Annotated in this window: 55 protein-coding genes, 2 pseudogenes and 1 riboswitch (2 of these 58 cut by a window edge); of the genes and pseudogenes, 41 read left to right on the top strand and 16 right to left on the bottom strand. The window is 41.4% G+C overall.

Going from position 1 to position 57,671, the window contains the following annotated elements:
• The 9 genes in view from FN732_RS00250 to FN732_RS00290 are tightly spaced (at most 53 nt apart) and all read left to right on the top strand, a layout consistent with a single transcriptional unit that may run on beyond the window.
• Nucleotides 1–21, top strand: partial view of a hypothetical protein gene (locus tag FN732_RS00250; protein ID WP_142933363.1) — the 3' portion only. 618 nt of this gene lie to the left of the window's left edge; the window shows 21 of its 639 coding nt (coding positions 619–639); its start codon lies off the left edge, out of view; it ends in the stop codon at nucleotides 19–21.
• Nucleotides 18–803 carry a 3-deoxy-8-phosphooctulonate synthase gene (kdsA, locus tag FN732_RS00255; RefSeq protein ID WP_142933366.1) on the top strand — a complete coding sequence of 262 codons (786 nt, stop codon included), beginning with the start codon at nucleotides 18–20 and terminating at the stop codon, nucleotides 801–803. Before FN732_RS00250 ends, kdsA begins: the two co-directional genes overlap by 4 nt.
• Nucleotides 796–1,455, top strand: coding sequence for an endonuclease III domain-containing protein (locus FN732_RS00260; protein WP_185954181.1), 660 nt, complete (start codon nucleotides 796–798; stop codon nucleotides 1,453–1,455). Before kdsA ends, FN732_RS00260 begins: the two co-directional genes overlap by 8 nt.
• Nucleotides 1,455–2,795, top strand: coding sequence for a nicotinate phosphoribosyltransferase (locus FN732_RS00265; protein ID WP_142933368.1), 1,341 nt, complete (start codon nucleotides 1,455–1,457; stop codon nucleotides 2,793–2,795). Before FN732_RS00260 ends, FN732_RS00265 begins: the two co-directional genes overlap by 1 nt.
• Nucleotides 2,767–3,423: a (d)CMP kinase gene (cmk, locus tag FN732_RS00270; RefSeq protein ID WP_142933370.1), complete on the top strand. Its 657-nt coding sequence runs from the start codon at nucleotides 2,767–2,769 to the stop codon at nucleotides 3,421–3,423. Before FN732_RS00265 ends, cmk begins: the two co-directional genes overlap by 29 nt.
• A 17-nt stretch (nucleotides 3,424–3,440) precedes the next feature.
• Entirely contained in the window at nucleotides 3,441–6,554 is a 3,114-nt protein-coding gene (locus tag FN732_RS00275) for a helicase-related protein (protein WP_142933372.1), read from the top strand.
• A 53-nt stretch (nucleotides 6,555–6,607) separates the two neighbouring features.
• Entirely contained in the window at nucleotides 6,608–6,841 is a 234-nt protein-coding gene (locus FN732_RS00280) for a ribbon-helix-helix domain-containing protein (RefSeq protein ID WP_142933373.1), read from the top strand.
• Nucleotides 6,834–7,109, top strand: coding sequence for a type II toxin-antitoxin system RelE family toxin (locus tag FN732_RS00285; protein WP_142933375.1), 276 nt, complete (start codon nucleotides 6,834–6,836; stop codon nucleotides 7,107–7,109). Before FN732_RS00280 ends, FN732_RS00285 begins: the two co-directional genes overlap by 8 nt.
• The gene (locus FN732_RS00290; protein WP_142933377.1) at nucleotides 7,090–10,944 is read left to right on the top strand and encodes an Eco57I restriction-modification methylase domain-containing protein; all 3,855 of its coding nucleotides are present in this window, start codon (nucleotides 7,090–7,092) and stop codon (nucleotides 10,942–10,944) included. Before FN732_RS00285 ends, FN732_RS00290 begins: the two co-directional genes overlap by 20 nt.
• 329 nt (nucleotides 10,945–11,273) lie before the next feature.
• Here FN732_RS00290 and FN732_RS00295 read toward each other — a convergent pair.
• Nucleotides 11,274–12,332 (bottom strand): annotated as a pseudogene (locus FN732_RS00295) (IS481 family transposase); the annotation flags it as partial.
• 92 nt (nucleotides 12,333–12,424) lie between these two features.
• Here FN732_RS00295 and FN732_RS09795 point away from each other — a divergent pair.
• Together FN732_RS09795 and FN732_RS00300 are read left to right on the top strand one after the other, a co-directional pair.
• Nucleotides 12,425–12,637: pseudogene (locus FN732_RS09795) on the top strand (phage integrase SAM-like domain-containing protein); the annotation flags it as partial.
• Nucleotides 12,620–13,171, top strand: coding sequence for a tyrosine-type recombinase/integrase (locus FN732_RS00300; RefSeq protein WP_281279901.1), 552 nt, complete (start codon nucleotides 12,620–12,622; stop codon nucleotides 13,169–13,171). The pseudogene FN732_RS09795 and the gene FN732_RS00300, both read left to right, overlap by 18 nt.
• Before the next feature lie 114 nt (nucleotides 13,172–13,285).
• On the opposite strand, the gene yedF is transcribed toward FN732_RS00300, so the two are convergent.
• The 4 genes from yedF to leuS are packed head-to-tail and all read right to left on the bottom strand — an operon-like array spanning nucleotide 13,286 to nucleotide 17,420.
• A complete protein-coding gene (gene yedF, locus FN732_RS00305) occupies nucleotides 13,286–13,885 on the bottom strand; it encodes a sulfurtransferase-like selenium metabolism protein YedF (protein WP_142933383.1) in 600 nt (199 codons plus the stop codon).
• Nucleotides 13,872–14,204 (bottom strand): hypothetical protein, encoded by a 333-nt coding sequence (locus FN732_RS00310; RefSeq protein WP_142933385.1) that lies wholly within the window; start codon nucleotides 14,202–14,204, stop codon nucleotides 13,872–13,874. Before FN732_RS00310 ends, yedF begins: the two co-directional genes overlap by 14 nt.
• The gene (gene lptE, locus FN732_RS00315) at nucleotides 14,164–14,676 is read right to left on the bottom strand and encodes an LPS assembly lipoprotein LptE (RefSeq protein WP_142933387.1); all 513 of its coding nucleotides are present in this window, start codon (nucleotides 14,674–14,676) and stop codon (nucleotides 14,164–14,166) included. The genes FN732_RS00310 and lptE overlap by 41 nt, the downstream gene beginning before the upstream one ends.
• Nucleotides 14,677–14,678: 2 nt before the next feature.
• Nucleotides 14,679–17,420 carry a leucine--tRNA ligase gene (gene leuS / locus FN732_RS00320; RefSeq protein ID WP_142933389.1) on the bottom strand — a complete coding sequence of 914 codons (2,742 nt, stop codon included), beginning with the start codon at nucleotides 17,418–17,420 and terminating at the stop codon, nucleotides 14,679–14,681.
• Nucleotides 17,421–17,484: 64 nt separating this feature from the next.
• Here leuS and FN732_RS00325 point away from each other — a divergent pair, with 64 nt between their 5' ends.
• Together FN732_RS00325 and FN732_RS00330 are read left to right on the top strand one after the other, a co-directional pair.
• Nucleotides 17,485–17,913 carry a thioredoxin family protein gene (locus FN732_RS00325; protein ID WP_142933392.1) on the top strand — a complete coding sequence of 143 codons (429 nt, stop codon included), beginning with the start codon at nucleotides 17,485–17,487 and terminating at the stop codon, nucleotides 17,911–17,913.
• Nucleotides 17,910–19,283, top strand: coding sequence for an MBL fold metallo-hydrolase RNA specificity domain-containing protein (locus tag FN732_RS00330; RefSeq protein ID WP_142933394.1), 1,374 nt, complete (start codon nucleotides 17,910–17,912; stop codon nucleotides 19,281–19,283). Before FN732_RS00325 ends, FN732_RS00330 begins: the two co-directional genes overlap by 4 nt.
• On the opposite strand, the gene FN732_RS00335 is transcribed toward FN732_RS00330, so the two are convergent.
• Nucleotides 19,276–21,216, bottom strand: coding sequence for an LPS-assembly protein LptD (locus tag FN732_RS00335; RefSeq protein ID WP_142933396.1), 1,941 nt, complete (start codon nucleotides 21,214–21,216; stop codon nucleotides 19,276–19,278). The two genes, FN732_RS00330 and FN732_RS00335, sit on opposite strands and share 8 nt — an antisense overlap.
• Nucleotides 21,217–21,281: 65 nt before the next feature.
• On the opposite strand from FN732_RS00335, the gene FN732_RS00340 reads away from it, so the two are divergent.
• The 3 genes from FN732_RS00340 to FN732_RS00350 are packed head-to-tail and all read left to right on the top strand — an operon-like array spanning nucleotide 21,282 to nucleotide 23,654.
• The gene (locus tag FN732_RS00340; RefSeq protein ID WP_142933398.1) at nucleotides 21,282–21,596 is read left to right on the top strand and encodes a hypothetical protein; all 315 of its coding nucleotides are present in this window, start codon (nucleotides 21,282–21,284) and stop codon (nucleotides 21,594–21,596) included.
• Nucleotides 21,593–23,098, top strand: a complete 1,506-nt coding sequence (locus FN732_RS00345) for an ABC1 kinase family protein (RefSeq protein WP_142933400.1) — start codon at nucleotides 21,593–21,595, stop codon at nucleotides 23,096–23,098. Before FN732_RS00340 ends, FN732_RS00345 begins: the two co-directional genes overlap by 4 nt.
• A gap of 10 nt (nucleotides 23,099–23,108) precedes the next feature.
• Entirely contained in the window at nucleotides 23,109–23,654 is a 546-nt protein-coding gene (locus tag FN732_RS00350) for an RNA methyltransferase (RefSeq protein WP_142933402.1), read from the top strand.
• Between the two features lie 17 nt (nucleotides 23,655–23,671).
• On the opposite strand, the gene gltA is transcribed toward FN732_RS00350, so the two are convergent.
• Nucleotides 23,672–25,105, bottom strand: coding sequence for an NADPH-dependent glutamate synthase (gltA, locus tag FN732_RS00355; RefSeq protein WP_142933406.1), 1,434 nt, complete (start codon nucleotides 25,103–25,105; stop codon nucleotides 23,672–23,674).
• 130 nt (nucleotides 25,106–25,235) lie between these two features.
• Between gltA and FN732_RS00360 the strand changes: the two genes are divergently transcribed.
• Both FN732_RS00360 and FN732_RS00365 read left to right on the top strand, forming a co-directional pair.
• Nucleotides 25,236–26,282, top strand: coding sequence for a flagellar brake protein (locus FN732_RS00360; protein ID WP_142933408.1), 1,047 nt, complete (start codon nucleotides 25,236–25,238; stop codon nucleotides 26,280–26,282).
• Nucleotides 26,279–29,047 (top strand): EAL domain-containing protein, encoded by a 2,769-nt coding sequence (locus FN732_RS00365; protein WP_142933411.1) that lies wholly within the window; start codon nucleotides 26,279–26,281, stop codon nucleotides 29,045–29,047. Before FN732_RS00360 ends, FN732_RS00365 begins: the two co-directional genes overlap by 4 nt.
• Here FN732_RS00365 and FN732_RS00370 read toward each other — a convergent pair.
• On the bottom strand, nucleotides 29,027–29,332 hold the full coding sequence (locus FN732_RS00370; RefSeq protein WP_142933414.1) for a NifB/NifX family molybdenum-iron cluster-binding protein: 306 nt from the start codon (nucleotides 29,330–29,332) through the stop codon (nucleotides 29,027–29,029). The two genes, FN732_RS00365 and FN732_RS00370, sit on opposite strands and share 21 nt — an antisense overlap.
• 31 nt (nucleotides 29,333–29,363) lie before the next feature.
• On the opposite strand from FN732_RS00370, the gene FN732_RS00375 reads away from it, so the two are divergent.
• The 16 genes from FN732_RS00375 (at nucleotide 29,364) to FN732_RS09525 (ending at nucleotide 44,942) form a co-directional block, all read left to right on the top strand.
• Nucleotides 29,364–30,029 (top strand): O-methyltransferase, encoded by a 666-nt coding sequence (locus FN732_RS00375; RefSeq protein ID WP_142933416.1) that lies wholly within the window; start codon nucleotides 29,364–29,366, stop codon nucleotides 30,027–30,029.
• Nucleotides 30,028–30,151, top strand: a riboswitch (molybdenum cofactor riboswitch). Its footprint overlaps the gene before it by 2 nt.
• 85 nt (nucleotides 30,152–30,236) lie before the next feature.
• On the top strand, nucleotides 30,237–30,950 hold the full coding sequence (modA, locus tag FN732_RS00380; RefSeq protein ID WP_142933418.1) for a molybdate ABC transporter substrate-binding protein: 714 nt from the start codon (nucleotides 30,237–30,239) through the stop codon (nucleotides 30,948–30,950).
• A complete protein-coding gene (modB, locus tag FN732_RS00385; protein ID WP_142933420.1) occupies nucleotides 30,940–31,626 on the top strand; it encodes a molybdate ABC transporter permease subunit in 687 nt (228 codons plus the stop codon). The genes modA and modB overlap by 11 nt, the downstream gene beginning before the upstream one ends.
• Entirely contained in the window at nucleotides 31,619–32,458 is an 840-nt protein-coding gene (gene modD / locus FN732_RS00390; protein ID WP_142933423.1) for a ModD protein, read from the top strand. Before modB ends, modD begins: the two co-directional genes overlap by 8 nt.
• Complete coding sequence (locus tag FN732_RS00395; RefSeq protein WP_142933426.1) at nucleotides 32,452–33,510, top strand: sulfate/molybdate ABC transporter ATP-binding protein; 1,059 nt, start codon at nucleotides 32,452–32,454, stop codon at nucleotides 33,508–33,510. Before modD ends, FN732_RS00395 begins: the two co-directional genes overlap by 7 nt.
• A complete protein-coding gene (locus FN732_RS00400) occupies nucleotides 33,494–34,516 on the top strand; it encodes a molybdopterin-binding protein (protein ID WP_142933430.1) in 1,023 nt (340 codons plus the stop codon). The genes FN732_RS00395 and FN732_RS00400 overlap by 17 nt, the downstream gene beginning before the upstream one ends.
• A complete protein-coding gene (locus FN732_RS00405; protein WP_185954183.1) occupies nucleotides 34,516–35,721 on the top strand; it encodes a molybdopterin molybdotransferase MoeA in 1,206 nt (401 codons plus the stop codon). Before FN732_RS00400 ends, FN732_RS00405 begins: the two co-directional genes overlap by 1 nt.
• Nucleotides 35,722–35,863: 142 nt before the next feature.
• Nucleotides 35,864–37,081 carry a hypothetical protein gene (locus FN732_RS00410; RefSeq protein ID WP_246051236.1) on the top strand — a complete coding sequence of 406 codons (1,218 nt, stop codon included), beginning with the start codon at nucleotides 35,864–35,866 and terminating at the stop codon, nucleotides 37,079–37,081.
• Entirely contained in the window at nucleotides 37,078–37,677 is a 600-nt protein-coding gene (locus FN732_RS00415) for a hypothetical protein (protein WP_142933438.1), read from the top strand. Before FN732_RS00410 ends, FN732_RS00415 begins: the two co-directional genes overlap by 4 nt.
• On the top strand, nucleotides 37,674–38,546 hold the full coding sequence (locus FN732_RS00420; protein ID WP_142933441.1) for a cytochrome c3 family protein: 873 nt from the start codon (nucleotides 37,674–37,676) through the stop codon (nucleotides 38,544–38,546). The genes FN732_RS00415 and FN732_RS00420 overlap by 4 nt, the downstream gene beginning before the upstream one ends.
• Before the next feature lie 10 nt (nucleotides 38,547–38,556).
• On the top strand, nucleotides 38,557–39,645 hold the full coding sequence (locus FN732_RS00425; RefSeq protein ID WP_142933444.1) for a hypothetical protein: 1,089 nt from the start codon (nucleotides 38,557–38,559) through the stop codon (nucleotides 39,643–39,645).
• A complete protein-coding gene (locus FN732_RS00430; protein WP_142933446.1) occupies nucleotides 39,645–40,577 on the top strand; it encodes a formate dehydrogenase subunit gamma in 933 nt (310 codons plus the stop codon). The genes FN732_RS00425 and FN732_RS00430 overlap by 1 nt, the downstream gene beginning before the upstream one ends.
• Complete coding sequence (locus tag FN732_RS00435; RefSeq protein WP_142933448.1) at nucleotides 40,577–41,290, top strand: multiheme c-type cytochrome; 714 nt, start codon at nucleotides 40,577–40,579, stop codon at nucleotides 41,288–41,290. Before FN732_RS00430 ends, FN732_RS00435 begins: the two co-directional genes overlap by 1 nt.
• A gap of 12 nt (nucleotides 41,291–41,302) precedes the next feature.
• The gene (locus FN732_RS00440) at nucleotides 41,303–42,109 is read left to right on the top strand and encodes an NHL repeat-containing protein (protein WP_142933451.1); all 807 of its coding nucleotides are present in this window, start codon (nucleotides 41,303–41,305) and stop codon (nucleotides 42,107–42,109) included.
• Nucleotides 42,109–44,781: a cytochrome c3 family protein gene (locus FN732_RS00445; RefSeq protein ID WP_142933453.1), complete on the top strand. Its 2,673-nt coding sequence runs from the start codon at nucleotides 42,109–42,111 to the stop codon at nucleotides 44,779–44,781. The genes FN732_RS00440 and FN732_RS00445 overlap by 1 nt, the downstream gene beginning before the upstream one ends.
• A gap of 11 nt (nucleotides 44,782–44,792) precedes the next feature.
• Complete coding sequence (locus FN732_RS09525; protein WP_185954184.1) at nucleotides 44,793–44,942, top strand: hypothetical protein; 150 nt, start codon at nucleotides 44,793–44,795, stop codon at nucleotides 44,940–44,942.
• A 21-nt stretch (nucleotides 44,943–44,963) separates the two neighbouring features.
• On the opposite strand, the gene murB is transcribed toward FN732_RS09525, so the two are convergent.
• Genes murB through purS form a run of 5 tightly spaced genes read right to left on the bottom strand, consistent with a single transcriptional unit; the run spans nucleotide 44,964 to nucleotide 49,083 of the window.
• Nucleotides 44,964–45,794: a UDP-N-acetylmuramate dehydrogenase gene (murB, locus tag FN732_RS00450; protein ID WP_142933455.1), complete on the bottom strand. Its 831-nt coding sequence runs from the start codon at nucleotides 45,792–45,794 to the stop codon at nucleotides 44,964–44,966.
• On the bottom strand, nucleotides 45,784–47,403 hold the full coding sequence (locus FN732_RS00455) for a CTP synthase (RefSeq protein WP_142933458.1): 1,620 nt from the start codon (nucleotides 47,401–47,403) through the stop codon (nucleotides 45,784–45,786). Before FN732_RS00455 ends, murB begins: the two co-directional genes overlap by 11 nt.
• The gene (kdsB, locus tag FN732_RS00460) at nucleotides 47,404–48,129 is read right to left on the bottom strand and encodes a 3-deoxy-manno-octulosonate cytidylyltransferase (protein WP_142933460.1); all 726 of its coding nucleotides are present in this window, start codon (nucleotides 48,127–48,129) and stop codon (nucleotides 47,404–47,406) included. It lies immediately after the preceding gene.
• Between the two features lies 1 nt (nucleotide 48,130).
• Nucleotides 48,131–48,826 carry a phosphoribosylformylglycinamidine synthase subunit PurQ gene (gene purQ, locus FN732_RS00465; protein ID WP_142933464.1) on the bottom strand — a complete coding sequence of 232 codons (696 nt, stop codon included), beginning with the start codon at nucleotides 48,824–48,826 and terminating at the stop codon, nucleotides 48,131–48,133.
• The gene (gene purS / locus FN732_RS00470; RefSeq protein WP_142933467.1) at nucleotides 48,826–49,083 is read right to left on the bottom strand and encodes a phosphoribosylformylglycinamidine synthase subunit PurS; all 258 of its coding nucleotides are present in this window, start codon (nucleotides 49,081–49,083) and stop codon (nucleotides 48,826–48,828) included. Before purS ends, purQ begins: the two co-directional genes overlap by 1 nt.
• Before the next feature lie 52 nt (nucleotides 49,084–49,135).
• On the opposite strand from purS, the gene FN732_RS00475 reads away from it, so the two are divergent.
• The 4 genes from FN732_RS00475 to rpoD are packed head-to-tail and all read left to right on the top strand — an operon-like array spanning nucleotide 49,136 to nucleotide 53,549.
• Nucleotides 49,136–49,711 carry a JDVT-CTERM system glutamic-type intramembrane protease gene (locus FN732_RS00475; RefSeq protein ID WP_142933470.1) on the top strand — a complete coding sequence of 192 codons (576 nt, stop codon included), beginning with the start codon at nucleotides 49,136–49,138 and terminating at the stop codon, nucleotides 49,709–49,711.
• 3 nt (nucleotides 49,712–49,714) lie between these two features.
• Nucleotides 49,715–50,167, top strand: a complete 453-nt coding sequence (gene lspA, locus FN732_RS00480) for a signal peptidase II (RefSeq protein ID WP_142933473.1) — start codon at nucleotides 49,715–49,717, stop codon at nucleotides 50,165–50,167.
• 56 nt (nucleotides 50,168–50,223) lie between these two features.
• Nucleotides 50,224–51,846 (top strand): DNA primase, encoded by a 1,623-nt coding sequence (gene dnaG, locus FN732_RS00485; RefSeq protein ID WP_142933476.1) that lies wholly within the window; start codon nucleotides 50,224–50,226, stop codon nucleotides 51,844–51,846.
• A gap of 11 nt (nucleotides 51,847–51,857) precedes the next feature.
• On the top strand, nucleotides 51,858–53,549 hold the full coding sequence (gene rpoD, locus FN732_RS00490) for an RNA polymerase sigma factor RpoD (RefSeq protein WP_142933479.1): 1,692 nt from the start codon (nucleotides 51,858–51,860) through the stop codon (nucleotides 53,547–53,549).
• On the opposite strand, the gene FN732_RS00495 is transcribed toward rpoD, so the two are convergent.
• Nucleotides 53,515–54,384, bottom strand: a complete 870-nt coding sequence (locus tag FN732_RS00495; RefSeq protein WP_142933481.1) for an RluA family pseudouridine synthase — start codon at nucleotides 54,382–54,384, stop codon at nucleotides 53,515–53,517. The genes rpoD and FN732_RS00495 overlap by 35 nt on opposite strands.
• A gap of 87 nt (nucleotides 54,385–54,471) precedes the next feature.
• On the opposite strand from FN732_RS00495, the gene FN732_RS00500 reads away from it, so the two are divergent.
• Nucleotides 54,472–55,086 carry a peroxiredoxin gene (locus tag FN732_RS00500; RefSeq protein WP_142933483.1) on the top strand — a complete coding sequence of 205 codons (615 nt, stop codon included), beginning with the start codon at nucleotides 54,472–54,474 and terminating at the stop codon, nucleotides 55,084–55,086.
• Here FN732_RS00500 and FN732_RS00505 read toward each other — a convergent pair.
• Entirely contained in the window at nucleotides 55,064–56,149 is a 1,086-nt protein-coding gene (locus FN732_RS00505; RefSeq protein ID WP_142933485.1) for a polysaccharide deacetylase family protein, read from the bottom strand. The genes FN732_RS00500 and FN732_RS00505 overlap by 23 nt on opposite strands.
• Entirely contained in the window at nucleotides 56,055–56,825 is a 771-nt protein-coding gene (locus FN732_RS00510; RefSeq protein ID WP_246051243.1) for a glucosaminidase domain-containing protein, read from the bottom strand. The genes FN732_RS00505 and FN732_RS00510 overlap by 95 nt, the downstream gene beginning before the upstream one ends.
• 76 nt (nucleotides 56,826–56,901) lie before the next feature.
• Here FN732_RS00510 and FN732_RS00515 point away from each other — a divergent pair, with 76 nt between their 5' ends.
• Entirely contained in the window at nucleotides 56,902–57,483 is a 582-nt protein-coding gene (locus FN732_RS00515; protein ID WP_142933487.1) for a Fe-S-containing hydro-lyase, read from the top strand.
• 49 nt (nucleotides 57,484–57,532) lie between these two features.
• Nucleotides 57,533–57,671, top strand: partial view of an NADH-quinone oxidoreductase subunit A gene (locus FN732_RS00520; protein ID WP_185954185.1) — the 5' portion only. Its footprint extends 227 nt past the window's final position; 139 of the gene's 366 nt are visible here — the first part of the coding sequence; it begins with the start codon at nucleotides 57,533–57,535; its stop codon lies beyond the right edge, outside the window.

Below are 57,671 nucleotides of genomic sequence, written 5' to 3' on the forward strand. Positions count from 1 at the left end.
CATTGTAGGGAGGTTGAATGATAGTAATTGCTGGGCCGTGTGTTATAGAGGATAGGAATACACAGTTAGAGGTGGGGAAAACTATAAGGGAGCTCCAGGATAAGTTCCCAGAACATACGTTTATCTTTAAGTCCTCATTTGATAAGGCAAACAGGAGCTCCATTCACTCGTACAGGGGGCCAGGACTTGAAAAGGGGCTGGAGCTCCTTTTAGAGGTAAAAGAGAAATTTTCCCTACCGATAACGACTGACATTCACGAGAGTTGGCAGGCAGAACCTGTCGGAGAGGTTGTTGACGTTGTTCAGGTTCCGGCGTTTCTGTGCAGACAGACAGACCTCTTAGTTGCCGCTGCAAAAACGGGAAAAACAGTTAACGTAAAAAAGGGACAGTTCATGGCTCCTTGGGACATGGGAAACGTTGTGGAGAAACTAAAAGTTTCAGGGGTCAAGGAAGTTTGGCTCACAGAGAGAGGAACAACATTTGGCTACAATAACTTGGTTGTAGACTTTCGCTCACTGCCGATAATGAAGAGGTTTGGAGTTAAGGTTTTCTACGATGCTACCCATTCGGTTCAAAGACCTGGAGGGCTTGGAAAGTCAAGCGGAGGTGACAGGGAGTTTATTCCCTACCTTTCAAGGGCTGCGGTTTCCGTTGGAGTTGACGGCCTATTTTTTGAGGTTCACCCAGAACCTGAGAGAGCCCTCTCTGACGGCCCAAACATGCTAAAACTTGAGGATTTTAGAATTCTCATTGGTAAACTATTTGAACTTGAAAAAAAGGTTAGGGAGCTCTGGAGTGAGTGAAAACGAGAGAATTAGAAAAATCATTGAAATTTTAAGGAAAGAAAAGAAAAACTGGGATGTTCCTGTCGTTTCACTTATGGCTCAGACAGGGAGCGACCCTTTTAAGATTTTGGTTTCAACGGTTCTGAGCCTTAGAACAAAGGATAAGGTTACAGAGGAAGCATCAAACAGGCTCTTTCAGGTTGTTAAATCTCCCGAGGATTTACTAAAACTCACGGAGGAGGAAATCTCAAATCTCATCTATCCAGTTGGGTTTTACAGGAGAAAGGCCAAAAGTCTGAAAGAAATTGCGAAGATTCTTGTAGAGAAGTACGGAGGAAAAGTTCCCTCCACGATAGAGGAGCTCCTAAAACTTCCCGGCGTTGGAAGGAAAACTGCAAACTTAGTTGTAACCTTAGGATTTGGAAAACCTGGAATATGTGTTGATACACACGTTCACAGAATTATGAACAGGCTCGGCTACGTTAAAACAAAAACGCCGGAGGAGACAGAGTTTGCACTGAGGGAAAAACTTCCGAAGGAGTACTGGATTGAAATTAACGAACTATTAGTTGCACTGGGACAGCACATCTGCCACCCGACATCTCCAAAGTGCTCCCAGTGTCCAATTTCGGGGCTCTGTCCTAAAGTTGGCGTTAAAAGGAGGAGATGATGAAGAGTTCACCCCTTTTTACAGACCTATACGAATTAACGATGCTCTACGCCTATTTAGAAAACGGTAAAAAAGAGTGGGCTTCCTTTGAACTTTTTGTAAGGGAGCTCCCAAAAAACAGAAACTATTTGGTATTTTCAGGCCTTAACGATGTTGTTGAACTGATTGAGAACTTAAGGTTTTCGAAAGAGGACGTTGACTACCTTTACTCTCTAAACCTCTTTCCAAACTGGTTCTTGGACTTTCTAAAGGAGTTTGAGTTTACGGGAAAAGTTTACTCAATGAGGGAAGGTGAGGTTTTCTTTCAAAATGAACCCGTTTTAAGGGTAGAGGCTCCCATCTACGAGGCTCAGCTTTTGGAAACTGCAGTTATGAACCAAATTCACATATCCTCTCTCATAGCAACAAAGGCTGCAAGGATTTTCTCCGTTTCGAGGGGAAGGGGACTTTCAGACTTTTCTCTGAGGAGAACCCACGGCTTTGATGCCGGAATGAAGGTTGCAAGAAACTCGTACTTGGCAGGATTTAACTCTACCTCGAACGTTTTAGCGGGAAAGGTCTACGGGATGCCGGTAGTTGGAACCGTTGCTCACTCTTTCATAATGTCCTTTGAAAGTGAGGAGGAAGCCTTCAGAGCGTTTTTAAAGGCATTTCCGGAAAAGGCAGTTTTGCTGATTGATACGTACGATACGGTTGAGGGAGCAAAAAAGGCAGTTAAGGTATCTAAAGAGATGGGAGTTAAACTCAGGGGAGTGAGGCTTGACAGCGGAAACGTTGTAGAGCTCTCCAAAGAGGTCAGGAGAATTTTAGACGGAGCTGGATTTACAGAGACGAAAATAATTGTCAGTGGAGGATTGGACGAGTATAGGATAGATGAGATTTTGAAGGAAGGAGCTCCCGTTGATGCTTTTGGAGTTGGAACGAAGTTTGGAACATCTGCAGACTCTCCCTATATAGACTTTGTCTACAAGTTGGTTGAGTACGATGGAAAACCTGTTATGAAGCTGAGTCCCGGAAAGAGAATGTACCCCGGAAGAAAACAGGTTTTCAGGAGGGAAGGAGAGGACGTTGTTTCCCTGTTTGATGAGAAGTTAAAGGGAGAACCACTTTTAGAAAAGGTAATTGAGAACGGAAAGCCTGTCAAAAAACTTCCCGAACTGAAAGAGAGCAGGGAGTTCTTCCTTAGGAGGTTTTCGGAGCTCCCCGATGAAATTAAAGACATCCATAGAAAAGTAGAATATCCCGTTCATGTAAGTGAAAAATTGAAGAAACTATACAAGTCGCTTGAGAGGGAGTTAGAGGAGGAAGAGATTGAAGGAGCCGAAAATAATAACAATTGACGGACCAGCAGGTGCAGGAAAGAGTACTGTTGCAAAGGAGATTGCAAAGAGGTTTGGCTACGTTCACCTTGATTCTGGAGCTCTCTACAGGGCTATTGGTTACTTCTGCAAGTTAAAGGGAGTTAATCTAACAAAAAAGGAAGAAGTTTTGGGGGCCATAAAAAACATAAATGTTGAGCTTTTACCAAATGGAAGAGTTCTGCTAAACGGAAAGGATGTAACGAAAGAAATAAGAACACCTGAGGGAGGAGTTCTTGCATCTCAGGTTGCTCAGTTCCCGGAGGTTAGGGAGTTCGTTGTTAAGCTCTTGAGGGAAATGGCTGTCGGAAAAAAGATTGTTATAGACGGAAGGGATGCAGGAACGTACATATTCCCAGAGGCCGACCTGAAAATCTACCTAACAGCCTTCCCTGAGGAGAGGGCAAGAAGGAGGTATAAGGAACTAAAGGAGAAGGGATTTAACGTGACCTTTGAGGAAGTTTTAAAGGAAGTCATAGAGAGGGATAAAAAGGACGAAAGCAGGGAGTTTGCTCCCCTAAAAGTTCCGGAGGGAGCGGTTATTGTTGATACAACGGGAAAAAGTTTAGAGGAAGTTTTAAAAACAATATCAAATTTAATCAATAATTAAGTTTAGGAAACAATTCAATGAACGATTTAACGTTTTTTACAAACGAAAAGGGAAGAAGATTAATAGACAGGTTTAAAACACTATTTAAAGATACAAAAGAATTAGACATTATCGTCGGTTACTTTTACCTATCCGGCCTTTATGAGCTTCAAGATGAACTTGAAAAGGTTGATAGAATAAGAATCATTGTTGGAATGCAGGTTGGAAAAGAGGTATTTAATCTATTAGAAAGGGCAAAAAATATATCTGATTTAAAAGAAGAGTACCTTAATAATGTAGTGGTAGAACTCTCAAGCGGAGAATACGAGGATTTCCCCGAAAGAGAGAGGGCAATAAGGAAGTTTATCGACTGGATAAGAGAAGGAAAATTGGAAATAAGGTACTATCCCCATTCCCCTTTACATGCCAAGGTCTACATATTCAAGAGCAGAACCGGGATAGACTTAGGAAGAGTCATAACAGGTTCTTCAAACTTTACCTTTTCAGGGCTTAAGGAAAATTTGGAGTTTAACGTAGAACTAAAAAATCGGGCAGATGTTGAATTTGCAATAGACAGGTTTGAATCCCTCTGGAGAGAGTCTGTTGAAATTTCTGAGGAAGTTGTTAAAACAGTTAGGGAAAAAACGTGGCTCAACGATACGATTTCCCCCTACGAACTCTACTTAAAGTTCCTCTACGAGTTTCTCTACGACCAGATTGACTACGATAAGAAGGATGAATTTCTCTTCCTTCCACCCGGGTTTAAAAAGCTTCAGTACCAGTTGGAGGCTGTTGTTGATGCCGAGTCAAAACTCAAAAGGTACGGAGGAGTTTTCCTTTCAGACGTTGTAGGGCTTGGAAAAACAGTAATTGCAGCTATGCTTACAGCAAAACTTCGGAAGAAGGTTTTGGTCTTTTCACCGCCTCACCTAATTGATTACTGGGAAGATGTACTGAGGGAATTTAGAGTTCCGGCAAAGGTAATCTCCTCAGGACGTCTATCAAGGCTTTCCCCGAAGGAATTTGAGGATTATCCCGTTGTTATTGTTGATGAGGCCCACAGGTTTAGAAACGAGGATACCCAAAGCTATAAAAACTTACACTCAATATGTCAGGGTAAGGAGGTTATCCTCTTAACAGCTACGCCTTACAACAACAGACCTTCCGATATAAAGAGCCAGCTTTTACTCTTTCAGGAGAGGTACAGTTCAAACATACCGGGAGTTACAAACCTTGAGGACTTTTTCTCCCAGTTGGAGAGGAGAATAAAGGAGGTTGATAGAAAAAAAGACCCGAAGAGATTTAAAGAAGTTCTAAAGGAGTGCGGAAAAGAAATCAGGAGTAAAATCCTGACGTATGTCATGGTAAGGAGGACAAGAAAAGAGGTAGAGAAGTACTTTAAGGAGGATTTAAAAACGCAAAAAGTTTCCTTTCCAAGGATTAATCCTCCGAAAAGAATTTACTACCTACTTGATAGAGAATTAGAAAAACTCTACGATGAAACGATAGAGACGATTAAAGACCTATCCTATGCAAGGTACAGACCTGCCCTTTACCTAAAGAAAAAACTTAAGAGTAACGACCCGGAACTCCTTTCACAGATGAACCTCTCCGGCCTCATGAAAACGCTCCTTTTAAAGAGGTTAGAGAGCAGTTTTGAAGCGTTCAAGAGGAGTTTAGATAGATTTTTGGACTCCCACGAAAAGTTTTTAAGAATGTTTGAGGAGAAGGGAAAGGTTTACGTTAGTAAGGAAGTTGATGTATACCAGCTTTTAGACGAGGATAACCTTGAAGAGCTCTTAGAACTTGTAGAGAAAGGAAAGGTTAAGGAGTATAAAAAGGAGGAGCTCTCAAAAGAGTTTGAAGAAAACCTAAGGTCTGACACGGAAAAAATAAGGCTTTTAAGGAACAGGTGGTATGGAATAGAAAAGGACCCCAAGTTGGAGGAGTTCCTTAAACTCCTGAAGAAGGATTCCGTTCTCAAAAATTCCAAAAAGCTCCTCATCTTTACAGAGTCGTCAGAAACTGCAGATTACGTTGGAGAAAAGCTAAAGGAAACATTTGGAGATTGTGTTCTAATTTACTCGTCAAAGTCAAAATCCTCACTAAGGGAAGAGATAATTTCTAACTTTGACCCAAATGCAAAGAGGAAGGAAGACAACATTAGATTTCTCGTAACCACCGATGTTCTGGCAGAGGGAATAAACCTCCACCGTTCAAACGTTATAGTCAACTACGATATTCCCTGGAATCCGACGAGGGTTTTACAGAGGGTAGGGAGAATCAACAGAGTAGGAACAGAGTTTAAGGAAATTTACATCTACAACTTTTTCCCCGTAGGAGCAACTGAAAAGGAAATAGGTCTTGAAGCTGCAGCTGTGGCAAAACTGCAAGCGTTCCATGAAGCCTTAGGGGAGGATGCAAAGTACCTAACAGAGGAAGAGGAAGTAGATGCCCACGGTCTGTTTGAGAGGATTAACACTATAGAGGAGGATGAGGAGGAATCTTTCCTGAAATACGTGAAGCTTTTGAGGAAAATTAGGGAAGAGGAGCCGGAGCTCTTTGAGAGAATAAAGAAACTACCTAAAAAGGCTCGCTCAGGGAGGAGATTTAAGAGGGAGTTCCTGATAACCCTATTTAAAAAGGGAAAACTTAAAAAGATTTACATATCCTACAGGGATAGGGAACCTCAGGAGATAGACTTTTTAAAAGCAGTGGAGCTCTTAGAAACGGAACCATCGGAAAAAAGAGTGAAGATTCCAGATACCGTTTACTACGAACTTTTAAATAAAAACAGGAAAGCCTTTGAGAAATCCCTTGAGAGGGAAAGGGAAAAGTCAAGGAGCAGAAAGAGCTTTTCAAGGACTGAGAAAAATTTGATTAATAGTTTAAGAGCTCTAAAAAGTTCACTCAAGAATTCCTCAGAAAAGGAATCCGTTCAGAAACTTTTAGATGCGGTAATCAACGGAAGTGTCCCGAAAGGAGCTCTTAAAGACTTATCAAAGAAACTTAACGAGGCTAAAACCCTAAATGAAAGGAAAAAAGTCTTAATCGATTTTATAGACAACTTCCCACTTGAGGAGAAGAAAAGACGGGAAAACTTTGATTCTCCCTTAGAGGTTATAATCTCCCAGTACTTTGGAAATTGTTAGGATATAGAAAAAGATATAAAATCAAATATACAAAAACCAAATATGGAGGATTAATGCCTGTGACCAAGAAATTGATTAGTATGGACGAATCACTTGCAAGAGAGCTTTCCACCATCTCTAAAATACTTGGAGTCAGTCAAAGGGAAATAGTAGAAAAGGCACTTGATTTTTACTTTGATTATTTAGATGTAGCTGTTGCTGAAAAGATAAGTCAAGAGATAGAGGAAGGAAAAATGAAGGTTTATGAAGCTGAGGAGGTTTTTAAGGAGCTTGGAATAGATGTATAAACTTATGTTTTCTGAAGTAGCTAAAAAGGATTTAAGGGAATTTACAGTAGATGAAAGAATTTTTATCGCTGAAAAGTTAAAATATCTCGCTCAAAATTTCGAACTTCTCATAAAAACGAAAAAAGTAAGAAAACTTCGTGGAAGTAATGAACTTTACAGATTTGTAATCGCCAGGAAGGTAAGAGCAATTTTTAAAATAAAAAACAACGAACTCATTATATTAATTTTGAGAATAGGGAAAAGGAAGAATGTCTATAAAAACTTGTGATGAATCTGTAAGAAAGCTTATAGAAAATTCTTTTGATAGGTCAAATTTTGAGAATTTCCTGAAAACTGTCTTTGAATCGGCAGACTTTAATGAGAGATTTGAGATATCGGATTTAGAAGACTATCCTGAGAGGTTCAGGAAGGCCATTAAAAAGGCCGAAGTTCTTGGAACCTACGAGGACAGTGAAAACAACAGGATTCTCTTTCTAACAGTTGAACTCAACAGGGAGTTAACCCTTGAAAGGGCAAGGAAAACTCAGAGAGATTTTGTAGCAAGGATTATTGATGACTACAGTGCAGAATCTGCCTTGGTTGCCTTTTACACGTCCGAATCGGAAAATTGGAGGCTTTCATTTGTCCTAAAGAACTACACCTACACCGAAAATGGCGTTAAGGAGCTCCTCACCTCTCCAAAGAGGTTCTCCTTCATTGTTGGAAAAGGAGAGGCTTCCAAAACGGTTTGCCTTCAGCTTTCAAAGCTCAAAAACTCGCCTAATCCTACGTTAAGGGAGCTCTTAGACACATTTGGAATTGAGAAAATAAATGAGGAGTTTTTCAAGAGATATTTGGGTTACTTTAAGGAGCTCTGGGCAGAAATCTACCGCCAGATAAAGGGAAAAACGGAAAAGGCAGAAAAAAAATCAAAGGAGGCGGCTCACCAGCTCTTAAACAGGCTCACGTTTGTTTACTTCATTCAGAAAAAAAGGGAGTGGTTCAACCTGCCGCAGAATGAAAGCCTTATAGGATTTTTAGTAAAGGAGTACAGGAAATTTTTAGAGAAAAACCCTGACAAGAGGGATACATTTTATTCGGAGTGGTTAAAACCGCTTTTTTTCTACGCATTTAACGGAAAGAGGGGAGAGATAAATTCAAAGTACAGTTACCTTCCTGAAAGGGTAAGAAAGGTATTAGTTGAAGCTCCATACCTCAACGGAGGACTCTTTGAGGAGAACGAATTGGACCAGCTTCAATTTAAAGTTCCCGATGAATTTTTCCTAAAAGAAGACCCTTACAGCAGAAGTAAGGAGGGGGTTATTCCTTTTCTGAACGGCTACAACTTTACAGTTGTTGAGGACTTGGAGGACGATAGAGACCTTGCCGTTAACCCGGAGTTCATAGGAACGGTTTACGAAAAGTTGGTTCACATTGACTCCTCATCTGCCCTTCAAAATCCTGAGAGGGAGATAGATGCAGAGGGAATTTCAAAGGGAATCGTTTACACAAAAGAGCCCGAAACAAGGTTTATGGTTACTCAGTCACTCCTCTTTTACCTTCTAAAAAACACGGAACTGCCGGAAGATGTAGTTTACGAATTCATCTTCAACGACGACTTTAAGCCGGAAAACAGGGAAATCTATACAACGTTGGAGAGAGCTCTAAACGACCTCAAAGTTGTTGACCCTGCCTGCGGAAGCGGAGCATTCCTTGTTGGGATGGTTGATTTTCTCTACAAACTCTACGAAAAACTGTACAGGTTTGACCCTGAGAAGAGGGAGAGCTCCTACGCACTCAGAAAGAGGATAATAGAGAACAACATCTATGGCGTTGATGTAATGGAGTGGGCTGTAAGGATAGCGGAGCTCCGACTCTGGCTCTTTCTCCTTGTGGAGTCAAACCTCTCAAGGGAACAAGTTCTCCTAAAACCTCTCCTTCCAAACCTTTCCTTTAAAGTAAGGGCGGGAGACAGCCTCATAGAGGAAATTGGAGGAATAGACTTTTCTGTTTTGAGGAGTAAGAGGAAAGAGCTCCTTTCAACACTTCCCCTCTCTTCAGGAATAAAGAGGAAAATCACAAATCTTAAAAAGAAAAAACTTGATTACGCCAAAAATGTGCCTGGAGCTCCAAAGAAGTGGGAAATTGAAAAGGAGGAATTTAACCTCTTTAGAGAAATAGTAGAGGAAAAAATCAGGCAAATTAAAAGAAAAATTGACTCCGAAAAACTGCGCCAGCCCTCTTTTGAAAAGGACCTCTTCGGTAAGACTCAAAAGAAGGAATTGGAGCTTTTTGAAAAACAGAAAGAGAAGAGAATAAAAGAGCTTGAGGAAGAATTAGCACTGTGGCAGAAAACAGAAGAAGCCCTTAAAAAAGGAAAGAGACCATTCATTTGGGATATAGACTTTGTTGAAGTTTTCTATGGTGATAAAGGAGGCTTTGACATAGTTATAGGCAATCCACCCTACGTGAGGCAGGAGAAAATAGCTCCACCTAACGAAAACGAGGAGGACTACAAACATAAACTTTCTGAATGGAAAAAGCTTAAAAAAGAGTATAAAGAGAAACTACAAAGTATGGTCGTTAACCTGTATGGTAAAGAGTTTAAACCGGACGGAAAAGCCGACCTGTACGTTTACTTCTACTTTAAAGCTCTGAGCCTTTTAAACAGGAATGGAACACTGTCATTTATAACGTCAAACTCGTTCCTTGACGTTGATTTCGGAAAGACACTCCAGGAGTTTCTACTCAAAAGGACAAAAATCTACTCAATAAACGACAACCAGAGTAAGAGGAGCTTTAAAGAGGCCGACGTTAATACGGTAATTGTCTTTACATCTGCACCGACGGATAAGAGAGGAGAGAAGGAAAATCTTGAAAACACCGCAAGGTTTGTAATGTGGAGAGCTCCCTTCTCAGACTTAGTAAACAGCGAAAAGTTCAAGGACTACCTAAAGTTTATATACAGCTTGGAGCCGAAAGTGGAGGATAAAGATTTGACGGAGCTCTCAGAGAACGTTGTTAACGGAGAAGCCTTTAGGGTTTTTCCAATAAAACAGAAAGACCTTTTAAAAGACGGAACGAAAGACGGAAAGTACTCGGGCAACAAGTGGGGAGGGAAGTTTTTAAGAGCTCCGGATATTTTCTTCACAATTCTCAAAAAGGGAAAGGGGAAACTTGTAAGGCTTGGAGACATTGCAGAAGTTAGGTTCGGCATAAAAACAGGGGCAAACGAATTTTTCTACGTTGAGGATGTAACCGAGAAAATCGGCAGTGAGGAAATTGAAAGAATTGAGAATTTAAGGGAAATATCCGGTATCGATGAAATTAAGGAGGGGGGATTAAGGGTTGTAAAGCCGAGCAGGTGGAAAAAGAACGATAGGGACTACAGGCTCTTTCTGATAGAGGAAGAGTTTTTAAAACCTGTAATAAAAAGCCCGAGGGAGCTCAAAACAATAGTTGTAAGGGAAGAGGATTTAAAGTACAGAGTTTTTATGTGCAACAGAAATAGGGAGGAGCTCTCAAAAACTTTTGCCCTTGACTATATAAAGTGGGGAGAAAAACAGGGATTCCACAAAAGACCTACGTGTAGGAGTAGAAAAGAGTGGTGGAATTTAGGAAACAGAAAAATTAGCGATTTTATTGTTTCTGCAAAGGTTGGAGAACGTTTCGGTTGTTGGAAAAATGGGAAGTTTTTAGTAGATAAAATTTTATATGATATTTTTCTTAAAAAGGAAAGGAATAGTAAAAAAATATTAATTACCCTCAATTCACTAATTTTTCGCTTGTTTGTAGAAATATCTTCTCGCCAATTAACGGGAGCTCAAGCGATTTCTGATATAGATGTAATAGTTTATAAAGAAAGTCTTATGCTTAATCCAGATTTTATTAAAGATGATTCTCTACTAAATGAAAATTTCGAAATTCTTTCAATTTTCACTGAACTTGGCTTTGACCCGAACAAACCGATAAGAGAACAAGAACCCAACCCGCTCCCCGACCGAAAAGCCCTTGATGACATAGTCTTTGACGCCCTCGGCCTAACAGAAGAGGAACGCAAAGAAGTCTACTACGCCGTCGCCGAGCTTGTATATAATAGGCTTAATAAAGCACGGAGCATATAAGAGGAGGTTAAAATGGAAATTTCTTTATTAAATACTCCACTCGATTTTAAATTAATGTTTTTTTTTTATTGTTGCATTAACTGTAACAGTAGTTTTTGTTCTTAAGTTTAATTTTAGCAAGAGAAAAGAGAAGAATGAACAAATAGTAAATATTTCAAAGAATAGAAATGTTTCAAGAATAAACGTTAGCCAAAACATATTTAACAATCATGATAAGGAGGAGTAATGAATACTCCTACGACAAAAATGAGTGTGTCTATTGAAAATAATAGTAATATTCCTGGAGGAATTAATGTAGAGCAAAATATAATAACCATTGATGGTATTAGCAACCTACTGTTCTCGTTCAATACATGGTGGACACCCTGGAGTTTTTTAATATATTCCTCAAACTTCTCTACTGGAGTCTTATAACCAAGACCTTGATGAGGCCTAACGAAGTTGTAAAAGTTTAGATACCTAAATAGCTTTCTGTTCATCTCATCAACTGTCGGCTCAGTCCCTTCTATCATCCACAGTTCCTTCTCCACCGTCTGTATGAACCTTTCAACGTGGGAATTGGTCTTGGGAGACCTCGGATAGCTGAAGTAGTGTTCTATTCCCCTCTCCTTAAGGTAATCCTCTAACTCACCAAGGAACTCACTTCCGTTGTCTGTCTGAACTTTCTCTATTTTGAAGGGAAGAAACTTTTCAAGTTCCTGGAAGAACCTTTTCCCACTCCTGCTGCTTTTTGTAGAATAAACCTTTGCAAAGCCTATTCTGGTGAATTTATCTATTGCTGAAAACTGGTAGAAGGTTTTTCCGCACCAGTAGAGGTATTTGACGTCTATGAGGACTGTTCCGGGTTTATCGGCTCTAAGTCCTCTTCTGGTGCGGTTCTTTCTCCCTATTTGTTTTCTTTTCTTAAAGTTCCATGTGAGTTTTCTGGTTCTTTCTATCAGATTGTTTCTCTTTAAAACTCTGTAGATGGTTGAAGGAGAGACTTTTATGTCGAGGTATTTTTCTATAAAGACTGATATTTTTTCTTTGCTCCAGGTAGGGAATTTTTCTCTCACTGTGATTATGAGAAGTTCAAGTTCTGGTTCTATTTGAGGTTGTCTTACTCTGTGGGGTCTTTTGTTTCTGTCTTTGAGGCCTTCTAAACCGTACTTTTTGTATCTATTTTTCCATTTGTAGAAGGTGGTTGGACTTATTCCGAAGTATCTGCAGGTTAGTCTTGCATTTTGGTGTTTTTCGTAATGTTGAATCCATTTAAGTCTTTTTCTCACGTTTGGGTCTTTTGTTAGGTCGAGTTTGGTTTTTATTTTCGTTCCTCTTTTGATTGTTTTTTTGAAGGGTGTATTTGATATGTGCAGGGATGTTCCTTTGAATTTCTTTAATTGTTTCATTGGTGGACACCTCCTTTTGTTGGAGTTTAAATCTTATTTTAGGGTGTCCATCTTCTTTCTGAACTTCAACAAGAGAAAACTTTGCCTATGCTACCTTCAGAAAAAGAGCTTACGTTTTAAGAAATTTTAGGGAAATAGTTGGAGATTGTTATCTTCAGGCTTTATCTAAAAAGCATTTAGACGATTACATCTCACACCTTTTAGCAACGGGAGTTTCCAGGAACACGGTGAATACTCACCTAAGACATTTAAAGGCCTCACTAACTAAAGCAGTTGAATGGGAGTTTATAAAAGAACATCCTTTTAAGGGATATAAACTCTTAAAGGTTCAGCAGAAGCCTCCAGCCTTTTTATTACCAGAACAAATTGAGAGAGTTTTGTCAGTTATAGATAATGATTTCTGGTCTTTTGTTTTTAAGATTTTCATCTATACAGGGATGAGGCTTTCAGAAGTTGCCAACCTTCAGTGGAAAGATATTGACCTTAACAGAGGAGTTATAACAGTAAGAAAAGCTAAGAATTATCAGACAAGGGTCATTCCCCTGCACCCTAAACTAAGAGCTGAAGTAGAGAAAAGACTTCCAGCCGTTGGAAAAGTAGTTCCCTATCACAAGGATTACATCTATCACAAGATAAAAGGTTATCTCAAAAAGGCTGGTTTCCCTAATTTAAGAGTTCACGATTTAAGGCACACTTTCGCCAGCCTAATGGTAATGAGTGGGGTGGACTTAAAAACGGTTCAGGAACTTTTAGGGCATCAAGATTACAGGACAACCGAAATCTACGCTCACTTGGCTCCTTATCATCTCCAAGATGCAATCAGAAAACTCCCTATTTAAATACACTTTTGCACCCAATTTGCACTCACCTTAGTTTCAAGGCATTGAGGGAAGGACTTTCTATGATTACTCGTAATGCCCAGGTCGGGGGTTCAAGCCCCCCGCCAGCACCATTTATAATCTAATAACGGAATCGGCATTTACCAATGCTTGAACCACATCGTAAGCGTTTGAAGCTACTCCAACCTCAAGGTCATCCAAAAGATTGAAGTAGTTTAAACACGTTCCGCAGCAGATTATTTCAACTCCTCTTTTTGAGAGCTCCTTTAGAGCTCCCAAAATCTCCTTATCTTCTCCTTTACAGGCAAACCTTACTGCAGTGTTTATTAGAATGATTTTTGAGGGCATAGAGTCGGCATTTAGAAATGTGTTGAAAAATCCCTTCATGAGAATTTTTCCCAACTCCTCGTTCTCTCCAACGTGTGTTGAAGCCACAAGTACAACAACTTCTTTTCTCTTTTCCTCTTCCTTTTTTTCAACTTGAGACTCACTTACTGTTTTCTCTCCTTTTGTAATGAAGATATGATATTCCCCGTCCTTTTCTTCAACTTTAACCTTACATCCTGCCTTTTCAGCAAACCTCTTAACGTTTTCCCTTGATGCCCTGTTATCAACGATAACCTCTATGGTTCCTGACTCTATCTCTTCTAAAGCTTCCTTTGTTTTCAGAACGGGAACGGGACAGGCAAGACCCTTACAGTTAACGACATTCATTTTCTCCCTCCTTCAGGAAATTTCTGACTCTCTCCAAGAGTTCCAACGTTAAGCCCAACTCCGCAGAACAGTTCTCAACAGATATGACCTTGGGGTCTAAGATTAGAAGAAGTTCGCAGGGTAGACAGTAATTCCTATCCTTTACGTGCTTCTCCCAAAACTTTCTTAAATCGATTTTTTCTGTTGGAATGCCCAAACTTTCCGTTTTTTGAAGTTTGTCCTCGAGGTAAATTAGTTTTGTTTCTCCGTACTCCAACTCAGCCAACGTATATCTGTCGTCACTCAGTTTTTCCCTTAGTCTCAACGAACATTTTCTCACTGGTTTCCCTAAATATCTGGTTTGCAATTCTCCTGAAACACTCCCTCTTCTTCTCCTCAATTTCTGAAGCACTTCCATAGGCATTGAAGAAGCCGTACCTTCTCAGCTTAAACGTTTTAAAAGGTTCCTTAAAACCGTACTTGAAGAGCTTGACGGTTACTCCAACTGTTAATCTGTACTCCCTTGCCGTATCCCATTTGTCAAAACCTACGGCAGTTTCGTACTCATAGTCAACTGAGGGTTTCACAACAATTGTTACGTCAGGAATTGGTTTGGTATCCACCTTTAGCCTCGGGTCTGACGAGAAGACATCGTTTGCGACCCTTGTAAAGATAACGTCAAGGCTTTCCTCTGAGGTTCTGTTTGTTACGGGCTCCAAGTATACGTGTTGAACCCTCCGGGGCTTTTTACTAATGGGAGCCGAAGCACAGCTCCCCAAGATAAAGGTTAAAACCAAAAGGATGTACTTCAAAACTACCTCACGACTACGTTAATTATCCTTCCAGGCCTGTAGATAAATTTAACTATTTCCTTATCTGAAATAAACTTCTTAATCTTTTCACTCGAAAGGACAATCTCCTTTACCTTTTCCTCATCGGCATCAACAGGTACTTCAACAACATCCCTTACCTTTCCGTTGACCTGAACAGGAATCTCTACACTCTCCTTTTTAAGAGCTTCCTCCTCAATCTCAGGCCACCTCTCCTCTGCAAGCAGTGTACCATGTCCTGTCAGTTCCCAGAGCTCCTCACAAATGTGAGGGGTAAATGGATAGAGCATGACTATTATCTTTTCTATCGCTTCCTTTAAGGCACTGTAATCCCCATCGGTTTCAGCCTCAAATGAGGATGCTGAGTTAAAGAGCTCCATTATTGAGGCTATTGCGGTATTAAACTTGAACCTGCTTGAGAGTTCCCCAGTTACCTTCTGGAGCGTTTCGTGAACTTTTCTCCTGAGTTCCTTTCCCTTTTTGGAGAGCTCTCCTTTAAATTCCATCTCAAAAAGGTCCTTTTTATCTGTGACAAACTGATAGAGTCTCCTTAAAAACCTGTAAGCTCCCTCTATTCCTTCTGTCTTCCACTCAAATTCAGCTTCCGGGGGAGCAGCAAAGAGAACGTAGAGCCTTGTTGCATCTGCTCCGTACCTTTCCACCATGTCCTGAGGATTTACTATGTTGAGCTTGGATTTACTCATCTTTGAGACTTCGCCGTACTCCCTTTCAAGTTTCCCAAGGAGCTCCTCTAAGTCATCTATGAACTTTGATACTTCCTCCGTCTGAAGTAGAAGGACTGCATTGTCTCCGATTGATATGTGGTACCTCTTCATAAGTGAGCCAATCGTTTCAGTTAAGTTTGTATCCTTACCTGTAAGGGCTTTTATCAAAGCGGAGATTGGACTGTCCTCCCCTAAGTTAAAGGCCTTCAGTAAATTCTTAACACTTACCCACCTTTTGTTGACCATTCCCTGAGTTAAGAGGTTTTGGAATGGTTCTCCCCTTCTGAGAAATTCAGACTGCTTGTGCTCCTCATCTGCCTTAAACAGCCCCAAGTCCCTCAGAACCTTTGTAAAGAACCTTGAGTAGAGGAGGTGAAGGACTGCGTGCTCAATTCCTCCAATGTACTGGTCAACAACCATCCAGTAGGAAGCCTCTTTGGGGTCAAATGGAAGTTCCTCCTCCTTTGGGGAGCAGTACCTCAAGAAGTACCAGGAGGAGTCAAAGAATGTGTCCATCGTGTCCGGGTCCCTCTTTGCTGGAGCTCCACACTTTGGGCATTTCGTGTTGATAAACTCAGGAACCCTCTCCAAGGGAGAACGACCCTCCCCTAAAAGTGGAGCTTCCTCTGGGAGCTTTACGGGGAGCTCTGAGTCAGGAACGGGAACAATTCCACAGTTTGGACAGTGAACCATTGGAATAGGCGTTCCCCAGTACCTCTGCCTTGAGATGTTCCAGTCACGAAGCCTGTACTGAACCTTCCTCCTTCCCTTTCCTAATCTTTCAAGTTCTTCAGTTATAGCTTTTTTAGCTTTTTCACTCTCCATGCCGGAAAACTTTCCACTGTTTACCAAAATTCCGGGCTCTGTGTAGGCCTCAGCCATCTCATCTGGATTGAGCTTTTCGCCTTCTGGTTCTATAACAACCCTTATCGGCAGTTTGTACTTCTTGGCAAACTCAAAGTCCCTCTGGTCGTGGGCAGGAACCGCCATTACAGCACCTGTTCCGTACTCCATGAGGACAAAGTTTGCAGTGTAAACGGGTACTTTTTCGCCTGTTAACGGGTGAACGGCGTAAACTCCAAGGAAAACCCCTTCCTTCTCGAGCTCTCCGCTCTCCCTCTTTCTCCTGTCAGTTCTCCTCATCCTCTCAACAAATGCTCTAACCTCCCCTTCCTGTTTCGTCCCCTCTGAGAGTTTCAGTGTGAAAGGATGTTCAGGAGCTAGAGCTATGTATGAAACGCCGAAAAGCGTATCAGGTCTTGTTGTAAAGACTGTTATTTTTTCTCCCTTTTCCGGAACGTCAAATTCAACGAGAACTCCCTCGCTCCTTCCTATCCAGTTCTTTTGCATCGTTATTACAGGTTCCGGCCAGTGTCCCTTTAGGAGTTCCAAGTCCTGAAGGAGCTCCTCCGCATAGTCGGTTATCCTTAAAAACCAGCTGTCTATTTCCTTCTGGACAACCTCTGTTCCACACCTCCAGCACCTTCCCTCCTCATCAACCTGCTCATTTGCAAGAACCGTCTGGCAGGAGGGACACCAGTTAACGTTTGCCTTAGCCCTGTAGGCAAGACCCTTTTCGAACATCCTAATGAATATCCACTGGTTCCACCTGTAGTACTCAGGAAGACACGTAGCAATTTCCCTGTCCCAATCGTAGGAAAATCCCAATCTCTTTAGTTCTTCCTTCATGTTTTTAATGTTTGAAAGTGTCCAGCTTTTAGGATAGACACCACTCTTTATTGCAGCGTTCTCTGCCGGAAGTCCAAAGGCATCCCAGCCCATAGGATGGAGAACGTTGTATCCAAACATTCTCTTAAACCTTGCAATGACGTCCCCGATAGAGTAGTTCCTCACATGTCCCATGTGGATTTTTCCCGAAGGATAGGGAAACATCTCTAAAACGTAGTATTTCTCCTTTTCAGATGGTTTACTCTTAAATACCTTTTTCTCTTCCCACGCCTTTTGCCACTTTTCCTCTATCTCTTTAAAGTCGTACTTCATTTTTACCTCCGGAGAAAATTGTAGGAAAATAATATCTAAAAATTACTTAACATAAGGAGGCATTATGTCTGTTCCTGAGTCACTCTTGAAGGTAGCTGCCATCTTCTTTGACATCATATTTGTCCTTCTGGTGGCCTACGTGGTCTTCATTTTTGGAATTAGAATTTTTTGGTCTTTTAAATCAAAGAGATTAAAAGGAAAGGAGCTCCCAGAAACTAAGGAGTTTCTAAGACTTAAGAAAGGGAAAGGAGTCATCTACATCTATGCCCCAAACTGTAAACCGTGTAAACTCGTTGACCCTGTGATAAAGAAGCTTTCAAAGGAGATTAAGGGAGTTCCATTTGTGAGAATAAATGCAGCAGAGGACGTAGAGTTGGTTAGAAAGTTGGGAGTTCTTGCTACACCTACTGTTATAATAACTGAAAGAGGAAGGATTAGGGAAATTTTAATAGGTCCCGTTACGGAGGGGACGATAAGGGAGAAACTAAAGTGAAAATTACCTTTAACGGTGCTGCTCAGGTAGTTACAGGAAGCTGTCATTTGATTGAAACAGGGGAAAAAAAGTTCCTCCTTGACTGCGGAATGTTTCAGGGAAGTGAGGAGCTTGAGGACTTAAATCCAAAGTTCACATTTAACCCTGAAGAAATAGACTTTGTCATCCTCTCCCACGGCCACTTGGACCACTGTGGAAGGCTTCCCTACCTAATAAAGAGGGGGTTCAGGGGAAAAATCTTTGCAACATCGGGAACGATTGATATCTCCCGTCAGATTCTCATGGATGCAGCTCAGGTTCAGGAGGAGCAGATAAAGACTGTCAACAGGAGGCGTTTGAGGGAGGGTAAGAAACCTAAAAGGCTCCTCTATACGTTGGATGATGTGTTTGACGTATTTTCCCACTTTAAGTCCTGTGATTACCACAGGTGGTACGAGGTAGAGGGGATAAGGTTCAAGTTCTTAGATGCAGGACACATCCTCTGTTCTGAGACTGTTGAATTAGAAGTTGAAGGAAAGAGACTCGTCTTCAGCGGGGACATTGGTAATAGGGGAAAACCGTTAATTAGAGACCCTGAAATTCCAAAGGAAGCTGACATTGTTATTATGGAAACGACCTATGCAGATAGAAAGCACAAGAGCTTTAAGGAGTCGGTTGAGGAGTTCAAGGAGGCAGTTCTAAGTACTTTCAAGAGAAACGGCGTTGTTTTAATTCCTACGTTTGCCTTAGAGAGGGCTCAGGACATTCTTTACATTCTGAAAAAGATGTATGAAGATGGGGAGCTCCCTCCGTGTAAAGTCTTTCTGGACTCCCCCCTTGCAATCTCAATAACCCAAACGTTTAAAAGACACCCTGAATGTTTAGAGGATAGGGTTTTAGAGGAGCTAAAGAGAAGAGGGGAGATTTTCAATTTCCCCTACCTTGAGTTTACAAGAAGGGTTGAGGAGTCAAAGAGAATCAACGATTACAGGGGAAGGGCAATAATAATTGCAGGAAACGGAATGTGTACAGGTGGAAGAATACTCCACCACTTAAAGCACAGGGCCTGGGACGAGAGGAACTCTATCATTTTTGTTGGCTATCAGGCTCAAGGGACAATAGGAAGGGAAATTGTAGAGGGTGCAAGGAAAATAAAGGTCTTTAACGAGTCTGTTGCTGTTAAGTTGAGGGTTTACACGATAAACGGTTTTTCCTCCCATGCAGACCAACCCCAGCTGTTAGATTGGCTCAAACGTACATCTGATAGAAAAACAGAGGTTATTCTCGTTCACGGAGAACTAAAGGCAATGAAACCTTTCAAGGAATTGGTCGAGAGGAAATTGGGAATAAGCCCTAAAATGCCGGAGCTCTACTCAACACTCGTTATTTAACCTTTGTTCCAGTTAGTTGGTATCCGTAACTTCCCAGCCTTAACAGGTTTATCCTTAAGGTTATCTGGTAGTTTATTTCATTCGTGTAGGTCTTTATCCATCTATAGGAAAGAATACCGTTCCAGCATCCCCTGTTTACTCTTAACGAGTACTGCCTCTCCCTGTCCTCGTTCAACCTTAAGTCGTACCTGTTCTGAAATGAGAAGCTGAGGTATTTATTAATTGGAAATGAGGTTCCCCATCTCAGATAGGTTATTTCCTCGGGATTTTGCTGTTTGTAGTAGTTGGTCCAGAGCTCCAGGCCAAAGGGAGCCTTTGCGGAAATGTAAGTGTTTGAAAATGAAATCTCACCTACTGATAGGTTGTAGTTACCACTCTCCCTTATGTTCAGCCACTCTGCGGGGGAGATTTCGAAATCCCAGTTGGCCTCCTCCCAGCCGTTGGATACTCTGTACTTTGAATCAACTGAGAACCTTGCAAGTCTCTTTCCCTGTAAGTACACAAATGTTTCCAAAGAAGGAGTAAGCTCCCTCGCTCCTTCCAATCTATCTGAGGAGTCAAAGAACGGGTTTGAAGACTGGTCTTCCGATTCCCTGTAGAAGAAGGCAATTTCAGGGTTTAGCGATACACTGAATTTCTTATAGTAGAAAAACTTGTTCGTTTTAGTTTCGTTCTTAAACTGCCAGATACTTCTACTTCCTCCTATCTGATAAAAGGTTAACAGGTACGAGAGTTTTGAGGTGTTTTTAAGAGTTCCAAGCCTTTTAACGTACCGTAGTGACGGTTCAGCATTGAGTCTATAACTACTTCCTCCGGCCTTTCTGTAGAAGTAGGTAACTTCAGAGTTTAGATTAAACGTTACTGGGAGCTTCGGTATCTTTGTATCCATAAGGTAAAAGTTAACGTTTGGAACCTGCTGGTAGGCGGTATCTGTTGAGCCGTTTAAGTACCTTAAGTACTGTGCATTTACATTAAAAATCGCTCTTTCCCAGAGTTTAGAGCCGGTTACGCTTGACTTTGTATAAAGTTGTGTCTGCTCCTCAACGTTGAAAGTTGTAGTGTCCGTGTAGTACCTTCGGCTGCTTACAACGTCAACGTTCGACTTTAAATAGAGGTAGTCAGAGGGATTGTAGTTGTGGAAGAACGAGAATTTCCAGCTCCTGTTTTCCTTCTTGATTAACTGGTAGTAGTCCAAATCTCCACTGTTTTTTTTCCCTAAAACATACCTCAGTTCACCTTCAAATCCCCTACCGTCTATCGTCCTTTTCTCAAGGGTTAGAGTTAAATCTGCACTCCTTCCGAGAACAAAGTAGACCGGTTGTTTGTACACAAAACCGTCCTTCTCAATGTATCCCACTCTCGGGGTTAGGAATCCAGATTCCCTTTTTCTCCTGATAGGTCCAGAAAGGTAAGGGGATACTACTATCGGTACTTCCTTTACTCTGAATGCCACCCATTTTCCGCTGAAACTTTTACCAATTAAAACTTTGAATTTCTTAGAACTTACAGACCAGTCGGGACACTTATGTGGACAGGGAGTGTACTCTCCATCGTAGGCAATCCATTCCTCTTCGGAAATTCTCTCAATTCTGTCAGCCTTTATCATGTCAGTCGGAGATAATTTTCCCTCCACTCTCTCAAGAACAGCCCTCTTTGTATTTAGGTCGTAGATGAGGTTCTTACAGTGGAGTTCCAAATCCCCTTCCCTTATAAGGACGTTTCCCCATACTCTCAAAATACCCTTTTCCCTGTCGTACAGAGCTCTGTCACCCTCTATTGTTACATCGGAGTACTTGACAATTACCCTTCCCTCAGCTTCAACTGTTTTATTAACATTTCCCTCGACTCTTTTTGCAGATATTTCTACCGGAACTTCCCCGGCAAATGAAACAGAGGAGAAAAGAATTAAGGTTAGAAGCAGTACCCTCTTCAATAGAGTTTCCCCTTTTTCAAATTATCCTCATAATTTTAAACTGAAAACAAAATTTGGAGGAGACGATGAAAAAATTAACCGATGTGGTTAAAAAGGCCGCCTTACTTCAAATCGGGTTCATATCCCTTATAACAGAAAAGGTGGAGAACCTAATAAAGGAGTTGGAGGAGAAGGGAAAACTCTCTCAGAAGGAGGGAGAGAAGTTCATTGAGGAACTGAAAAAGGAGATGGAGAAGAAAAAGGAAGAGGTCTCTAAAGAGGTTGAAAAAATCCTTAAGGAACTACCCGTAGCCACAAAGTCTGAGATAGAAGCCCTCAAGGAGGAAATTAGAGCTCTCAGGAAGGAGATTGAGGAGTTAAAGGGTAAGAAAGAGCAATGAAAAATCTACTGAGACTCTGGCAGCTCTTAGGCTTTGCCTATTTTTGCTCCTTTGAAATCATCTCTCAGTATATAACTCCCTTTCTTTCAAGAATTCTCGGATACCTCCTCTTTTTTCCCTACCGGTTCCTCCTCTCTTATCCTCCTCCTGTAAGGCTGAGAGTCGCCTTGGAGAGGTTAGGGGGAGCCTACATAAAGGTTGGACAGCTCCTCTCTACAAGGATTGACATACTCCCTGTAGAGTACGTAAAGGAGCTTGAGAAACTTCAGGACAGGGTTCCTCCTCAGCCTTTAATGGAGCTCCTCTCAAGCTACCCTGAGTTAAAAAATTTCTTCTTTAAGATTGATGAGGAGCCCATAGGCTCAGGCTCAGTTGCTCAGGTTCATAGGGCCCTCCTGAAAAACGGGGAGGAGGTTGCCTTAAAAATTATCAGACCTAAAGCAGAGGAGTTTATAAAGAGGGATGTATCAATACTGAGAAACTTGGTCAGATTACTCTCCCCCATTCCCGTTATCAGGGAATTTAGAATACCCCAAATTCTCTCCGAATTTGAAAGGATTCTCCTCTCAGAGTTGGACCTCTCTAAGGAAGCTGCCTACATGGAGCTCTTTAAAAAGTTCTCAGAGGAAGAAAGCTCACTTTACATTCCCAGAGTCTTCTGGGAGTTCTCATCATCAAAGTACCTGACAACCGAATTCGTAAGGGGGAAAAAGCTATCCTACGAGCTCTTTTCAGATATGGAGGAGGAAGAGAGGAAAAGGCTTTCTGAGGACTTTGTCAGAATTGTCAACAGAATGGTCTTTGAGCTTGGAGTCTTTCACGGAGACCTTCACCCCGGAAACATATTTCTCCTGCCGGGGAAAAAGTTTGCCTTTGTTGACTTTGGAATCGTTGGAAGGCTCTCTCCCGATACGTTAAACGAGTTTTTTATGTTCTCATTGGGAGTTATGAATAAGGACCCTGATTTAATAGTAGGGGCACTTAAGAGAATAGGAGCTCTCAGTGAGGGAGTAAACGAGAATTTACTAAAGAGGGAAGTCCTCATCTTTCTGGATAAGTACTACAACCAACCCCTTTCAAAAATTGATGCTGAGAGACTCTTCTACGAGGAGCTCTCAGTTGCAAGGAGGTTCAAGGTTGTTCTTCCCGAGGAGTTGGTTACACTTATGAAGACGATAGCCCATACCGAGTCCATTGCAAGGATAATATATCCCGACTTTCGGCTTCCCCCTCTCCTTAAGCCCTACCTCAAAAAAATTGCTCCTAAAATCCTCCTCTCAACTGCAAAGAGGAAGGGATTTAAGTGGTTCAGCGATTATCTACTCCTATTTGAAGAGCTCCCACAGAGACTGAGGAGCAAAAAGGAGGAAGGAGTAACTAAGGAAAGTCTCTTTTGGAGCTCTGCCCTTTTAGGCTTTGTCTTTGTTCTGACACTCTCCCCAAAACTTCTTTTCGTATACTTTCCTGCTCTATACTTTTTCAAAAAACTCTCAAAGACGTAAGGAGAAGGAAATGGCAGTTTATACAGCTCTCCTCCACTATCCCGTCTACAACAAGTCAAAAAAGGTTGTTGCAACTTCTCTAACTACACTTGACATTCACGATATAGCAAGGGCTTCAAGGACGTTTGGCGTTAAGAGGTACTACGTGGTTCAACCTATTGAAAACCACCTGTGGCTTGCAAGGAAACTCCTCTCCTTCTGGCAGGGAGGACACGGAAGGGAGTACAACCCTAAACGGTGGGAGGCTCTCAAGATAGTTGAAGCTGTTCCCTACTTTGAGAACGTTTTAGAGGATATTGAAAAGAGAGATGGTTTAAAGCCCAAGGTAGTTGTTACAACTGCAAGGGAGTATCCCAACTCTATTTCCTTTTCGTCGTTGAGGGAGAAATTGAAAACAGAGGACCTAATAGTCTGTTTTGGAACTGGGTGGGGGCTTACTGAAGAGTTTATAAACTCTTCAGACTACATCCTGGAACCGATAAAGGGAACGGACTACAATCACCTATCGGTACGCTCTGCAGCATCAATCATTTTGGATAGATTGTTAGGAAGGTGAGCCAGAGGCTCACCAATCTATTCCTTACTCTTGTACTCCCACTTTCCTGTCATTAGGTACTTGTGAATAGACTTTGCTGCGATTTGGGCATGCCTAATAGCAGTAACAACTAAGTCTCCACCGTTAACAACATCTCCACCTGCCCAAACTCCTTCAACGTTTGTTCTGAACTCCTCGTCAACAGTTGATAGATTGTTCCACTTGTCAATGTTGAGTCCTTCTAAATCCTTATAGGCAATGGGGTTGTCTCCCTGGCCTACGGCAAAAATAACAACATCACAAGGAATTTCAAACTCTGAACCCTCAATAGGCTCGACTTTAGGCCTCTTTCCTTCCTCCTCTATTAACTTAAGTTTTATACACTTGAGGGATTTAACTCTTCCTTCTTCGTCCCCAACAACCTCTACAGGCTGTGTCAACCAGTTCATCTTTACACCCTCTTCCTCTAACATTTCCCATTCGTCTTCCCTTGCTGACGAGGATTCCTTTGTTCTCCTGTAGACTATCTCAACTTCATTTCCAAGCCTCACTGCAACTAAAGCACAGTCAACTGCAGTAAATCCTCCCCCTACAACGACAACCTTTTTATTCTGTGGCATTTCTACTTTTCTGTCAGGAACGAGAAGCGGGTGGAGCTCTCCAGTATTTACTTTCATTAGAAATCCTATTGCAGAGTAGGAACCTTTGAGGTCTGCACCAGGAATGTTGAGCTTTTTACCCCTTCCTGAACCCACAGCTATAAACACTGCATCGTACATCTGTCTAATCTGTTCAATGGATATGTCCTCACCAACTACTGTATTCGTCTTAACGTCCACTCCCAAGTTTAGAATAAGATTGATATCCCAGTCTAACGCTTCCCTTGGAAGTCTTGGCTCAGGTATCCCGTACCTCATAACACCACCAAGGTAGGGAAGGGCTTCAAAGATAGTCACCCTGTGACCTTTCTTGGCAAGAAAGTAGGCTGCAGCAAGTCCTGCAGGACCTCCTCCGATAATGGCTACCTTCTTACCTGTATCCTCAAACTCCTTTTTATCTACCCACTGAACCCCTGACATCCTAACGTTGTCTGCAATAAACCTTTCAAGACCTCCTATTGCTACAGATTCCCCATCCTTCCTTCTAAGTAAGATACATGTACTCTCACACAGCCTTTCCTGCGGGCAAACTCTTCCACAGACAGAGCTAAAAGGATTTCTCTCCCTCAAAATTTCGTATCCCTTTAAGACGTTTTCCTTTTGAATCGTTTCTATCCACTCGGGAATTCTGCTGTTAACGGGACAAGAGTCCATACACGTTGGCGTTTTACAGAGTAGACACCTTATTGACTCGTCCTTTGCAGCTGTATGTCCGTATCCTAAAATGTACTCATTGAAGACCCTCTTCCGTACGTCAGGAGGTAGTACTGGCATAGGCATTCTATCCATCCACCTGTCGAGTCTTTTCTTCATTCTCTTCCTCCTCTAATGTTTACGAAATTTTACAAATTTGTAAAAAAAATGTAAATTTCCTGAGTTTCCATTGAAAGTGGACATTCGTATTATTCAAGCATAAAATTATTATAATCATGAAGGAGACTGAATGGAGGAATTTCTAAAGAACTACCAGGAAAACTTTGTTAACAATTTCATATCAATTGCTGAGGAAAATACTGCCTCCTCGTTTTCAAACTCAGAGGGTTTCCTTAGAACCTTAGCAATTAATCTGTATGAAGTTATTTTCTTCTCAAACGATGAGGATAAATTTCAGGATGTACTGAGAAAAGCCTTTGAAAATGAACTGAACCCAGTCTATCCTTTAACAAAGAGTTTGTTCATTCTTCTTAAAGATTTCCTCGATTTTACACTTGAAAGCGATAGAGTTACTGAAAATGTAAAAGACCTAAAGGGGATAGTTGAGAGAATAGAAAGGTACGTTTCCTTAGCAGAAAGGGCATTTCAGGAGCTTTTCGAAAAGGTAAAAAAGGAAAGAGAGAAAGAAAGAAGTTTGGATGAACAGTTTCTAAACATCTTTAGAATAATTAAGGAGTCAGGATTAGAGGTAAAAACTCTTACATTTTATAAAGAAGTTCCCGTATCGTGCAAAGCAGACATAGTCAAAATTGAGAGAGACTATGTGGCCCTCTCTTTAGAGAACTGCTCCTACTTAAAAGCCTTTCTATCTTCAGACTACGTTTTTCTAAAGATAAAGAATGCCCCAAAACCTATAAAAGCTGCTGTTTTAAACGTTAATCCTGAGAAAGCAGTTATACTTCTCTCACGCTTTAGATTTGAGGACATTCCTCAGGAAAAGAGAAAGTTTGTTAGAGTAGAGCCTGAGGAAAAAATTACCATTCAAATAATTTATGGAAACCGAGTAATTAGCGGGATTATAAGGGATATTTCAGTAGGAGGAGTTGGGGTTTATACGAACGAAGGGGAGCTCCCCAAACCGGGAGAAAGGGTCAAGCTAAAGTTTGAACTGGAAGGCAATTTCTTTGAGATTGATGGTGAAGTAAGGTATGTTATAAAGGAAGGTAAATTTTACAGGATGGGAATTCAATTCGTATCCTTGACCCCAGGTGAAGAGGAAAAAATAGCAGGCTACGTTATTAATATACAGTTCAACATACTTAGGAAGTTAAGATGAACTTAAAGTCAGTTAAAGCGGTTTTACTGGGTTTTTCAGCCGTTTTACTCATTTTCATATTCCTCCTCGTTAGTAATAATTTCTACAGAGCCATTAGGATTTCTGAAAAGGGAAATACCTTAATCCACTGTTTGGATAGGACGAGCTCCCTCCTTGAAATTCTTAGGAACCTCCAAATCTACAGAGGACTTTCCGGATTCTATCTAAATAATGGGGATAAGAGTGTGGCCTTTAAGCTTTTGGAGCTCCGAAAGGTGATTCTGTCTGAGTATAACAAAGTTATAAGGTCCTGTCCTAATAGAAAACTGAGTCTTTTACTGAAGAAGAACATGGATGATTTTAGAGACCTGTCAAAATCAGCTTTCAGTGGAAAAAAGAATCCTGAAGAGGTATTTTCTGAGTTTTCATTAATAATAGATGACTTATTAAATATATTAGCCGTAAAAAGTAACGAATATCTCTTTAATAATATTGAAGATTTAAAAATAAAATTAATTTCTGAAATTGCAATCCAGAGAATCCCTAGGTTTGCAGAAGTTCTTGGAAGGATAAGGGGACAGCTTGTTTTACTTTTAACGGAATCTAACGGAGATTTAAAGTTAAAAAAGAGCATATTCGATAACATTAAAATTGCCTACGGCTATCTTGACATACTTAATTGGTCTTTAAAGAACATAGGTTTAGATAAGGATATAGAGAAACAAGTCAGAAAAGTTTCTGAGAGATTGGATAATGTTATTTCAGAATCGGAAGACATTCTGTTTGAAGGAATTGGGAATAAATCTGTATCTGAAATATTTAACGACCAAACTCAATCAATAGACCTTCTCTACAAACTGGATGCAAATCTAATAGCTTACTTAAAGTCATTACTAAATTTAAACTTAAATAGAAAAGTCAATAACTATCTCATGTTATCTTTTATATACTTATGTATTTTTATACTACTAAACTTGTTAATTTTTAAATTCTATCGGAAATTTTACTATTCAAATAAACAAATTATTGAGGCTTTAGAGAGTATAAAAAGGGGAAACTTTGATTTAATTCTAAAGAAAACAGGAATAGAGGAGTTTGATAAGGTAGCAGAAATATTCAATAGTGTTATTAAAGAACTTAAAAGGAATTTAAATTACCTCAAAGGTTATTGGAATGCAATTAATGAAACAAATCCTGCTATTAAGTTAAACCCTGAAGGTAAAGTAATATACGTTAATGAAAAATTTAAAGCTCTCCTCGGTTATAAAGAAGAACTCCTTGGGAAAAGAGTAATCGACCTCTTCAGCTCTTCTAACGATGAGAGGGAATTAAGGAAATTTGAGGAAGCATTAAAAGAAAGGGAAAGTTGGAACGGAATTTTAAAAGTGAGAACAAGAAATGGAGATACTAAAACTTTAATTGCCAATTTAAGTCCGATATTTGATGAAAAAGGGGAAATTTTTGAATTTCTGCTACTGATTCAGGACATAACAGAGATTGAAAAGAGTAGAGAAAGAATATACAAGCTTTACTATTTTGATAGATTGACACAACTGCCCAATAGAGAAAAATTAGCAGAGGATTTGGGTAAGTATAAAAGGCCAGCTCTATTGATAATCGATATCATTGAATTTGGGAAAATAAACAAGGTACTTGGAATTGAATGTGGAGATAAAATCCTCTGTGATTTATCAAAAAAACTTGTTAATATGGTTCCCAATGGAAGTGTATACAGAATTTCATCGGATGCGTTTGCAATCGTTCTCGATTTTGAAGATTTTAAGGAAAACATTCAAATATTGACCTCATGGACGAGAGAGTTTCTCAAAAGCCTTGAAAAAGAAGAGTTTTCATGTGAGAACCTGAGCATTAGCCTCAGTTTTAGAGCCGGCCTTTCCATTTCTAAGGTGTCCAATCTGCTGGTTACAGCAGAAGAGGCACTAAAAAGGGCAAAGAAAGAGAGAAAGAAACTGTTTGTGTATACACGTTCAAAGGAAGAGGAGAGGGAGAAATTTTTGAGAGAGATAAGGCTTGTAAAGGAAATAAAAGATGCTATCGACAGTAACAGGGTAATTCCTTACTACCAGCCAATAGTTAACAATTCAACTGAAAAGATTGAGAAATTAGAAGCACTTGCCAGACTATTAAAAAAGGACGGTTCAATTATGAACCCAGGGGAGTTTTTAGAAATTTCTAAGTTTATTGGCATTTATCCAGAAATTACAAGACAAATTTTTGAAAAGGTGATTAGAGACTTAGAGGAAATCCCCTTTGAGGTTTCTATAAATCTCTCCTACGAGGACTTAACTGCTGAAACAACTTTTAATTCCATTGTCAACTTCTTAAGGAATTTAAAGCCTAAAAAGGGATTGCAAGTAGAGTTTACAAACAGATTAGTGTTTGAAATTGTTGAGACAGAGGATATTGAAAATTACAAGTATCTTCAAAGATTTGTAAAACTTGTTAAACCTTTAGGCTGCAAGTTGGCAATAGATGATTTCGGAGCTGGTTATTCAAATCTTAAGAGGATTATTGATTTTAAAGTTGACTATCTAAAGATTGATGGTTCCATCATAAAATCCGTTAAAACGGATAAAAATAGCATAAGTTTAATTAAGTCTATAGTTTCTTTTTCAAAGGCTTTAGGTATAAAAACAATTGCAGAGTTTGTTTCTGATGAGGAAATATTTAAAATTGTAAAGGATTTGGGAGTAGACTACTCTCAAGGTTACTACTTTGGAAAGCCTGAGTCGAAGGATGAGATATTAAGGAAATACGTAACTTAAAACGTCGCTGAGTTTTTCAAAATTCCCATTCACAATTTCAAGATTTAACTCCTGAAAGGCTATCCTAACTCGATTACTTACCTTTGGATAGATAACCTTTTGAACACCATAGGCAAGAAGCACCTCTGCTATGTCTCTATCGCTCTTTGCAACGTTTTTGTACAGTCTGACTTCAATTTCATCGTCCTTCTGAGACAGAATAACAAAGTACGGTGCAATTAGAAAATTTTCTGAAACGGGAGAATCCAAACCTAAGTCCTCGTAGACTGGAACAGCTACTCTCACAGTTTACCTCCTAAATTTGTAGAATTCTACCATGGAATTTAAAAGGTGGAAGAATTTAGGAGAAATCGTTCCTGACTACATTGAGGAGTTCTGTAACCTTTACAATGAAAGAGAGGAAGTCCTCAAAGAGATAGAGGAGTTTGCCAAGGAAACGAAAACGCCCATTCTCCTGCCCTCATCTGCTGCACTACTGAGACTGTTGGTAGGAATAGAGAAGCCAAAGAGGATATTGGAAATAGGGACAGGAATAGGTTACAGTACCCTCAATATGTTTTTTGCCAGTCCTAAGTCCAAAATTGTTACTGTTGATTCAAACAGAAAAAGGATGGAGGTTGCTAAATCATTCTTTGAAAAAGTGGGAGCTCCAGTAAAAACGGTCCTTTCTGACGGAATTGAATTTTTGAGGGAGCTTATCTGCAGGGAGGAAACGTTCGACTTTATCTTCGTTGATTCTGTAAAGTCAGAGTATCCCTTTTTCAACTTCAAACTACAGGCAGTTTTAAGTCCTGAAGGTGTTGCTGTATTTGATAACGTCCTTTTTAGGGGATACGTTGCTGGCAGGAGGTACGATAAGAGGTATGAGAGAAGTATAAATCTCCTTAAATTTTTTTTTGAATCGATAAAGGATTATCCCAACTCGGAAAAATTTCTCATTCCTGTCGGTGATGGACTTTTAATCCTTAAATTTTGTGTATAATTATTCTGGGTTCCGAGTCTGGCTTCCTAAGGGGTTGAAAGCCCTATGGAGTCAGACCGATAGGGTATGTCTGGAAACGGACATGCCTCCCGAGCTTGGAAAGGAACCCGAGTATAGAGGGGTCAGTCCAGGCTCGGGCTGACCCCTTTATTAATTTGGAGCCCTGCACCTCCCCTTTCATCCGGGCTCCCTTCTTTGGAGGTAAGGTTGGTTGTAAGAAGGTTACTGCTAATTATAGCTCTTATACCTCTACTGTTTTCTAACTCAAAATCTGGGGAAGTTACCGTTTTTGCGGCTATGGGGGCGAAGGAGCTCCTTAAAAAAATTGCAGGGAAGGAAACCTTTAGCTTTTCCTCCTCCGGAAAACTGGTAAAACAGATTGAGCTTGGAGCTCCCTGTGACGTTTACATTTCAGCGTCAAAATACTGGATAGATTACGGAATAAAAAAGGGACTTATACGTAAAGAAACGGTCAAGCCCTTTATGAGAACGAAATTAGTCTTGATTGCTCCAAAAGACACAAAAGAGGATAGTCTACTCTCTGGAGGGAGAATAGCTGTAGGAAATAGTTTTGCTCCTGTAGGTAAGTACGCAGTTGAAACCTTAAAAAACTTAGGGATTTATAAGAAGTTAAAAAGCAGACTTGTATTTTCTCCCACGGTAAGACAGATAACGGTTTGGGTAATGACAGGAAACGTAGATTTCGGAATAGTTTACTACTCGGACTATTTACTCTACAAGGATAGGGTTAGACTCGTCAAAATTTATCCAGATAACCTCTACAGTCCAATAAACTTTTACGTAGGCTGTGTTAAAGGAGGAAACCTTAAGGAATGCCTTGAGTTTGAGGGTAAACTCTTAAAAACGCCAAATTCAACGTATGAATCCCTTGGTTTTGAAAAGGTAGAGAATGGTTCTTGACCCTGAAGCTCTATTTTCGATAAAGCTTTCCATGAAAGTAGCTTCTCTATCAACGTTATTGGTTTTTACTTTTGGACTTCCTCTCTCCTACATCTTTGCTACAAAGGAATTTCCACTTAAAAACCTCTTAGATGCCCTCATGACCCTTCCTGTTGTTCTAACCCCTACAGTAACGGGATACATACTCCTCTTGATTTTTGGAAAGAACGGAATAGTGGGGAAGTTTATCTATGAGCTCTTTAAAACGGGGATTGTGTTTACATGGTACGGGGCAGTCCTGGCCTCCTTCGTTGTCTCCTTTCCCCTCTTTGTAAAGAGTGCAAGGGCTTCGATTGAATCCGTTGATAGAAATTTAATCTACGCCTCGTATACGTTAGGAAAGAGCGGTCTTGAAACATTTTTTAAGGTTGTCCTCCCTTTAGCCAAGGAAGGAATAATTGCAGGTATCGTCCTCTCCTTTGCAAGAGCTTTAGGTGAGTTTGGAGCAACCCTCATGATTGCAGGTAACATTCCCTTTAGAACAAATACCATTCCAATAGAAATTTACGATGCTGTATCGAGTGGAGACTTTGAAAAGGCAAACGTTTTAACGTTAATAGTTACTTTAATCTCAGTCACAGTGATTTTTGTAATTAACAGACTATCAAAAAAAGTAAACTGGAGGAGTAATGTTTAACACGGCTGATATTGACAGACTGATTGAGGAGGACGTTCCCTATTTTGACCTGACAAGCTACGTATTAGGTATAGGGGAGGTAAAGGCAGAAGTTGTTTTCCGCTCAAGGGGAGAAACCGTTATCTGCGGAACTGAGGAGTGTCGTGCAGTTTTTAACAGCTTGGGAATTGAAACAGATAGATTTATACCCTCCGGAACGGTTGTAAAAGGTGGTGAGGAAATCATATCTGGAGTAGGAAACGGAGAGGCAATTCACAAGGCATGGAAGGTCTGTCAGAACCTACTTGAGTATGCAAGCGGTATTGCAACGAGAACCAAGAGGCTCGTTGACCTTGCAAAAAGGGTCAATCCTAAAGCGGTAGTTGTAACAACGAGAAAGACCTTTCCACTGGCCAAGAAGGTTTGCATAAAGGGGATACTCTGTGGAGGAGCTCTACCCCACAGGTTAGGTCTCTCTGAAACTGTTTTAATCTTTAAGAATCACTACAAACTTTTAGGGGGATTTGAGAACTTAGTTAAGAAGTTGGATGAGATTAAACAAAGGGTCCCTGAAAAGAAAATTGTTGTTGAGGCAGAAAATCCTGACGAAGCAAGAATCTTGATAGATTCTGGCGTCGATGTTGTTCAATTGGACAAGTTTTCGGTTGGTGACGTTAAGGAAGTAGTCAAATACAGGGATGGGAGAGCTCCACACGTAAAGGTAGCAGTCGCAGGAGGATTAAACGAGAAAAACATAGAGGAATACGCATCAACGGGAGCAGAAATATTCGTTCTGACATCGGCTTACTTTGGAAAGCCTGCAGACATAGGGGTGGAAATAAGGAGATGTTAGAGTTTGAGGCAGAGAAGCAGTTTAAAAATTTTAACTATTCCGTTTCCTTTAAAACGGACAGTTCTGTAACTGCCCTATTTGCCCCCTCAGGCTCGGGAAAGAGTTTAACCTTAAAGGTAATTTCTGGTCTCTTAAAGCCAGACAGGGGAGAGGTTTTACTGAACGGTAAAGTGCTCTTTTCATCTGAAAAGGGAATAAACCTCCCTCCCCAAAGGAGAAAAATAGGTTTCCTTTTTCAGGATTACGCCCTCTTTCCCCATATGACAGTTTGGGAAAACATAACCTACGCATCCAAGGACTTAGAGCTCTCAAGGAGACTTTTGGAGCTCCTTGAAATAGAAAGGATAAAGGATAAGTATCCTAAACAAATTTCAGGAGGAGAGAAGCAGAGGGTTGCACTGGCAAGAGCTCTATCAACAAAGCCGGAGCTCCTCCTCTTAGATGAGCCCTTTTCTGCCCTTCACAAAACACTCAAAGAGAGTCTATACAGGGAACTTAGAAGAGTTATCGACGAGTTTGGAATCCCTGTAGTATTGGTTACACACGATGTTGAGGAGGTCTTCAGACTGGCAGAAAATGTTGTTGTCTTGGACAGGGGAAGGGTTGTCCAAACTGGAGAGCCCCACGAGGTATTTTTTAATCCAAAGAACGTTAAAACTGCAAAACTCTTTGGCCATAAAAATTTTCTAAAGGGCACTGTTTTTAAGAATGAAAAAAATTTTACCGTTGTTAAGGTTGGAAGGGACTTGATAAAGTGTAGAAGGAGCGACCTGAAGTCAGGAGAAGAGGTGACTATTTCTATTCTTCCAATAGCTCCGACAATATCTCCTCAGCTTGAATCCGTGAAGATTAAAGTTTTAGTTGAGGAGATAGAGGAGTTTAAGGGTTTTAGTCTTATTCGCGTAGACTATCAGGGGAATAAGATGGAGCTCTCTGTTCCGTCGGCACTCTCTCCAAACTTTATACTTGAAAGGGGGAGGGAGACGGAGCTCCACCTGGCAGCCGACTACATTTCTGTGATAAAGGAGGAAAGCGTTGAAGAGAAAGGTTAAAGTTGAAGATGCAGTGGGGATGGTTTTGGTTCACGACATAACCGAAGTGAACCTCGATAGGGGATTTAAGGGTAGAGCCTTTAAAAAGGGGCACATAATAAGGCCTGAGGATGTTGAGAAACTCAAGAAGTTGGGGAAGGAGTACGTTTACGTTTTAGAGCTCTCCGAGGATGAGGTCCACGAAGATGACGCAGCAAAACTCTTAGCAGATGCCCTTATGGGGGAAAACCTCTACAGGGATGAGGAACCAAAGGAGGGGAAGATAAACATCTACTCCAAAGTTTTTGGGGTCTTTAAGGTTGACGTTGAAAAGCTGTTCCAGTTTAACATAGTAGGAGAGCCCTCGTGTCCCACGATACATACAAACATGTACGTTAAGCCGGGGGAGAAAGTTGCAGCAGTGAGGATTATCTCGTTGGTAGCTCCGAGAAAGGAGATAGATGAGGCTTTAAAGATAGCAGGAAGTGGAATTATGAAAGTTGTTCCCTTTGAGGAAAAAAGGGCTGGAATGATAATAACGGGAAACGAGGTCTACTCTGGAAGGATAGAGGACAGGTTTTACGATAGACTAAAGCCAAAGTTGGAGTTTTTCAAGTGTAAAGTTGAGGAAAGGGTAATCCTCCCAGATGATAAGGAAAGAATAAAGGAGAAAATTGTTGAGTTTAACGAAAAGTACGATATAGTTGTCCTAACAGGTGGAACGTCAGTCGACCCCGATGATGTCACGTACAGGGCAATACGGGAAGCGGGAGCTGAAAACTTCATAAGGGGGAACCCAATTCAACCTGGTAATATGTTCACGATGGGATGGATAAACGGAAAGCCTGTCGTTGCAGTTCCAGCGGCAGCACTCTTTTACAAAGCTACATCCTTTGACATCTGGCTCCCAAGGCTCTTAATAGGGGACGTGATTACCAAGGAAGAGGTTGCCGCTAAGGGACACGGAGGTCTGTGCCATAACTGTCCAGTGTGTGTATTTCCAATATGTCCTTTCGGGAGACCGTAATGAGGGTAATTAGGGAAGAGGCAAAGGAAATAATATTTGAAAATGTAAAACCGATTAAAAACGTTGAAACAGTAACACTTGAAAAAGCTGAAGGTAGAGTTCTTTCTGAGGATGTCCTCTCTCCGATAGACGTTCCTGACGTTAACAAATCGGCAGTCGATGGGTATGCATTTAGGAGTTCCTCCTTGAAGGAAACTCCGGCAAAACTGAAAATAGTAGGTGAGACTGCTGCAGGGGATACTGAGAGAAAGAGGGTAGATGAGGGTGAAGCTGTTTTTGTTATGACTGGAGGAGAGATACCTGAGGGTGCCGATTCTGCCGTTAGGGTGGAGGACGTTGAATTTGGAGGAAAATTTGTAAAAATCGATTTTCCGGTAGAAAAGGGTAACCTTGTAAACTTCAGAGGGGAGGAGTTTAAGAAGGGAGAGGTTGTCTTAAAGAGGGGAGAGAAAATTTGCGGACTTAAAGTAGCCCTTTTGGCATACTTAGGAGTATACAGTTTAAAGGTTTACTCCAAACCGCGGATTGGGGTTCTGGTAACGGGAAATGAAATTTTGGAACCTTGGGAAAGTTTTAAGAGGGGGAATGCTTACAACACGAACCTTTACATCGTAGAGGAGTTTTTAAAGAGAGCCGGGGCCGTTACTTACATAGGTATAGTTAGGGATGACAGGGAAGAGCTCAAAAAGGCCATTGAGGAAGGGATAGACAGGTTTGATGTTTTAATAACTACAGGAGGCGTTTCAAAGGGCAAGTACGACTTTGTGAAGGAGGTTGTTTCACAAGTTGGCATAGATGTTAAGTTTACCCAAACAAATATAAGGCCTGGTAGGCCTTTAGTTTTTGGAACGAAGGGTGAAAAGCTCTTTTTTGGTCTGCCGGGATACCCTTCAGCAACAGTAGTAAACCTCCTTGAGTTTGTCCTTCCGGCCGTGAAAAAACTATCCGGGAATAGGGATTGGGAGAACAGATATTTAAAGGCATTCGCAGATGAACCGTTACGGTCTAAGAAGGGAAGGAACGACTTTATCAGGGTAAAATTCCTAAACGATAACGGGGTTTTAAAAGTGAGAAGCTCAGGTAGCCAACAGACTTCCGTTTTTAAGAGTGTTGTTTTCTCTGACGGTTTTGCTGTTGTTCCAGAGGATAGAGGAAGTGTTGAAAGAGGAGATTTAATAGATATTTTGACTTTTATGGAAATTTAATTAAATAAAATATTTGGCTGAGAATTTTATTTCAACTTGACAATCGAAATCGAAATTTTGTAACATTTCGAAACCAGCCCAGAAGAGAGGGATAAGCGTGGGGATAGATAGGCTTGTACTTGCGGCGGTGGGAGCGGGGCTATTGGCCAGCAGTTCCTATGGAGCTGTTAACGTCCCTGGTTTTGAAGGAGAACTCAAGACCCAAGTTGAGTTTAGACAGGATATTTACGATAGGGATTCTATCCCATTTGATAACTACTTAAAGTTGGACGTGAGGGACCTAAAGGGGACGGAGCTCCACTTTTACGGAAAACTCTGGAAGGATTTGGGCTATGGAACTGACTGGGACTTAGACCTTTACCAGCTTTACATAGAAGTTCCCTTAAAAGGAGCGAATTCTGTTTTTTCTGTCGGTAGGCAGTTTATCTCTGAAGGTTTTGAGACGTATACAGCGGATGCTGTTAAGTTTACAAACAGGCTTAAAAATGGCCTCAGGTACACGTTTTACTTAGGTAAACCGAGGTTCTTTGAACCTAACACTCCTGATGGTGATGACCTTTTGGCAGGATTTAAGTTTGACTACAAGGGATACTTCTTAGGCTTCGAGCACTTAAGGGACGATGGAAAGGTTAAAAAATCCTCGTTTGTGTTTGGGAATTACAGGTACCTGACTGAAAAAATTGCACAGTACAGCAGATTGGAAGTCGACACAGCCCACGGTGAATTAACAGACTTCAACCTTGGCCTTAACTACTTTCCTACCAAGAGACTAAGACTTAATACTGAAGTTGAGTACTACGACAACTCCTACTTTTACGGCGATAAAACAGTTCCCGAGGATAGGATTTTTTACCTCTTTTCACCCAACGGCAGGGAGCTAAGGTTTACTCAGAGTGCTCATTACGACTTAACAAAGAAGTGGGAGCTTTTCGGTAGCTATACCCTAACTGACGTTCAGAGGGACGGGAAGGACAACGGTTATTTAGCTAAACTTGGAGCAGTGAGGGATACCTGGTTTGAAAACGGCTTGAGGGCTTACGGAGCTCTCCTCTATCAAAACAGCTGGATAGGAATTTTAAGGGGAGTTGAATTTGGTTTTACAAAGTACGTATGTAGAAAATTGACCTTAAACGGTACGGCTCAGATTGCCAGATACGACAAGGTTACTTATGGAAAACAGTGGGCAAGCGCCTACTACTTGAAGGGTGTCTATCAAACCAGTGAATTTTCAAATCTTGAATTGGGTGTCGATTACAGAAACAATGAGGATTTTGACCGTGATTTAAGGTTAATCCTCAGGTACAACCTCCTTTTCTGGGGTGGAACTGGAAAAAAGGAGAGGACAGAGGATAGAAGATGAGAAAATCCATGCTGATTTTTCTAATTGGACTGGCGTTCTTAAGTTCCTGTGGAAAGGGTAGTGTCAAGTACAGTGAGGAACTTGCTGCTACCGCAAAGTTTCACCATAGGGAACACAAGTCGTTTATAGATAAGCACGGCTGTATTCCCTGTCATAAGATGAACGTTAAGATGTCCTTTTCTGATATAGAGGCAGCAGAGAGGGGTTCCAAGAAAATAATAATGCCTTCAAAGGTTACCTGCCATTACTGTCACAACAATCCTGGAAAAACACCAGCTCCTAACGCACCAACCCAGTGTTACATTTGTCACTTCAACATGAAGGAGATAGAACCTGCCGACCACAAAACGGGAAATTGGCTTAAAACTCACAAGTTCGCCTACGAAGGAAAACCTAAAAAGTGTAGTGAGTGTCACAGACAGAGGTTCTGTATCGATTGCCACCAGCGAAGGGATACAATCCAACACCTTGTTCACCCGAGAAACTACGAGTATACCCACAGTATAGAGGCAGCAGCAGACCCTGCTAAGTGTAGCAGGTGTCACAGGGTTGGATTCTGTATGGAATGCCATACTAAGGGGAACTGGTCAAGATGAGGAAGGGAATACTGCTTACGTTTGTTCTAATTTTAAGCTTCATCAATTCGGAAGCTAAAGAGTGTGGTGGAAAGGGATACACCGGAACTGACAAATCCTACTGTCTGAGTTGCCATAGGAGTGGTTGTCCTATCGTCCATCCAGTTTCTATTGAAATTAGAAAGACGGAATGTATCGATGTTCCCGAGAATTTCCCAAGGGCAGAAGATAACAGAATGACCTGTGCAACTTGCCACGATATGACCTCCAACAGGAAGAAATTCTTAAGGGGAAAGGGAGAGTTTAAGGAGAGGTACTCCTTCTGTTTCCAGTGTCACAATAGAGAGTGTTATAAAAAGTTTAATCCTCACAGGACAATATCCTCCAAATTAAGTTGGAACGAAAAGAAGAAGGCCTGTATATACTGTCACGGTTTTGGAGCAAAGCTCAACGCTTACAGAGCCTGCGTTGGGTGCCACACCAAGACTCCTCACGTTGGAGCTCCCGAGCATATCTTTGCAAAGCGGGAGGAGGTTTTAAAACTAACAAAGGGAAAGAAGGAAATTTTTAATGTATCTACGATGAAACAGTTAAATCCAAAAATTGATATCAATGAACTTAAAAAGAGAAAGCCCAAAGTCATTTTGGTAAACGGAAGGATTGAGTGTATAACCTGCCACAATCCACATCCTCAAATTGCCATTCCTGCCCCTCCTGAGAGGAATCCGTGGGGGAGTATGGAGAGGGCAGATTTTGAGTACAAAGTGAAAAAGCTCAACGAGGAGCTCTCAAAGTTTGAAGTTAACACCAATGGCGTAAAGCTTATGAGTAGAGATTTGAGAAGTGGCAAACTGTGTAAGGTCTGCCACTCCATCAACTCGCTTAAGTAGGGGGTAGAGAGTGAAAGCCTTTATATTGGGATTAGCGGGAGCACTTGTAGTTTCCGGTTCGGCCTTTGGAATGAGTGATGATGGCTGTTTGGTCTGTCATAGGTTAAAGGGACTTTCCGTTGTAGATGAGAAGAATGAAATAAAGGACTGCAGTATTTCTGAAGCTCTCTTTGCCCATTCAATCCACAGAAACGTTGGATGTACAGAGTGTCACTCGAAGATTGAGGAGTATCCCCACAAGCCGGAAAACGCAAAGGTTAACTGTGCTACCCAGTGTCACGTTGTTGACCCTTCAACGAAGAAGCCATTTTCCCACGAGGATGTATTTAAAACCTGGAAGGAGAGTGTTCACGGTAAGAACTACGAAAAGGCTCCAGATGTCTATCCTTACTGTACGTACTGCCATACAAACAGCTTACTCGTGGACGTATCAAAGCTCTCTGCTATGAAGATGAGTCTTGATAGGTGTTCAATCTGCCACGAAAATAAGAGCTGGCTGAAGGACAGACTGTCCCACGTTGCAAGCAGGGAGCCAATTCCAGTTATAAAAAATGGATTTACCCACTCCTTTATTAAGACAAGAAGGGATGGATGGGAAATTGTAGAGCTCTGTGCCTCCTGCCACGAGGATGAAAAGAAAATGGAAAGAGCTCTTGATATAGAAGGAATTGAAGACAAGTTTGAGAGAGAGCACGTTCTAACAGCCGTTGAATCCTACAAGGTTACAATGCACTCCAAAATGCTCTACTTGGATAGGAATGATACAAGGGCTGCAGACTGCCTCGACTGTCATACGAACAAGGACGGTAACTTCCACGATATATTCCATAAAGATAACCCCCGTTCCTCTATAAATGCCAAGAATATTGAGCTAACCTGTGGTCGTTCAACAGAGTGTCACCCGCTGGCTCCTGCAAAGGATATGAAGAACTTTGCAACAACCAAGTGGGTTCACATGCATCCTATTCCAGACTCTTTAGGACAGAAGATAGTTAAGATAGTCGAAGAATTCATGTTCTGGCTCACAACAGGAACTCTCCTCTTTGCAGTTTCAATTGTTGGCTTAGACCTTCTTAAAAACTTGAGGAGGAAACACTAATGGGAATTTGGGAAGCTTTTAAAAGGAGATTTAGGGTAAGGGCAGAGCAGGATAAGCTTCTCATCGTAGACGGTGAGAAGATAATGATACAGAAGTTTACTCTCTTTCAAAGGCTCCTCCACGTTGGTATCTTTTCAACGTTCATCTGGCAGATAATTACTGGATACCCCTTAAAGTTCTACGATACAGCTTGGGCAAGGCCGATAATAGACTTGTTAGGTGGAATTCCTGGAGAGATGACAATTCACAGAATTTCCGGTTTCATCATGTTTTCAGACTTCCTCTTAACGGTTCTATACTTGATACTTATTCTCATAGCAAACTGGGATTTGGCAAAGAAGGACTTTTTCGGTTACTTTAAGATTGTTCCCGGACCAACCGACGTTACATTCGTTCACTACATTAAATATCTCTTAGGATTCAGGAAGGTTCCTCCAGATTGGGACGAGTACATCTGGGTCGATAAGTTTGACTTCTGGGCCGTTGGTTGGGGTATGCTTGCAATCGGTATTACAGGTTGGATACTCTGGCTTCCAGAGGTTTTTACTGGATTTCTTCACCTTCCGCCAGAAACTGTGCAGATTGCATACTTGATGCACTCTGACGAAGCTGTTTTGGCCTTAGGCTGGATAGCCTTAGTTCACATGTACATGGTTCACTACGGACCTAACAAGTTCCCGATGGACTGGATTTGGCTTACAGGAACAGCCTCAGAGGTAGAGTGGATTGAGGAAAGACCAAGGAGCTACAGGAGAATTATTAAGGCTGTAGCTGAAAACGAACCCCACCTCTTAGAGAAGTATCCCTTTTTAAAGGAACGTTACGAGTTTGTCCGTGAAGTTGAGAAACTTCCAGAAGAAGAGATGATAGAGAAGATGCACGAGTACGCTCACCATCTCCTTGAAAAGGAAGTTGAAGGGAGGACTGCATAATGAGAAAGTATCTAATAGCATTGTTACTCATATCAGCACCCTCTTTAGCTGTAGAGAGTCCTCTTCTCTCTGCTCCATCTGCTGATACATCAACTTGGGCTCAGAAACTTAAGGAGTTTAAGAGGCCTGAGTTACCAAAAGTAAAGGAGTATCCTAAGCCGTTTCACTACGAAAACCAATACAGTTATAAAATGAACGATGTCTGTTCGGCATGTCATACATTTGCTGCACACAAGAAGGACAGAAAGTACTCACCGTTCTACAATGCCCACAGTACATTCATGAGCTGCAACACGTGCCACTTTGTTAAAGAGGGTTTGAACTACAGCTGGGCTGAAATAGACAAAGGAAACGTAAAGCTTTTAAAGAGTGGTGATTTCTACGGATTAAAGTATATTAAAGTAGGAAACAGGATTATGCTCTCTGGAGAGGAGAGTAGTGCAAAAATAGTTCCCGTTTATGAGGGAAAACCTGTAGAGCTTCCTCTTAAGGGAAATGAAGAACTTTTAAAGGATGTCAATTCAGTTGCAAAAATGCACAATGCACTTACGGATAATCCGTTAAAGTGTGAGGACTGCCATAAGGAAAATGGAGTTCTTAACTTTAGGGAACTTGGATTCTCAGAGGAGAGAATAAAGGACCTTGAACACAACGAGGTTGTAAAGGGATTGAAGGAATACAAAACAATCCACTTCCCCAAATTTATCTGGTAAGGGGTAGAGATAATGAAGAAAGGATTTTTAACTGTTCTGTTTCTTGTTTTAATGGCAGTTACCACCGTTGCAGGAGAAATAAAGGGAAACTGGAAGTTCCCCTCTGATATAGCCGTTTCAAACGGGAAACTCTACGTCGTTGATGGTCTGAACAACAGAATTTCAGTCTACGACCTGTACGGTGAACATCTAACGGATATAAGGATTGATTCCCCTTACGGAATTTTTGCCTTTAACGGCCTTATATATACTGTAAGTCAAAAGGGAAAGCTTACAGTGATGGACGAAAATGGTGGCGTTGAAAAGGTTTTAAACCTCGAAGGAAGGCCTATCGATGTTGTTAAGATTGGTTCAAAACTCTTTGTAACAGATGGAAAGAGTGAATCTATTGATGTTTACGACCTTGACGGGAACCTTATAAGAAAAGTTGGTGGTAAAGGAACAGCTCCTGGAAACTTTGTCGGAATATTCCTGAGTGATGCTTCAAAGAATACGTTGTTTGTTGTTGACTCTGTAAATGCCAGGATTCAAGAGTTTAGTAAGGATGGAAGCTTTGTTCGTCAGTTTGGAAAGTTTGGAATTGAGGAGGGAGACCTCTTTAGACCCAAGGGAGTTGCTTACTGTGGAAATGGAAACTTGGTGGTTTCAGATGCCATAACTGGAGCTCTTCAGCTTTTCAACATTTACGGCGGTTTTGAAAGGGTAATAGCTAAAGGACTCTACTATCCAACAGCTGTTGCCTGTTACAGAGGAGAGGTATTTGTCCTTGAACCCCTCAAGAACAGGGTACTTACATTTAAAGTTCAAGGAGTCAAGTAATGAGGAAATCACTGCTTCTTTTGCTGTCAATTTTGGTAGCACCTAACGTTTCAGAGGCAAAACTAAAAAAGAGTATGAAAAAGGAGTGTTTGGTCTGTCATGAGAACTGGCTCCTTGAGTCAAAGATAAAGTCACCCAATTTGCTAACCACAGAATCCTATAGGGCAGCTGATAAATTAATGTGTTTAACCTGCCACGATGGTTCAATGGCAGACGATAGGCTCACCTTTTTAGGTTTTAAACACTTCTCACATCCTGTTAATAAAAAAGTACCTGAAGATTTTAAGATGCCAAAAGGTTTTCCCCTTCAAAATGGAAGGCTCTACTGTGGAACGTGCCATACACCCCATACAAAAACGGGAAGTGAGAAGAAGTTAGACTACACATTTATGAGGGAACCGAACGTAAATTCCTCCCTCTGTATGAAGTGTCACAAGGAGAATGAGGAGCACGGTAGAAACCACCCAATCTTTAAGGAAGAAAGGGAACCCTTAAAGTTAGAGTATGCCCTTAAAATCGAAAAGTTGGGTGGAAAACTGACAGACGATGGAAAAGTTAGGTGTGAATCGTGCCACTCTGCCCACAGGGGAAGGGCTAAAAACGCCCTCATTGAAAGGGCTGACAACTCCCTCCTGTGTTCGGTATGTCACATTGAAAACGTTAATTCAAAGGAACATCCAAACTTTAGGAATCACCCCATACATAAGAAGTTACCTAAAAATGCGGATGTTTCTTTCTTTAAGGAAAATAAAGCCGTTACAAAGTCCGTTGAATGTATGACGTGTCACAAGGTTCATAAAGAGGAGAATAAGCACCTCCTCGTAGCTAACGAGAGGAAACTCTGTATTCTCTGTCACGTTAGCGAGAAACCTGTCCTTAAAACAAAACACAACATAAGCGACAAGGGATGTAGCTCATGTCACATAGCTCATAAAGCAAAGGGAAGGAAACTGTGGAGTAGGGAGATTCCTGAAGATGCCTTTGACTATGCTGCACTGATTGAGGCACGAGGAAAAACCGATATACTCTGTCTATCCTGTCACTATCCTGAACACGTTATAAACGGTAAGGAAGTTGAAACTGTTGGAACGTTAACCCACCCAACAGGTAAGAAGGTTGAAGGAAAGGTAAAGCTTCCTCTGCCTGGAGGAAGACTTGCCTGTACAACCTGTCATGACCCGCACCATTCGTTCAACAATAATCCAAAGGGTAAATTCCTTAGAAAGGAGAGGGTATCCTTATGTATAACCTGTCATAGGGAAGAAGCTGATGTTAAAAGGGGAGCTCACGGGGAGATAGATAAGAAAAGGTGGAAAAAGGGAGACTGTGCAGCATGCCATAACGTTCACAAGGCTAAGGGCGGTTATCTGTCAAGGGTAGTTTATGGAGAAATTTCACCTATGGAACCTCCCGTTGATGGATTCTGTCTGGCGTGTCACGACCCAGAGGGTATGGCAAAACACAAGGTTAAGGAAAGTATCTTTAACGAGCACCCAGTAGGTGTTGATAACCCTACGGATAAACTTCCTGGAAGGAAGGTTTCTTGTGCAACATGCCACAACCCCCATACCCATAAGGAAGAACTTCTGAGAATTCCCGTTAGAGAAAACTCTAAACTCTGTATTACCTGTCATACTGATGAGAACTTAACAAACAGTTCCCACGATATCCTTAAAAATAGGAACGTTAAGCTTTCAGAAAAAGAAAGAGAGGAGATTGTTAAACACGGTTCCTGTTCAATCTGTCACACTCCTCACAATCCTAAGTTTAAAGTTCTCTGGAGCCGAAAACCAGGAAAAGGAGAGACTATTGGAGAAAGGCTCTGTAGCTCTTGTCACTCTAAAGGAGGTTTAGCTGAAGACAGGACGATAGGTAGGTTTAGCCATCCGATTGGAGAGAAGGTAACCGAAAAGAACAGAAGTATGATACTAAACTCGAGGCTTCCTCTCGTTAACCAAATGACTGGTCATGTAGCAAAGAGAGGAGAGAAGGGTGTATTTGACTGTGCAACATGTCACGACCCCCATAATGGAGCAGATAAAAAGAGATTGATAAGATATACGTTAGAAGGGGATAGTTTACTGTGTACAGCATGCCACAGGGCAGAGAGCAAGGTTATAGGAACAGACCACGATATGAGAGTGGTTAATAAAAACTTTAAGAATGCCCTTGGAAAGGTAGTCCTTAAAGATGGAGTCTGTTCTGCATGCCACGTTCCCCATAAAGCTAAGGACAAATTACTATGGGCAACTGACATCAAGGAAATTTCCGGAAATAGAATGTCAGATTACTGTCTAACCTGCCACTCTAAATCAGGTGTTGCAAAGGATAAGGTAGTTAAGTTCTACTACCATCCTAAGAAGGATGTTACTGTCAGGAGCTTCGACAGACCCGGAAGGGAAGGTGATTGGCCTATTTTTGATAAAAATGGAAAGAGGGTACTCGCAGGTGGTGAAATTACATGTGAAACGTGCCACGACCCACACGTTTGGAGTAAGTGGGAGAAAAAACCACCTATGAAGCCTGTTGAAGGTAGTGCACTCAACAGCTTCTTAAGGAATAGGGACCTAAAAGGTAGTATCTGTGTGGATTGCCACGGTCTGGATGCTCTATTTAGGTACAAAATGTTCCACTGGAAGAAAGCACACAGTAAGAAGCCCTCTTACAGGTAAGGAGGTAGACAATGGCAAGGGAAGTTAGCTCAAGGGATATAGAGAAGGAAGCTTGGATAGTTCTTGCTGCAACTCTTTCTGTTCTACTACTGCCTATTTTGGGTGTCTGGTTTGTTAAATTTGTCCACTGGTACTCTCAATCCATATTCATGTGGCTCTAAGGGGTCTTTTCCCCTTTCCCTTTACACTACTCTTACCTCCAATTCCAAATCTACTCCCTTTTGGCCTTTTACCTTCTCCCTTGCAGTTTCAACAATTTCAAGGAACTCTGAAAATGGAGCTCCCCCCTCATTTATCAAAAAGTTGGCATGGACCTCTGAAAACTTGAGATTTTTTAGCTTAAAACCTCTAAAACCGCACTCATCCAAGAGCTTTCCGGCAGAAAGTCCACTTGGATTTTTAAACGTTGAACCTGCAGTTTTCAGGTAGAACGGTGGATGTTTTTTTAGTCTTAAGTTCACTATCCTTTTTATCTTTTCACTTATACTATCATCTGGAACTACCTTAAAAGTTGCAGAAACTACAACTCCTCTCTCTGGAAATGGGGAACTCCTATATTTAAAGCTATTCAGTATTTCCTCTCTGTTTAATCTTAAAACCTCACCCGATTCGATATCTAAATACTCTACAGAATAGAGAAAATCCTTAATCTCTCTTCCGAATGCTCCAGCATTCTGAGCTACCAGTCCCCCTACGGTTGCCCTTGGAACTCCAGAAAGAAACTCGAATAGTGAAAACTTATTTTTTCTTTGGAGTCTTAAAACACAGGAAAGCGTAACACCTGCCCCTAACCTCAGAAGGTCCCCACTTAACGTAACATCCCTAAACTTTTCTAAGGAAATGAGAGGAGGTCCTTCATCGGAGAGAACGGCATTTGACCCACCTCCAACTACCCTCAAACCTTCTTTTAAGAGGGAGCGGAGCTCCGAGAGATTTTCAGGTACGTAAACCTTTCTTGGAGCTCCTACTCCAATCGTTGTCAGCTCGATAGGATTTCTTACTTCAGCTTTCAACTCTGTTTCTAAGTTCCTTTGCTGCTTTAATAAAGTTTAGAAAGAGGGGATGGGGGGTTCTCGGTCTTGATTTAAACTCTGGATGAAACTGGACAGCAACAAACCAGGGATGTTCTTTTATCTCAACAATTTCTACCAACTTTCCGTCGGGAGAGGTTCCAGCTATAACGAGTCCAGCCTTTTCCAAAACATCCCTGAACTTATTGTTAAACTCGTACCTGTGTCTGTGTCTCTCAGAAATTTCCTTTACTCCGTAGGCCGAAAAGCTGAATGTTCCTTCCTTAAGAATACAAGGATATGCTCCGAGTCTCATAGTTCCGCCCTTCTCCTCAACGCCCTTCTGCTCCTCCATCAGGTCTATAACCGGATAGGGCGTTGTTGAGCTGAACTCTGCACTGTGGGCTCCCTCTAACCCCGCAACGTTCCTTGCAAATTCAATTACGGCACACTGCATTCCAAGGCAAATTCCAAAGAATGGAATTTTATTTTCCCTTGCGTACTTAACAGCCTTAATTTTTCCCTCAACTCCCCTCTCTCCAAATCCCCCTGGAACCAAGATCCCGTGAACGTCCGAGAGGAACTCCTCAGGGGAGTTTTCGTCAAGCTCTTCAGCACTTGCCCACTTAATTTCAACCTTCACATTGTTTGCTGCCCCTGAATGTACGAAGGACTCTACTATGCTCTTGTAGGCATCGGGAAGCTCAATGTACTTACCTACAAGTGCTACTCTTACATTACCCTCCTTGGGTTTCTTTATCCTGTCAACAACCTCCTTCCAGTCGGAAAGGTCGGACTTTTCATAGGTAGGAATCTGAAGTTTTTCAACTATGAGTTCATCAATTCCCTCCTTTTGAAGAACCAAGGGAACCTCGTATATCGTCTGTAAGTCCTTTGCCGTAACAATTTCGTTTTCCTTTAAGTTGGTAAAGAGGGCAATCTTTTTCTTAACACTGTGTGGAATACTCCTTTCAGCACGACAGACGATAATGTCTGGCTGAATACCTATTGCCCGGAGCTCCTTAACCGAGTGCTGGGTAGGTTTCGTCTTTAACTCTCCGGCTGCCCTCACGTAAGGGACGTACGTAACATGGACGTATATAGCGTTACTCTTTCCCACCTCCGTTCCTAACTGCCTTATTGCCTCTAAAAAGGGGAGTCCCTCTATGTCCCCTACAGTTCCTCCAACCTCAACTATTACAACATCAACGTCTGTTGACATCAGCTTTTTTATCTTTTCCTTAATTAAATTTGTTACGTGGGGAATTACCTGAACGGTGCCCCCTAAAAACTCTCCCTTCCTCTCTTTTTGGATAATCTCCTGATAAATCTGACCGGAAGTTACGTTGTTTATTCTCCTCATTGTTGCATTTGTAAACCTCTCGTAGTGTCCCAAGTCCAAATCGGTCTCTGCTCCATCCTCTGTAACGTAGACCTCCCCATGCTGGTAAGGGTTCATCGTTCCCGCGTCGACGTTTAAGTAGGGGTCCAACTTCTGAATAGTTACCTTCAATCCCCTACTCTCTAAGAGTGTCCCTATTGAGGCTGCCGTTATTCCCTTTCCAATTGAGGATAAAACTCCACCAGTTACGAAAATTAATTTTGAGGACATCTACACCTCTCCACAAAGGATTTTTTCTGCTCTTTTTAGGTCCTCCTCGGTGTCAACCCCAAAGGAGTCCTTTTCAACTATCGAAACGTAAATCTTCTCTCCGTTTTCAAGAATCCTGAGCTGTTCAAGTTTTTCCAACTCCTCAAGTTTTCCCCTTTCCCAGTTAACAAACCTTTCAAGGGCTTCTTTTCTGTAACCATAAATTCCAATGTGCTTTAAATAGTTTTTAGGTTTAACTTCCCCATCTCTAACATAAGGGATAGGGCTTCTTGAAAAGTAGAGAGCCTTCCCCTTTTTATCCAAAACAACTTTAACCATAGAAGGGTCCTTTACATCCCCAATACTCTTAAAGGGGGTTGCAACAGTTGAGAAAAGAGCTCCAGACTTTAGAGCTCTGTAAACAGCCTCTATGTGCTCCCTATCTACAAATGGCTCATCTCCCTGAACGTTGACGATAAATGGAAAGCTCTCATCTTTGGTAGCGTAGTAGACCCTGTCCGTCCCGCTTGGGAGCTCCGAAGGGGTTAACTTTCCCCTAACTCCAAGCTTTAAAACTGCGTTCAAGACTCTTTCGCTGTCGGTAGCAACTAAAATATTTGAAGTTACCCTCTTAACCGCTTCAACCACCCAGCATATTAAGGGCTTTCCACAAATTTCCCTGAGGGGCTTTTCAGGGAGCCTCTGTGAGCCTATCCTTGCCGGAATTACAACCAACAAGTCTTCCATTTTAAACCTTTGTAATGCTTTCAACTATTGATTTAAACATCCTAAGTCCATCCTCAGAGCCCAGAATGGCTTCAGAAGCCCTTTCCGGATGGGGCATCAGTCCAAAGACGTTTCCCCTTTTGTTGCATATACCTGCAATGTTGTTTAGAGAACCGTTTGGATTGTAATCCTCCGAAACGACCCCCTCTGGTGAGCAGTACCTCACTACAACCTGACCGTTTTCTTCAATCTCCTTTAACGTTTCCTCAGGACACGTGTAGTTCCCCTCAGCGTGGGCTATAGGTATTTTCAGGACTTCTCCCTTTTTATAAAGACGTGTAAACGGTATCTCATTGTTCTCAAGTCTTAGATGGACAAACTTACAGATAAAGGAGAGTGTTTTGTTTGGAAGCATTGCACCAGGAAGGAGCCCTGCTTCAAGGAGAATCTGAAATCCGTTACAGATTCCCATTACAAGTCCACCCTTTTCTGCAAACTCACAAATGGCTTCAGTAATAGGGGAAATTTTTGCCATAGCTCCGGCTCTTAAATAGTCTCCGTAGGAAAATCCCCCCGGAATAATGATGCAGTCAACGTTTTTCAAGTCCCTCTCCGAATGCCAAAGGTAAACAGCCTCATGTCCTAAAACACTTTCAACGACCCATCCAACGTCCCTATCACAGTTACTTCCTGGAAAAACTGGTATTCCAACTCTCATTACTTCACCTCTTCGATTTCGTAGGAATACTCTTCAATAACGGGATTTACGAGGAACTTCTTCGCCATCTCCTCAATTTCCCTCTTTACCTCATCCTCGTTACTTGCTTCTATTTCCATTGTTATAAACTTTCCTACTCTAACGTTTCTTACCCTTTCAAAACCCAACTGATGGGCAGCCTTTTCCACTGCAACACCTTGAGGGTCAAGAACTCCCTGTCTATAGCTGATGAATAACTTCACCAAATAAATCGCCATTTTTCCTCTCCTGGCATATTTTTTCACTTGAATTATAGACAATAGGAGAGAAATGCTTAACTGCAGGAGCTGTTCCTTTTTCAAGAGTTATTTTGCTGTAATCCTCATAACAGCTATTTCTGTAAGGTTTTTCCCTCAGTACTCTCCTGCTGTTACATCCCTCCTTTTGGTAGGAATACCCGTTCTCATCTACAAAAAATCTGCCGAGGAATTAGGATTCCAGAACATTAAAAAGGGATTAATTTGGGGAACGGCCATTTCACTAATAATTCTTCCCATTTACTACTTATTTGTTCCAGAAAGGAATTCCATAGCCCTCAGTAGTTTCATTTCCCTAATTCCCTACTACTTTGGAATAGCTTTAGGAGAGGAGGTTTTCTTCAGGGGATTCTTCTACTCCACGTTCGAAAATGAAAACCTTGTGGGTTCACTACTAACGAAGAACAACTTAGTTTCAAGTATACTGTTTGGCATTGCCCACGCTCTTATCTACTACAACCCATCGATGTTTAAGGTTTTTTTCCCCTCATTAGTTATGGGATTTCTCTACGAAAGGAGCGGTTCTATTGTAGCTCCTATAGTTTTCCACTGTTTTTCAGACGTTGTATACCAGTTTGCGAGGTTTTAAAGGATGAGAACAATCTTCCTCCTGACATCCCTAATAATTTTTTTCCTCGACAGAGTTACAAAATTCCTTGCTCTTAAGGAACTGAACCATCCCGTTGAAGTCATTCCTGGATTCTTTTCGTTAAGGTTGGCAGAAAACAGAGGAGCTGCATTCAGCATCTTCTCAACGGGAAGCGAACCTGTAAGGAAGTTCTTCTTAATAGTTGTACCTTTACTTATATGCATTTACATACTCTACTACGTTTTAAAGAACAGACTTTCACCAAGGATTTCTATTTCCTTAGGACTTATCTTTGGGGGAGCTCTTGGAAACCTCTACGACAGAGTGTTCAGCGGAAAAGTTTTAGACTTTTTGGACTTTTACATTGGAAACTACCACTACCCTACCTTTAACGTTGCAGATGTTGCCGTGTTTTTAGGGACTGTTGCCCTAATCCTGTCCTGGAGGAAAAGTTGACTTTGAAATTTCGCCGAATAATTTTACTAAAGCATATAAAGAACGAGGTGATATAATTGGGGAGCTCTAACGTCTCCCATTCGTTGATTCATGAGCTCTTGTCGCAGATAGACATAGTTGATATAGTATCCCACTACATTACCCTCAAAAGGTCCGGAAGGAACTTTGTAGCTCTCTGTCCTTTTCACTCGGAAAAAACACCCTCCTTCGTAGTAAGTCAGGAAAAACAGATTTTTAAGTGTTTTGGTTGTGGAGTTGGAGGAAACGCAATAACCTTCGTCCAAAAGTATGAGAACCTTTCGTTCTGGGAGGCCGTTAAGAGGGTATCTGAAATTGCAAGGGTAGAGCTCCCGAAGGAGTTCTTTAAAAGAGGCGAGCTATCGAAGGGCATTGAGGAGTCTGGTTTAAAAGCGGCTAAATTTTTTAATAAGAAGCTAACCGCCGTAAAGGAGTACCTCTTTTCAAGGGGAATTGATGAGGAGACGGCGAACGAATTCCTCTTAGGTTACGCTCCCTCTGGATACGTTGGAGAACTGAAAATACCCAAGGAGGAAGCCCAAAAGTTGGGCCTTGTTAACAGCAGAGGAGGGGAGTTTTTCAGAAACAGACTAATGATTCCTATATTCAGTCACTCAGGAAACGTTGTAGGTTTTGCCGGGAGAGCTCTGTCTGATAACCAATCACCCAAGTACATAAATACTCCAGAAACGGAAATTTTTAAAAAGAGCTCCATTCTCTACGGCTTCTACCAGTCAAAAGAGGAGATTGTTAAAAAGAGGGAAGTTGTCATAGTTGAAGGTTACTTCGATGTAATTTCCCTTCACAAGATAGGGGTAAAAAACGTTGTTGCTCCTATGGGAACCTCCCTGACAGAGAAACATGCCTCCTTTTTAAAGAGGTACTCCCAATCCCCAATTCTCATATTCGATGGTGACTCCGCCGGAACGAAGGCAGCTATTAGGTCTGCAGGACTCTTTTTCAAGTTTGGGTGTGAACCAAGGGTCGTTCAACTTCCAAAGGGAGAGGACCCGGATTCAATGGCAAGGAAACAACCTGAAAAGGTATTGGAGCTTTTATCAAGTCCCAAGACCTTCATAGACTGGGCAGTTGGTACTGTAAAAACATCGGATAACCAGGTTGAGCTTCTCAAACAGGTTGTTCTATCAATTTCTGAGCTTAAAACGATAAATCCCTTTCTATTTAAGGAGTACTTTTCTGTTCTATCTGCCGAGTTTGGAGTGGATGAGGCGTGGCTAAAGGTTCAAATTCCAAGGAAAAGTATCCCTGATAATGAGGAAAAGGAACCAATTCCCCACAGTGAGAGGGCATTCTTGAGGGCTCTCTTTGAGGGCTGGGAAATTCCCGTGGAGGTCTCTCCAAACATTTTTGTCTCCTCAAAGGTTTCTAAGCTCTACTCGATAGTTTCCCAATTGGACGAAAGAAATCCGACGGTACTTCAGTCGGAGTATCCGGAGCTCTCTCCTTTCATATCCGAAATACTGCTTTCGGAGTTTACAGAAGGGGATTTAAAGGAGGGAATAAGGAAGGTTCTTGAGAAGGAATTTGAGAGGAGATTAAAGAGGATAAGGGATTTTGTTGAGAAGAGAAGGCTGAAGAGGGCAATTTTAGAGTTAAAAAAGGGAAATTTCGAGGTTATAACGCAACTCCAAACCACTTAGAGGAGGTAGCTTTGGAAAGAATGAGCTTTGAGGAAATTATAGCCTTAGGAAGGGACAAAGGATACATCACTTTTGACGAGCTGATGGAGCACCTTGACGAGGAGGTGCTCACACCAGAACTGGTAGAAGAGCTAATAACTCAGCTTGACGAGTACGATATTCATATTATACCAAAAGAGGGAGAGGAACACTTTGACCTTTCAAAACTTCAAATAACAATCGCTCCAGATACTGTAACAAGGTCCGATGACCCTATTAGACTCTACTTGAGGGAGATGAGCGATATCTCCCTCTTAAAACGCCACGAGGAGATATCCCTTGCCAAGAGAGTGGAGTTGGGTAGAAAAGCACTTGTGAGGTACCTTTTAAAGACAAGGGCAGTCCTTGACTACATCCTCGACGTAGAGGAGAAGATAAAGAGCGGTGAAGTAAAGGTAAGGGACATAATGAGGTCTCCCGATGAATTTGCAGAGGGAGGGGAGAGCCAGAGGAGAAAGAAGTTCTTTGCAATAACAGAGGAGATTAAATCCCTACTTCCCGAATTTGAAAGGCTCCAGAAACAGTACAGTAGAAATAAAAGGAATAGGGAAGTTAAACTTAAATTCCTAAAGACGTGGGCAAGAATTAACAATCTCCTTCGAGAATTTCCACTTTCCTACTCAATATACGAAAGGTTGGCAGAGGATATTTACAGAAAGTACAAAATCTTGAAAAAGAGTGAGAAGAACATTCAGAAGCTCAGCGGTAAACTCTCATTTTTAGGAGTTCCCATTGAAGAAATATGTAGCAGGCTTGACGATGATGATGTAAGGGAGAAGATAGATGCCTCTCCCTACACCACGAGGGAGATAAAAAAACTTGTAAAGAAGTATTTAGATACAAAGGAAACTTACAGAAGTGTTGTTAAGAGTTTAGGAATGTCCCGAAATACATTCTACAGGCTTGCGGAGAAAATCTACTTCTACAAAAAGGATTCTCAGGATGCAAAACAGACGTTGGTTCGTTCAAACCTCAGGCTTGTAGTTAGTATTGCTAAAAAGTACATAAACAGGGGGCTACACTTCTTAGACCTCATTCAGGAAGGAAACATTGGCTTGATGAAGGCTGTTGATAAGTTTGAGTATAGAAGGGGGTACAAGTTCAGTACTTATGCGACCTGGTGGATTAGACAGGCAATAACAAGGGCTATTGCTGACCAGGCAAGGACGATAAGAATTCCAGTCCATATGATTGAAACGATAAACAAGGTAATAAAGACCTCAAGGCAAATGTTCTTAGAGATGGGAAGGGAGCCAAGGCCCGAGGAGATTGCAGAGAGATTAAAGATGTCCCCTTCAAAGGTTCGCTCAATCATTCAACTTGCTCAGGAACCCGTTTCTCTGGAAACCCCTATTGGTGACGATGAGGACAGTAGATTAAGAGATTTTATAGAGGATACAAAGAGTCCTATTCCCGAAAACGAGGTGATAAAGAAGGACTTAAAGGAGAAGGTGGCAGAACTTCTATCACTCCTAAACGAAAGGGAGGCCCTTGTTATAAAGTTGAGATTCGGTCTTGATGGGTACCCTGAACATACATTGGAACAAGTTGGAAAAGAGCTAAGGGTAACAAGGGAGAGAATAAGGCAGATTGAATCTAAGGCCATCAAGAAGCTGAGAAATTCCGGTCTTAATATTGACCTTTCCATATTCCTTGAGAGGTAGGGGGGAACTCTACCTCTCTTACTCTAAATCCCTTTTTGAGTCCCTCAGTAAACCATAGAAAATCTCTAGGAACCTTACTCTCTACCGTTACCGTTTTCTTTGAATCAGGCAGTGGAAATGTTATTCTGAAGCTGTGAAGGAGTATTCTTGGAGTAAATGTAAAGGGAGGTCTGTAGGCTTTCCAGTATCTAAACTCACCTGCGACGGGAAATCCTGACATTGATAGGTGTCTCCTTATCTGGTGTTTCCTCCCTGTTGGGATTGAAACTTTACATAGAGCTCCACCCCTTAATCTCTCAATAACGGTAACCTCTGTTACCGCCTCCCTTCCGTCAAGGGGAATTGAAATTTTCGACCTATCCTTAGAGTTCCCTACAACTAAGGCTAAGTACTCCTTCTTTACGGCTTTCCTCCTAAACTGCTCCTTGAACCATTTAAACAGCTCCTCACTGTCTGTGGCCAAAATCAATCCAGAGGTCTGTTTGTCCAACCTGTGAACTACCTTTATCCTTCTGTTTAATCTCTTTGAGATAATCCCCTCAAGGTTTGGTTTATCAACATTGCTGTTTACAAATGGAGGTTTGTTAATAACAAGAATTCCGTTTCTTTCAAGGAGAATTTCAATTTTTACAGAGGAGAAAGTTAGATAGTTAAGGCAGAATTCAACAAGTGAGCCTTTTTTAACCCTCCTTCTGTAAAGGAGCTCCTTTCTTCCATCTATACAAACAAGTCCTTCATCTATGAGCTTCTTAGCCTTCCTTTTTGACTCGGTAACTGTGGAAACCACATCAATCAGCTTTCCCTCTTCTTTCACCTTTACTCTGAAAGCTTCCATAGAATACTCCTATTAGATAAATAGTCCTAATTGAAAATTATTTGCATAAATATACTAAAAGTAAAACCAAATTTAAGGGGGGAAAATATGGCACTTGTAGGTCAGAAAGCACCTGAATTTGAGGTTCAGGCTTACGACCCTGTAAACAAAAAGTACGTTAACGTAAAACTTTCGGACTATGTACCGAACACTGAAGGTAAGTTCTTAGTACTCTGTTTTTACCCAGCAGACTTTACCTACGTCTGACCAACTGAGTTGGCTGCGGTCGCAGCTAAGTACGACGAAATTAAAAAGAGAGGAGCTGAGGTTTTGGCAATTTCAACAGACACCGTGTTCAGCCACCAAATTTTCTGTGAAACAGAACCTTTAATGAAGGGTGTTAAGTACCTCTTGGGTTCTGACCCAACGGGGGAAGTTTCAAGGAAATACGGCGTTTACATTGAGGAAGCCGGAATTGCAAGGAGGGGAAGGTTCATAATTAACCCTGACGGAGTTATTGTTGCAGAGGAAGTTCTCAATCCACCTGTCGGCAGGAACGTCAATGAACTACTGAGACAGCTTGATGCCTGGAAGTACGTTTATGAGCATCCAGACGAGGCATGTCCTGCCAACTGGAGGCCTGGTAAGAAGACACTCAAACCGGGACCAGACATTACTGGAAAGGTTGGTGAGGTTATTACTATTGATGAGATTCTGTCTTAGTTTCCTTGGGGGCTATGTCCCCCTTTAAAACCAAAAAGAAGTATTCTGCTTTTCTATTCGTTTTTCTGTTCCAGCATCTTATTCCTATTCTTGTTGCATATCTCTTAATGTAAATTTTCCTCTTAGAGATAATCATACTTCCTTTCTTTTCGGCCTTTACCCATCCATTCTTCGTCCCGTAAATCCAGCAGTTTTTGTAGTTTTCTGCCTCTTCTATCCAAAAAATTGGTTTAAAGGAATTCCTCTCTACAAGGCCGTAATCTGGATAGTGTTTGACAACAGGTAAAGGTTCAATCTTTAAGTCCTCCAAAAAGTTTTTAAATCCCGATTGACTTCCAACAATTGCCATTCGGGGAACCAAGTAGGACTTGCCGTTGTAGGCGCCTCTGTCCTGTGTCATTAGGAGCTTATATCCGGCACTTTCAAAAAACTTAACGCTTAACTTATCGTAGTTTCCGTAGGGAAATGCTAAAAATTCCGGTTTTCTTTTAAAAATTCTGAAAAATTTCCTCTCGGAGAGACTCTTTTCCTTTTTTAAAACCTTTAAGAATTCCTCCTCTGTAAGCTTAATCCTCAATTTCCCTAAATCTAGATGGCTGTAGAGGTGATTTTCAAAATCAACAAGTCCCGATTTCTCCATCTCCTTTAAATCACTCAACGTCAAAAAGTCGGGATAGCTTCCTACTGCTTCCATATACAGAAAAACTGTAAAGGGAAAGCCTAAATCCTTTAGGATTTTAAAGGCCTTTAAGGTTGTTTTGTATCCATCGTCAATCGTTATAACTACCGTTTTTGGAGGAATCCCCTTCCCCGAATGGACTTCTCTGTAGAGCTCCCTTAAACTAACAACCCTATATCCATTTTTCTTTAAATATTCCATTTCCCTTTTAAAGTCTTCCAAACTTACAGACGTTGATGGGTACCTTTTATCTCCAAACCTGTGGAATATAAAGACGGTTGCGTAACCGTTATTCTGAAAGCTGTAAGCTACTTGAAGCAAGCTCAATGCTATCAAAACGCTGAAGGTTATTCTTAACAATAATCTTCCAAACAAGCTCTTCATACTCCTCCCTCTTTGTTGAGTAGAGATCCAAACTCTTCACGAGTGTGTGAATATCTGCTCCTTCTGCCCGGAGCTCCCTAAACCTCCTGTAAGCCCAACTAACGTTGAGATTGTAGATGTAGTCCCTAATGGAATCAAGTAAATTATCGTAAACCTTTAAACAGGCATTTGAATCCTTAGCCTTTATACACCTTGCCCCTTTAAAAGAGTAAACACCGAAGATATTGTTTGCCTCCGTAAAGAACCTTGAGGTTCCCCATCCGCTCTCTATAGCTCCCTGTGCAAGTATCAAGCTTGGTGGAACTGTATTTACCCTCCTTAAAAGCTCATCTATGTTTTCCGCTCTGTACTTCTTCATGAGAAAGGACAACCTTTCCCTTTCTAAATCTGACAATTTAGCCTTCTTTGCAACTTTAATTATGAACTCTCTCTCGTTTAAAACTTCCCTGTTTGCCATCTTAATCAAGGGTAAGAGAATTCTTACAAACTCCTTTTTTCTCTCGCTAATAGGTAAACCCTTTAAACTAACGTGACTTGGAATCTCAATGGGCTTTAGAATCACCTTTTTCTCGTGTAATACTTGATATCCGTCAGCTCCCTTCTCTATTTGAAACAGCGAATTTGCTAAAACTCCAAGAACAAATCCTAAGAAAATAAACAGCCAAACCTTTTTCACCTTCACCTCCAAATTTCCTACGGGAAATTTAGATGCTTTGATATACTTGTCAGGAAAAAAGGAAAGGAGGTTTTGCATGTCTGCAATCAAACTTACGGCTCCCATAACCGATGATTCCGTCCTTGAAAAACTGAAGGCCGGAGATTTGGTTCTTATTTCCGGTGTTATCTATACAGCAAGGGACGCTGCTCACAAAAGGATAGTTGAGGCTTTAGATAGAGGAGAGGAACCACCCTTCGACCTTAAGGGCCAAATCATTTACTATGCGGGTCCTGCCCCTGCAAAGCCTGGAAGACCCATAGGTTCTGTAGGACCAACCACGAGCTATAGAATGGACCCTTATGCTCCAAGACTTTTGGAAGTAGGACTAAAGGGTATGATTGGAAAGGGCTCAAGGAGTAAGGAGGTTATTGAGGCAATAAAGAAGTTTAAGGGTGTTTACTTTGGAGCAGTAGGAGGAGCTGCTGCGTACTTAGCAAGGTGTGTAAAGTCTGCAGAGGTTATCGCCTACGAAGACCTCGGACCTGAGGCAGTTAGGCGTTTAGTCGTTGTTGACTTTCCAGCGTTCGTTGTTAACGATATATATGGAAACGACCTCTACAAAATGGGTAGGTGTAAGTACTCTGAAACTGAGGACCCTGAGCTCATAGTTTGTTAAATTTCTGTTAAAATTCCGTTACAAAACACTAACAGTAAGGGAGAGCCCATTGGAAACTTATTTGGTTCTCTTCGTCTTCTTTATTGTGGCACTTTCTATTGCTCTTTTAGTACCAAACGTCAGTTTAATAACTAACAGATTTTTAAAAATTGATAAAAACAATCCAGACAAGTTTGAACCCTACGAGT

The organism is Balnearium lithotrophicum (genome assembly GCF_900182585.1).
GTDB lineage: Bacteria > Aquificota > Aquificia > Desulfurobacteriales > Desulfurobacteriaceae > Balnearium > Balnearium lithotrophicum.

Bases quoted from the DNA above. Each gene is read 5' to 3' on its own strand.
- kdsA (WP_142933366.1), top strand. From the start codon at position 18: ATGATAGTAATTGCTGGGCCGTGTGTTATAGAGGATAGGAATACACAG.
- FN732_RS00265 (WP_142933368.1), top strand. From the start codon at position 1,455: ATGAAGAGTTCACCCCTTTTTACAGACCTATACGAATTAACGATGCTC.
- FN732_RS00275 (WP_142933372.1), top strand. From the start codon at position 3,441: ATGAACGATTTAACGTTTTTTACAAACGAAAAGGGAAGAAGATTAATA.
- FN732_RS00280 (WP_142933373.1), top strand. From the start codon at position 6,608: ATGCCTGTGACCAAGAAATTGATTAGTATGGACGAATCACTTGCAAGA.
- FN732_RS00285 (WP_142933375.1), top strand. From the start codon at position 6,834: ATGTATAAACTTATGTTTTCTGAAGTAGCTAAAAAGGATTTAAGGGAA.
- FN732_RS00290 (WP_142933377.1), top strand. From the start codon at position 7,090: ATGTCTATAAAAACTTGTGATGAATCTGTAAGAAAGCTTATAGAAAAT.
- yedF (WP_142933383.1), bottom strand. From the start codon at position 13,885: ATGAATGTCGTTAACTGTAAGGGTCTTGCCTGTCCCGTTCCCGTTCTG.
- leuS (WP_142933389.1), bottom strand. From the start codon at position 17,420: ATGAAGTACGACTTTAAAGAGATAGAGGAAAAGTGGCAAAAGGCGTGG.
- FN732_RS00325 (WP_142933392.1), top strand. From the start codon at position 17,485: ATGTCTGTTCCTGAGTCACTCTTGAAGGTAGCTGCCATCTTCTTTGAC.
- FN732_RS00340 (WP_142933398.1), top strand. From the start codon at position 21,282: ATGAAAAAATTAACCGATGTGGTTAAAAAGGCCGCCTTACTTCAAATC.
- FN732_RS00345 (WP_142933400.1), top strand. From the start codon at position 21,593: ATGAAAAATCTACTGAGACTCTGGCAGCTCTTAGGCTTTGCCTATTTT.
- FN732_RS00350 (WP_142933402.1), top strand. From the start codon at position 23,109: ATGGCAGTTTATACAGCTCTCCTCCACTATCCCGTCTACAACAAGTCA.
- gltA (WP_142933406.1), bottom strand. From the start codon at position 25,105: ATGAAGAAAAGACTCGACAGGTGGATGGATAGAATGCCTATGCCAGTA.
- FN732_RS00360 (WP_142933408.1), top strand. From the start codon at position 25,236: ATGGAGGAATTTCTAAAGAACTACCAGGAAAACTTTGTTAACAATTTC.
- FN732_RS00365 (WP_142933411.1), top strand. From the start codon at position 26,279: ATGAACTTAAAGTCAGTTAAAGCGGTTTTACTGGGTTTTTCAGCCGTT.
- FN732_RS00375 (WP_142933416.1), top strand. From the start codon at position 29,364: ATGGAATTTAAAAGGTGGAAGAATTTAGGAGAAATCGTTCCTGACTAC.
- modB (WP_142933420.1), top strand. From the start codon at position 30,940: ATGGTTCTTGACCCTGAAGCTCTATTTTCGATAAAGCTTTCCATGAAA.
- modD (WP_142933423.1), top strand. From the start codon at position 31,619: ATGTTTAACACGGCTGATATTGACAGACTGATTGAGGAGGACGTTCCC.
- FN732_RS00395 (WP_142933426.1), top strand. From the start codon at position 32,452: ATGTTAGAGTTTGAGGCAGAGAAGCAGTTTAAAAATTTTAACTATTCC.
- FN732_RS00405 (WP_185954183.1), top strand. From the start codon at position 34,516: ATGAGGGTAATTAGGGAAGAGGCAAAGGAAATAATATTTGAAAATGTA.
- FN732_RS00415 (WP_142933438.1), top strand. From the start codon at position 37,078: ATGAGAAAATCCATGCTGATTTTTCTAATTGGACTGGCGTTCTTAAGT.
- FN732_RS00420 (WP_142933441.1), top strand. From the start codon at position 37,674: ATGAGGAAGGGAATACTGCTTACGTTTGTTCTAATTTTAAGCTTCATC.
- FN732_RS00430 (WP_142933446.1), top strand. From the start codon at position 39,645: ATGGGAATTTGGGAAGCTTTTAAAAGGAGATTTAGGGTAAGGGCAGAG.
- FN732_RS00435 (WP_142933448.1), top strand. From the start codon at position 40,577: ATGAGAAAGTATCTAATAGCATTGTTACTCATATCAGCACCCTCTTTA.
- FN732_RS00440 (WP_142933451.1), top strand. From the start codon at position 41,303: ATGAAGAAAGGATTTTTAACTGTTCTGTTTCTTGTTTTAATGGCAGTT.
- FN732_RS00445 (WP_142933453.1), top strand. From the start codon at position 42,109: ATGAGGAAATCACTGCTTCTTTTGCTGTCAATTTTGGTAGCACCTAAC.
- FN732_RS09525 (WP_185954184.1), top strand. From the start codon at position 44,793: ATGGCAAGGGAAGTTAGCTCAAGGGATATAGAGAAGGAAGCTTGGATA.
- FN732_RS00455 (WP_142933458.1), bottom strand. From the start codon at position 47,403: ATGTCCTCAAAATTAATTTTCGTAACTGGTGGAGTTTTATCCTCAATT.
- kdsB (WP_142933460.1), bottom strand. From the start codon at position 48,129: ATGGAAGACTTGTTGGTTGTAATTCCGGCAAGGATAGGCTCACAGAGG.
- purQ (WP_142933464.1), bottom strand. From the start codon at position 48,826: ATGAGAGTTGGAATACCAGTTTTTCCAGGAAGTAACTGTGATAGGGAC.
- purS (WP_142933467.1), bottom strand. From the start codon at position 49,083: ATGGCGATTTATTTGGTGAAGTTATTCATCAGCTATAGACAGGGAGTT.
- FN732_RS00475 (WP_142933470.1), top strand. From the start codon at position 49,136: ATGCTTAACTGCAGGAGCTGTTCCTTTTTCAAGAGTTATTTTGCTGTA.
- lspA (WP_142933473.1), top strand. From the start codon at position 49,715: ATGAGAACAATCTTCCTCCTGACATCCCTAATAATTTTTTTCCTCGAC.
- FN732_RS00495 (WP_142933481.1), bottom strand. From the start codon at position 54,384: ATGGAAGCTTTCAGAGTAAAGGTGAAAGAAGAGGGAAAGCTGATTGAT.
- FN732_RS00505 (WP_142933485.1), bottom strand. From the start codon at position 56,149: ATGAAGAGCTTGTTTGGAAGATTATTGTTAAGAATAACCTTCAGCGTT.
- FN732_RS00515 (WP_142933487.1), top strand. From the start codon at position 56,902: ATGTCTGCAATCAAACTTACGGCTCCCATAACCGATGATTCCGTCCTT.